At 39.3% G+C, this 57671-nt stretch carries 45 protein-coding genes and 6 pseudogenes (1 of these 51 running past the window's edge); 29 read left to right on the forward strand and 22 right to left on the reverse strand.

Going from position 1 to position 57671, the window contains the following annotated elements:
* Positions 1-269 precede the first annotated feature (269 nt).
* Genes DFO72_RS22400 through DFO72_RS22410 form a run of 3 tightly spaced genes read right to left on the reverse strand, consistent with a single transcriptional unit; the run spans position 270 to position 3011 of the window.
* A complete protein-coding gene (locus tag DFO72_RS22400; RefSeq protein ID WP_113885173.1) occupies positions 270-1094 on the reverse strand; it encodes an ABC transporter permease in 825 nt (274 codons plus the stop codon).
* A 17-nt stretch (positions 1095-1111) separates the two neighbouring features.
* A complete protein-coding gene (locus tag DFO72_RS22405; RefSeq protein WP_113885174.1) occupies positions 1112-1918 on the reverse strand; it encodes an ABC transporter ATP-binding protein in 807 nt (268 codons plus the stop codon).
* A gap of 25 nt (positions 1919-1943) precedes the next feature.
* Positions 1944-3011 (reverse strand): ABC transporter substrate-binding protein, encoded by a 1068-nt coding sequence (locus DFO72_RS22410; RefSeq protein WP_113885175.1) that lies wholly within the window; start codon positions 3009-3011, stop codon positions 1944-1946.
* 476 nt (positions 3012-3487) lie between these two features.
* On the opposite strand from DFO72_RS22410, the gene DFO72_RS22415 reads away from it, so the two are divergent.
* From DFO72_RS22415 to DFO72_RS22435, 5 genes are all read left to right on the forward strand, one after another.
* Complete coding sequence (locus DFO72_RS22415) at positions 3488-4033, forward strand: helix-turn-helix domain-containing protein (RefSeq protein ID WP_113885176.1); 546 nt, start codon at positions 3488-3490, stop codon at positions 4031-4033.
* A gap of 43 nt (positions 4034-4076) precedes the next feature.
* A complete protein-coding gene (locus DFO72_RS22420) occupies positions 4077-6122 on the forward strand; it encodes a hydantoinase/oxoprolinase family protein (RefSeq protein ID WP_113885177.1) in 2046 nt (681 codons plus the stop codon).
* Entirely contained in the window at positions 6123-7871 is a 1749-nt protein-coding gene (locus tag DFO72_RS22425) for a hydantoinase B/oxoprolinase family protein (RefSeq protein WP_113885178.1), read from the forward strand.
* 1 nt (position 7872) lies between these two features.
* Entirely contained in the window at positions 7873-8202 is a 330-nt protein-coding gene (locus DFO72_RS22430) for a cupin domain-containing protein (protein ID WP_113885179.1), read from the forward strand.
* Positions 8203-8297: 95 nt separating this feature from the next.
* On the forward strand, positions 8298-9647 hold the full coding sequence (locus DFO72_RS22435) for a purine-cytosine permease family protein (RefSeq protein ID WP_113885180.1): 1350 nt from the start codon (positions 8298-8300) through the stop codon (positions 9645-9647).
* Between the two features lie 62 nt (positions 9648-9709).
* Here the strand turns inward: DFO72_RS22435 and DFO72_RS22440 are convergent, their stop codons facing one another.
* Both DFO72_RS22440 and DFO72_RS22445 read right to left on the reverse strand, forming a co-directional pair.
* Positions 9710-10708: an HAAS signaling domain-containing protein gene (locus DFO72_RS22440; protein WP_113885181.1), complete on the reverse strand. Its 999-nt coding sequence runs from the start codon at positions 10706-10708 to the stop codon at positions 9710-9712.
* A complete protein-coding gene (locus DFO72_RS22445; RefSeq protein ID WP_113885182.1) occupies positions 10695-11042 on the reverse strand; it encodes a PadR family transcriptional regulator in 348 nt (115 codons plus the stop codon). Before DFO72_RS22445 ends, DFO72_RS22440 begins: the two co-directional genes overlap by 14 nt.
* Positions 11043-11410: 368 nt before the next feature.
* Here DFO72_RS22445 and DFO72_RS22450 point away from each other — a divergent pair, with 368 nt between their 5' ends.
* Positions 11411-11617: a hypothetical protein gene (locus DFO72_RS22450; RefSeq protein ID WP_113885184.1), complete on the forward strand. Its 207-nt coding sequence runs from the start codon at positions 11411-11413 to the stop codon at positions 11615-11617.
* Positions 11618-11681: 64 nt separating this feature from the next.
* Here the strand turns inward: DFO72_RS22450 and DFO72_RS22455 are convergent, their stop codons facing one another.
* Positions 11682-12305, reverse strand: coding sequence for a LysE family translocator (locus DFO72_RS22455; RefSeq protein ID WP_113885185.1), 624 nt, complete (start codon positions 12303-12305; stop codon positions 11682-11684).
* A gap of 112 nt (positions 12306-12417) precedes the next feature.
* Between DFO72_RS22455 and DFO72_RS22460 the strand changes: the two genes are divergently transcribed.
* On the forward strand, positions 12418-12963 hold the full coding sequence (locus tag DFO72_RS22460) for a helix-turn-helix domain-containing protein (RefSeq protein WP_113885186.1): 546 nt from the start codon (positions 12418-12420) through the stop codon (positions 12961-12963).
* A gap of 214 nt (positions 12964-13177) precedes the next feature.
* Here the strand turns inward: DFO72_RS22460 and DFO72_RS22465 are convergent, their stop codons facing one another.
* Positions 13178-14158 carry an NAD(P)-dependent alcohol dehydrogenase gene (locus tag DFO72_RS22465; protein ID WP_166672547.1) on the reverse strand — a complete coding sequence of 327 codons (981 nt, stop codon included), beginning with the start codon at positions 14156-14158 and terminating at the stop codon, positions 13178-13180.
* Between the two features lie 287 nt (positions 14159-14445).
* Between DFO72_RS22465 and DFO72_RS22470 the strand changes: the two genes are divergently transcribed.
* The gene (locus DFO72_RS22470; protein ID WP_035329701.1) at positions 14446-14772 is read left to right on the forward strand and encodes an ArsR/SmtB family transcription factor; all 327 of its coding nucleotides are present in this window, start codon (positions 14446-14448) and stop codon (positions 14770-14772) included.
* Positions 14773-14860: 88 nt separating this feature from the next.
* Positions 14861-15376, forward strand: a complete 516-nt coding sequence (locus DFO72_RS22475) for an SRPBCC domain-containing protein (RefSeq protein ID WP_113885189.1) — start codon at positions 14861-14863, stop codon at positions 15374-15376.
* A gap of 353 nt (positions 15377-15729) precedes the next feature.
* On the opposite strand, the pseudogene DFO72_RS22480 reads toward DFO72_RS22475, so the two are convergent.
* Positions 15730-15981: pseudogene (locus tag DFO72_RS22480) on the reverse strand (alpha/beta hydrolase); the annotation flags it as partial.
* Between the two features lie 534 nt (positions 15982-16515).
* Between DFO72_RS22480 and DFO72_RS22485 the strand changes: the two are divergent.
* From DFO72_RS22485 to DFO72_RS22495, 3 genes are all read left to right on the forward strand, one after another.
* Positions 16516-18375: a GAF domain-containing sensor histidine kinase gene (locus DFO72_RS22485; RefSeq protein ID WP_113885191.1), complete on the forward strand. Its 1860-nt coding sequence runs from the start codon at positions 16516-16518 to the stop codon at positions 18373-18375.
* On the forward strand, positions 18350-18997 hold the full coding sequence (locus DFO72_RS22490; protein ID WP_113885192.1) for a response regulator: 648 nt from the start codon (positions 18350-18352) through the stop codon (positions 18995-18997). Before DFO72_RS22485 ends, DFO72_RS22490 begins: the two co-directional genes overlap by 26 nt.
* Positions 18998-19361: 364 nt before the next feature.
* Positions 19362-23192 carry a S8 family serine peptidase gene (locus DFO72_RS22495; RefSeq protein ID WP_113885193.1) on the forward strand — a complete coding sequence of 1277 codons (3831 nt, stop codon included), beginning with the start codon at positions 19362-19364 and terminating at the stop codon, positions 23190-23192.
* 387 nt (positions 23193-23579) lie between these two features.
* Here DFO72_RS22495 and DFO72_RS30110 read toward each other — a convergent pair.
* A pseudogene (locus tag DFO72_RS30110) lies at positions 23580-24169 on the reverse strand (IS3 family transposase); the annotation flags it as partial.
* Between the two features lie 503 nt (positions 24170-24672).
* Between DFO72_RS30110 and DFO72_RS30455 the strand changes: the two are divergent.
* Positions 24673-28725: a S8 family serine peptidase gene (locus DFO72_RS30455; RefSeq protein WP_113885195.1), complete on the forward strand. Its 4053-nt coding sequence runs from the start codon at positions 24673-24675 to the stop codon at positions 28723-28725.
* Between the two features lie 343 nt (positions 28726-29068).
* On the opposite strand, the gene DFO72_RS22510 is transcribed toward DFO72_RS30455, so the two are convergent.
* The gene (locus DFO72_RS22510; protein ID WP_113885196.1) at positions 29069-29581 is read right to left on the reverse strand and encodes a DUF3189 family protein; all 513 of its coding nucleotides are present in this window, start codon (positions 29579-29581) and stop codon (positions 29069-29071) included.
* 288 nt (positions 29582-29869) lie between these two features.
* On the opposite strand from DFO72_RS22510, the gene DFO72_RS22515 reads away from it, so the two are divergent.
* A complete protein-coding gene (locus DFO72_RS22515) occupies positions 29870-30394 on the forward strand; it encodes a YhcN/YlaJ family sporulation lipoprotein (RefSeq protein ID WP_395858207.1) in 525 nt (174 codons plus the stop codon).
* An 87-nt stretch (positions 30395-30481) separates the two neighbouring features.
* On the opposite strand, the gene DFO72_RS22520 is transcribed toward DFO72_RS22515, so the two are convergent.
* Positions 30482-30940, reverse strand: coding sequence for a hypothetical protein (locus DFO72_RS22520; RefSeq protein ID WP_113885198.1), 459 nt, complete (start codon positions 30938-30940; stop codon positions 30482-30484).
* Between the two features lie 291 nt (positions 30941-31231).
* Here DFO72_RS22520 and DFO72_RS22525 point away from each other — a divergent pair.
* Positions 31232-31615: pseudogene (locus tag DFO72_RS22525) on the forward strand (DinB family protein); the annotation flags it as partial.
* Positions 31594-31776, forward strand: a complete 183-nt coding sequence (locus tag DFO72_RS22530) for a hypothetical protein (protein WP_243856245.1) — start codon at positions 31594-31596, stop codon at positions 31774-31776. The pseudogene DFO72_RS22525 and the gene DFO72_RS22530, both read left to right, overlap by 22 nt.
* Positions 31777-32152: 376 nt before the next feature.
* On the opposite strand, the gene DFO72_RS30460 is transcribed toward DFO72_RS22530, so the two are convergent.
* Both DFO72_RS30460 and DFO72_RS30465 read right to left on the reverse strand, forming a co-directional pair.
* Positions 32153-32284 (reverse strand): hypothetical protein, encoded by a 132-nt coding sequence (locus DFO72_RS30460; RefSeq protein ID WP_258549840.1) that lies wholly within the window; start codon positions 32282-32284, stop codon positions 32153-32155.
* Between the two features lie 530 nt (positions 32285-32814).
* Complete coding sequence (locus DFO72_RS30465) at positions 32815-32973, reverse strand: aspartyl-phosphate phosphatase Spo0E family protein (RefSeq protein ID WP_113885199.1); 159 nt, start codon at positions 32971-32973, stop codon at positions 32815-32817.
* 422 nt (positions 32974-33395) lie between these two features.
* Between DFO72_RS30465 and DFO72_RS29665 the strand changes: the two genes are divergently transcribed.
* Positions 33396-33557, forward strand: a complete 162-nt coding sequence (locus tag DFO72_RS29665; RefSeq protein WP_166672541.1) for a hypothetical protein — start codon at positions 33396-33398, stop codon at positions 33555-33557.
* A gap of 153 nt (positions 33558-33710) precedes the next feature.
* Here the strand turns inward: DFO72_RS29665 and DFO72_RS22545 are convergent, their stop codons facing one another.
* Positions 33711-34076, reverse strand: a complete 366-nt coding sequence (locus DFO72_RS22545) for a winged helix-turn-helix transcriptional regulator (protein WP_113885200.1) — start codon at positions 34074-34076, stop codon at positions 33711-33713.
* 211 nt (positions 34077-34287) lie between these two features.
* Between DFO72_RS22545 and hxlA the strand changes: the two genes are divergently transcribed.
* Positions 34288-34920: a 3-hexulose-6-phosphate synthase gene (gene hxlA, locus DFO72_RS22550; RefSeq protein ID WP_113885201.1), complete on the forward strand. Its 633-nt coding sequence runs from the start codon at positions 34288-34290 to the stop codon at positions 34918-34920.
* A gap of 5 nt (positions 34921-34925) precedes the next feature.
* The gene (gene hxlB, locus DFO72_RS22555) at positions 34926-35483 is read left to right on the forward strand and encodes a 6-phospho-3-hexuloisomerase (RefSeq protein WP_113885202.1); all 558 of its coding nucleotides are present in this window, start codon (positions 34926-34928) and stop codon (positions 35481-35483) included.
* An 808-nt stretch (positions 35484-36291) separates the two neighbouring features.
* On the opposite strand, the pseudogene DFO72_RS30130 reads toward hxlB, so the two are convergent.
* Positions 36292-36610, reverse strand: a pseudogene (locus tag DFO72_RS30130) (MerR family transcriptional regulator); the annotation flags it as partial.
* A gap of 339 nt (positions 36611-36949) precedes the next feature.
* On the opposite strand from DFO72_RS30130, the gene DFO72_RS22565 reads away from it, so the two are divergent.
* On the forward strand, positions 36950-38713 hold the full coding sequence (locus tag DFO72_RS22565; RefSeq protein WP_113885203.1) for a Rieske (2Fe-2S) protein: 1764 nt from the start codon (positions 36950-36952) through the stop codon (positions 38711-38713).
* A 449-nt stretch (positions 38714-39162) separates the two neighbouring features.
* Here DFO72_RS22565 and DFO72_RS22570 read toward each other — a convergent pair whose 3' ends face one another.
* Positions 39163-40266 carry a GerAB/ArcD/ProY family transporter gene (locus DFO72_RS22570; protein ID WP_113885223.1) on the reverse strand — a complete coding sequence of 368 codons (1104 nt, stop codon included), beginning with the start codon at positions 40264-40266 and terminating at the stop codon, positions 39163-39165.
* 870 nt (positions 40267-41136) lie between these two features.
* Here DFO72_RS22570 and DFO72_RS30135 point away from each other — a divergent pair.
* Positions 41137-41332, forward strand: a pseudogene (locus tag DFO72_RS30135) (IS6 family transposase); the annotation flags it as partial.
* A gap of 457 nt (positions 41333-41789) precedes the next feature.
* Here the strand turns inward: DFO72_RS30135 and DFO72_RS30145 are convergent.
* Positions 41790-42115, reverse strand: a pseudogene (locus DFO72_RS30145) (cytochrome c biogenesis protein CcdA).
* 229 nt (positions 42116-42344) lie between these two features.
* On the opposite strand from DFO72_RS30145, the gene DFO72_RS22580 reads away from it, so the two are divergent.
* Positions 42345-43847, forward strand: coding sequence for a multicopper oxidase family protein (locus tag DFO72_RS22580; protein ID WP_113885204.1), 1503 nt, complete (start codon positions 42345-42347; stop codon positions 43845-43847).
* Between the two features lie 120 nt (positions 43848-43967).
* Here the strand turns inward: DFO72_RS22580 and DFO72_RS22585 are convergent, their stop codons facing one another.
* From DFO72_RS22585 to DFO72_RS22595, 3 genes are all read right to left on the reverse strand, one after another.
* Complete coding sequence (locus DFO72_RS22585) at positions 43968-44876, reverse strand: EamA family transporter (protein ID WP_113885205.1); 909 nt, start codon at positions 44874-44876, stop codon at positions 43968-43970.
* A 670-nt stretch (positions 44877-45546) separates the two neighbouring features.
* The gene (locus DFO72_RS22590) at positions 45547-46545 is read right to left on the reverse strand and encodes an NADP-dependent oxidoreductase (RefSeq protein WP_113885206.1); all 999 of its coding nucleotides are present in this window, start codon (positions 46543-46545) and stop codon (positions 45547-45549) included.
* Between the two features lie 41 nt (positions 46546-46586).
* Positions 46587-46922 (reverse strand): ArsR/SmtB family transcription factor, encoded by a 336-nt coding sequence (locus DFO72_RS22595; RefSeq protein WP_113885207.1) that lies wholly within the window; start codon positions 46920-46922, stop codon positions 46587-46589.
* Between the two features lie 392 nt (positions 46923-47314).
* On the opposite strand from DFO72_RS22595, the gene DFO72_RS22600 reads away from it, so the two are divergent.
* Both DFO72_RS22600 and DFO72_RS22605 read left to right on the forward strand, forming a co-directional pair.
* The gene (locus DFO72_RS22600) at positions 47315-48085 is read left to right on the forward strand and encodes an alpha/beta hydrolase family protein (RefSeq protein WP_113885208.1); all 771 of its coding nucleotides are present in this window, start codon (positions 47315-47317) and stop codon (positions 48083-48085) included.
* A 286-nt stretch (positions 48086-48371) separates the two neighbouring features.
* Positions 48372-49121: an SAM-dependent methyltransferase gene (locus tag DFO72_RS22605; protein WP_113885209.1), complete on the forward strand. Its 750-nt coding sequence runs from the start codon at positions 48372-48374 to the stop codon at positions 49119-49121.
* Positions 49122-50389: 1268 nt separating this feature from the next.
* Here the strand turns inward: DFO72_RS22605 and DFO72_RS30150 are convergent.
* A complete protein-coding gene (locus tag DFO72_RS30150) occupies positions 50390-50650 on the reverse strand; it encodes a hypothetical protein (RefSeq protein ID WP_243856247.1) in 261 nt (86 codons plus the stop codon).
* A 221-nt stretch (positions 50651-50871) separates the two neighbouring features.
* Here DFO72_RS30150 and DFO72_RS22615 point away from each other — a divergent pair, with 221 nt between their 5' ends.
* The 3 genes from DFO72_RS22615 (at position 50872) to DFO72_RS22625 (ending at position 53932) form a co-directional block, all read left to right on the forward strand.
* Complete coding sequence (locus DFO72_RS22615) at positions 50872-51510, forward strand: CPBP family intramembrane glutamic endopeptidase (protein WP_113885211.1); 639 nt, start codon at positions 50872-50874, stop codon at positions 51508-51510.
* Positions 51511-51724: 214 nt separating this feature from the next.
* Entirely contained in the window at positions 51725-52225 is a 501-nt protein-coding gene (locus DFO72_RS22620; RefSeq protein WP_113885212.1) for a DinB family protein, read from the forward strand.
* A 612-nt stretch (positions 52226-52837) separates the two neighbouring features.
* Positions 52838-53932: an MBL fold metallo-hydrolase gene (locus DFO72_RS22625; RefSeq protein WP_113885224.1), complete on the forward strand. Its 1095-nt coding sequence runs from the start codon at positions 52838-52840 to the stop codon at positions 53930-53932.
* Positions 53933-54172: 240 nt separating this feature from the next.
* Here DFO72_RS22625 and DFO72_RS22630 read toward each other — a convergent pair whose 3' ends face one another.
* Positions 54173-55213 carry a DUF3231 family protein gene (locus DFO72_RS22630; protein WP_113885213.1) on the reverse strand — a complete coding sequence of 347 codons (1041 nt, stop codon included), beginning with the start codon at positions 55211-55213 and terminating at the stop codon, positions 54173-54175.
* A gap of 595 nt (positions 55214-55808) precedes the next feature.
* Between DFO72_RS22630 and DFO72_RS22635 the strand changes: the two genes are divergently transcribed.
* The gene (locus DFO72_RS22635; RefSeq protein WP_113885214.1) at positions 55809-56147 is read left to right on the forward strand and encodes a VOC family protein; all 339 of its coding nucleotides are present in this window, start codon (positions 55809-55811) and stop codon (positions 56145-56147) included.
* 377 nt (positions 56148-56524) lie between these two features.
* Positions 56525-57671 carry the 5' portion of a zinc ABC transporter substrate-binding protein AdcA gene (locus DFO72_RS22640; RefSeq protein WP_113885215.1) on the forward strand. The gene runs 485 nt beyond the window's last position, so only the first 1147 of its 1632 coding nucleotides appear in the window; its start codon is at positions 56525-56527; its stop codon lies beyond the right edge, outside the window.

The following is a 57671-nucleotide window of genomic DNA, read 5'->3' on the forward strand; positions in this document are numbered from 1 at the left end:
AGGGTTATTTGGCTTGCTTTCAAAAGTATAACACGGTGGATTAGATATTTTTAATAAGAAGTTCTTGACTCCTATTAGCTGGTTTAATTTAAGATGGGCCGGAATTTATAACAAAGAAAACTCGCCAAATTTTAGGGCGAGTTTTGTTTTTTTTATATTTCATTTGAAATGCCAAATGGACTGATAATTCGGTGCATTTTTTTTAGAAAAGCACCTCCTATCGGAATCCTTTACAAATTTGAGAGGGGCTTATTTTATTACTTAGAGAGTTAATCTTTTTGCGGTCGCCATGAAGAAAAATGTTTCTCTAATAATCCAACTAATCCAGAAAGGATAAGACCAGTTATCGTAATAACAAATATCCCAACGAACATTCTAGCTGTTTGCAAATTCTGGCCATCAATGGTTAATTGAAAACCAATACCTGCAGATGAAGCAAATAATTCACCGACTACTACCCCGATCAAGCCCTGTCCAATACCCAAACGGATGCCTGCTAATAAAAACGGAACAGTCGAAGGCAAGGCAATCGTTTTAAAAACTTGAAACTCGCTAGCTGTAAAGGTGCGAGCGGCTTTTATCAAGTTTTGATCTAGTGTCTGCATTGCTTTTTGTGCATTTAAAACAATTGGGAAAAATGCCATCAAAAAGACAATCAGCATTTTGGATTCAACCCCAATTCCTAATGCAATAACGATTACAGGTAATAAAGCTACTTTTGGTGTAACATATAATCCGGAAATAAAAGGGTTCACAATGGCATTAAAGATTTTATTCCAGCCCGAAAGTACACCAATAGGTATCCCGATAAGGACTGCGAAAACAAAGCCTATTGCAAACTCATACCCGCTTACGCCCATATTGCTCCAAAATGCAGGTTCCTGCACCATTACAACAGCTGCTTGAAATATCTCGGAAGGCGAACTAACAAACAGTGGGTCAATCCATTCTTTTTTAGAAACTAATTCCCACCCTAAAATAAATAAAGCAACCGAGAAGACACTTATAACGATAGTAAAGTCTTTTTGTCTTAAAACTTTTGGCTTTTCCTTTATGAGCTTCCTTGTTTCCTGAGTAATTTCAGTGTTTGCCATGGCCCGCTCCTTTCCCTTTAATGAAAACCTTGTTTAGTAGATTCTTTTTCTATCAAAGACCAAATATAATCTATCTGTTTTAAAAATTCAGGATCCCGTTTTATATTTAAATCCCGTGGTCTTGGAATTGTAACATCCACTATATCGACAACCCTGCCTGGTCTTGCTCCAAATACGAATACCCGATCAGCCAAATATACTGCTTCATCTATTTGGTGGGTAATAAATAAGCTTGTTTTCTTAGTTTCATTCCAGATTCGAAGTAACTCTTTCTGCATAAATTCCCGTGTTTGAGCATCAAGCGCGGAGAATGGTTCATCCAGTAATAAAAGAGAAGGCTCTACTGTTAATGCTCTTGCAAGATTAACACGCTGCTGCATACCTCCGGATAATTCATGAGGATAATGATTTTCGAATCCTTTCAGCCCAACCATCTCAATATACTCTTTCGCCTTTATCTTCGTTTCCCTGGACACTCGTTTTTGAATCTCAACGCCATATAGCACGTTCTGAATAACAGTACGCCAAGGAAAGAGACTTGGAGTTTGAAAGACAACAGATCGATCAATGCCAGGTCCATTTATTTTTTTTCCATCGAGTAAAATGTAACCGCTGCTTGGTTTTATTAGACCGGCAACTGTATTTAAAAAGGTTGTTTTACCACATCCACTGGGTCCAACGATACAGATAAATTCGCCTTCCTTTATATTTAAATTAATATCTTGAAGCGCAATGACTTCTGTACCCGTTTTATTGTTCACATAAGTTACGTCAAGATCATTTGATGATAGTTTATAGGTTTGTTCAATCGCTGCTCCACTCACTATATTCACCCCATTTCATTTAGAATTATTCAGGAAATGCTTCCTCTATATATTCATTTGTCCAAATACTCCCAGGTTCTGTATCCTGTTCCTTCGTAATTCCAGTTAAATCTCCAAATTCAACCAAAGGAACTTGAGCATTGTCCCATGATTCTTTAGTCATTTCTCCATATCCCTGGAACGTATCTTTTAAATCTATTAATGAATTTTCTAAAACCTTGCGGTCAGTTCCTTCGAAATAAGAAGCAATGGACTCTGCAGCTTCCTTTGGATTTTCACGAGTAAATTCGATTCCTTTTCCAATAGCCCGAACCACTTTAGCAGCTATGTCAGGGTTCTCTTTAAGATATTCCCGATCTGCAAATACAACCTCCCAAACCATGTTCGCATATGTGGGCTCTTCACTCGCTTTAATCACAAGTTCTCCTACGCCTTCATCCTTGACTTGTGCGGCAAATGGAGGTGAACTGATACCACCTGAAACCACGCCTTCCTTCATACCGCCAATTTTAGGTCCGGTGCCAGCTAATTTCACCATTTTAACTGTCGATGGATCAATGCCGTGTAATTGCATTAAATATCTTGTATAAATGTCCCCTGAATCTCCGACTACATTTGTCCCGATGCTTGCGCCTTCTAAGGCAGCAACACGGTCTTTAAGGGGATCATCTATATTGATATTCTTTTCTTCCATGTATTCATTCGATAAGGCAATCTCAAAGGTGAGCGCAGAATTTAGAGATTGAATAGCTACAAGATCTTCACCTTTTTCCAGTGGTACAAACATACTTCTGGGTCCAGAAATCGCAAACTGAGCTTGTCCTGATAATAAGGAAGCAATCACTTGTGAACCGCCGCCCCCAGAGGCAATTTCAGCTTTAATTCCTTCTTCTTCCAAGAAACCTTTTTCAACGGCTGCATAAAAAGGTGCCAAAGAGAGAATTCTAGCTGGTTCAGAAAAAGTAATCTTGGTCAATTTCTTCCCGTCTTTACCAGTTTCGTTTGTTGTTTGATTGTTTCCACCACCAGAACATCCTGCTAAAACTAAAGCTAAAACTAATAGGAGCACGGCTCCACTTTTCTTAATAAACATATAATCCCTCCTAAAAATTATTGTGTGTTTTATATTTAAAACACTGTTTTGTATACATTAGCAATTATAGCATTATTTTTTGAAAATTAAAATATTTCGGAGTTAGAAAACGCAGATTATTGATGCCTGAATTCCAGGGTGCTTTCCTTAAGAAGCAATATCCCTCTTTATATTGTCAACTCGATCGGCAACAATAAAATTTAACATTATTACAATAAACGTGTGCATATTTGCCAAAGAATGAAGGGGATAGGGAATAGTTTAAATAATGAGCTAAGAAGCAAAGTCAGGATTATAAACATCAGAGTTTATTTATGTTTTAACTTTTCCGAAAAAAAATCAGGCTCCATCATTTTATTTTAAATTTTCTTTTAATTTTAAATATTTTATGATATTATACTTTTTAATTACAGTATTACTAAAACTTAATTACACTCATACTGTATTTTTTCAGTTCTGCTTCAAAGGAGTTCATTATGGAAGAAATTTATAAGAAAATAAAAGATTTAAGACTTCAGCATGGCTATACCTTAAAAGAATTAAGTGAACGTACTGATTTGTCAATCAGCTTTCTTTCTCAAGTGGAGAGAGGGGCAACTTCATTAGCTATTACCTCTTTAAAAAAAATAGCGGATGCATTAAATGTTAAAATTTCTGAGTTTTTCGAAGATGAGAAACCAAATCAGAATTTTATGGTGAAGGCAAGTGAGCACAAGCCGTTTAATATCAAGGGATCGGAATTTACTTATGTTCGAGTAAATGGTGAATTTCCAGGCAGAAGCCTTGAACCTCTCTTGGTTACATTAGCCCCTAACCAAAAACAGATACAGCAATTTGGACATCCGGGTGAGGAATATTATTACGTATTAAAGGGATTTGTTATTTTTCATGTAGATGGGAAGGAATATGTTGTCAGGGAAGGTGATTCCATTCACTTTCCATCCGCTTACCCGCACACGATGGAAAATCCTATTAATGAAGAATCAAGATTACTCTGTGTTTTAACGCCAGTTATTTTTTAATTGGCTGATAATAAATATCTCATTTTATGAAAGGTGGAGTATCATGCGTGTAGCTACAGATATTGGCGGGACTTTCACTGACCTGGTTTATGTGAATGATGAAGGTGAAATTGGGGTTGCTAAAAGCCATACCACACCTCCCCATTTTGAAAAGGGAGTGATCGATGTTATTGAGAAAAGTGAAATCGATCAGACAGCCATCAAGACTTTTATCCATGGTACCACGGTAATTATCAATGCACTTACTGAACGTAAAGGGGTCAAGACAGGTTTAATTACAACCAAAGGTTTCCGTGATGTGCTTGAAATTGCCAGAGGAAATCGCCCGGATCTTTTTAATGTCCGATACGAAAAGCCGGTGCCTTTTGTCGAGCGCTATTTACGCCAGGAAGTAGAGGAGCGCTTGAATTATAAAGGTGAGGTGCTTGCTCCGTTAAACAAGGAACAGTTAACGTCTGTTATTAACTATTTCAAGGAACAAAAAGTAGAAGCTATTGCTGTCGCTTATTTACACTCTTATGTTAATCCAGTACATGAAATTGAGACTGTGGAATTAATAAAAAAGCTATGGCCTGAAGCAGCCGTTACAGCATCATATGAAGTGACAAAGGAATGGCGGGAATATGAGCGGACAAGTACCACGGTTCTTAATTCATATGTTAAGCCGATTGCTGCTACCTATGTAAACCGTCTGCATAATAAATTAGTAGAAAACAAGACTGAAAGCCAGAATTACATAATGCAGTCAAACGGCGGAACAACAACCTTTAATAGTGCAAAACAAACCCCTATTAATATGGTAGAGTCCGGACCTGTTGCGGGGATATATGGTGCGGCAGTACTTGGTGAGATCTTGAATGAAAAAAATATTATTGCTTTTGATATTGGCGGAACTACTGCAAAATGTTCATTGATTAATCAGGGAGAAGTAAAGGTTTCAACTGATTATTTTATCGAAAAAAATGAACGAAGTGCTGGTTATCCAATAAAAGTGCCAGTTGTTGATATTGTTGAAATTGGCAATGGAGGAGGTTCAATCGCATGGATAGATGGTGCGGGTTCTTTAAAGGTTGGTCCTCAATCTGCAGGCGCATTACCTGGTCCAGTGGCATATGGACAAGGAGGTACAGAACCAACAACTACTGATGCGAACCTTGTAACGGGAAGGCTTTCTCCGAAAAACTTCGATTATGAAGTAGATTTAGATAAAGTAAAGTCTGCCATTAAAGAGAAAGTTGCCGATCATTTTGAAATGACGGTTGAAGAAGCTGCATTAGGGATTATTCGAATTGCAAACTCCAATATGCTGAATGCGTTAAAGCTTATATCAGTAAGAAAAGGACATAATCCCCGTGAATTTTCATTGGTCGCTTTTGGCGGCGGAGGATCTATGCATGCACCTGCATTGGCTAAAGAGCTGGGTGTGAAAAAAGTGATTGTTCCAGTAGCCTCTTCCGTGTTTTCTGCATGGGGAATGCTCATGACTGACTTAAGGCATGACTACATCCAGACATATATCAGAAGAATAAATGAACTCGATCCTGCTGAGCTGAATAAAGAATGGAATTCAATTGAAACACAAGCACTTAAACAATATCAGGAAGAGGGCGTTTCGGAGGAAAAGGTCTTATTTGCGAGATTTGCAGATATTCGATATCTTGGGCAGGAGCATACTGTAAAGGTTCCTGTTCCGAACGGGGAATGGTCTGATGAAACCCTTAAAGAAGTGGTAAAGCGCTTTGGCGATCTTCATGAACAGCACTATACTTTTAAGCTTGAAGGTACACCAGCAGAAATTGTTAATCTGCATTTAACAGCTTTTGGGAAGGTACTAAAACCTCAGTTGAAAAAAATTAGTTCTAGAAGCAGCAATATACAAGAAGCATACAAAGAAACACGGCCGGTCTATTTTGAAGAGGAGGGCTGGGTTGAAACAAAGGTATATCACCGCAGTTTATTTGGTGAGGGCATGGAAATTTCCGGGCCAGCCATTGTAGAGGAACAGTCTGCTTCTACGGTTATTTATCCAGGTCAGTCCTTGACTGTAGATGAATACGGAAATCTAATCATTGAAACAGGGGTGGAATAAATGACGCAAATTGTTCGCAGTAAAGTAGATCCATTTACACTTGAGATTGTGAAAGATTCACTAGTTGCCATCGGAGATGAGATGTTTATTGCCCTTGCCAAAACATCAATGAGCCCCATTATTTATGAAGTCCTGGATTATGCGAGCGGTCTTACGGATGCGAAAGGGCAGCTTTTGACTCAAGGGAATGGTGTTACAGGATTTATTGGGATGCTTTCAGATATGGTAAAGCAAACCCTCAAGAAATTTGGGGAAGGAAAGCTAAAAGAGGGCGATATCATCATCATTAATGATTCTTATGGCGGCGGCGGTTCCCATCTTTCCGATGTGGGACTGGTGATGCCTATATTTTATAAAGGAGAAATTGTTGCTTTCTCTGCCAATAAGGCCCATTGGACTGAGGTGGGAGGAAAAGATCCAGGTTCCTTCAGCAACGATGCTACAGATATATTTCAGGAAGGCTTGCAGTTTCCAAGTGTAAAGCTCTTCAATGAAGGCGAAATCAATCAGGCTATTGTCGATATCATCGAAGCGAATGTCCGATTCCCAGAATTGTCGCTGGGAGATATGTGGGCTCAGGTTGCAGCCCTTAAAACAGGTGAAAAACGGGTTAAGGAATTATGCGAAAAGCACGGGAAGCAATTATTTTTATCATCAGTTGATTATCTGCTTGACCACGGAGAACAGCTTGCGCGTCAGGAATTAACCAAGCTTCCAAAGGGTACTTTTCATGCAGAAGGATTTATTGATGATGATGGCTTTGGAAATGGCCCTTTTCAAATCAAAGTCAAAGTAACCATCTCCGATGAAAAATTCGTTGCTGATTTCAGGGGCAGCCATCCTCAGGTTCCGGGACCTGTTAACTGTTCTTATACTGCACTTGTCTCGGCAGTTAGAACGATTTTCCTTGCCATTACGAACCCATCGCAAGATGCGAACGATGGAGTGTTTCGCCCATTGGAGGTTATTACGGATAAAGGTTCAGTTCTTTCAGCAGAAAGGCCAGCTCCTGTTTCAATCTATTGGGAGAGCATGCTTGCAGGAGCTGATTTGATCTGGAAGGCTCTTGCTCCTGTAATTCCACATAGGCTTAATGCCGGTCACCTTTTATCTGTTTGTTCGGTCGTCTTATCAGGATTGCATCAGGATACAGATGAACCATTTTTAATTGTTGAACCTTCAGTTGGCGGCTGGGGTGCATCTGAAGGCCAGGATGGTGCGAGAGGGCAATTCTGCATTGGTGATGGGGAAACATATAATGTCCCAGTTGAAGTGGCTGAAACAAGGTATGGAATTATGGTTGATGAGTACAGCTTGCATACGGATGGAGCCGGAGCAGGAGAGTTTATTGGCGGTTCAGGTGTTATTCGCTCTTATAAAGCCCTGACTGACAACCAAATGGTTTCCGTAACTTTTGGACGGAATAAGTTTGTTCCATGGGGAATGAATGAGGGCAAGGAAGGTTCAGCTAACCAAGTTTATATTGAAAAAGCAAATGGTGAAGTCGATGGTCCATTTGGGATCTATCCTAGGTACCCGCTGAATAAAGGTGATGTCGTAAAATTAGTCACTGCCACAGGCGGCGGATACGGAGAGTCTTACAAGCGTCCTGCAGAAATGGTAGCCAAAGATGTGAAAAATGGCTATATCACTGTGGCGCAGGCAGAAGCTGACTTTGGGGTAAAAGTAAATGAGAAAACATATGCTGTCGAAGGTTTAACAGAAGAACGTCAGAGGAGAGGTGAATAAAGTGGATGTATTAAATATAGAAGATATCCAGATTGATTCGAATGCCGCAGTTCCTCTTAAAACTGTATTCTCACAAAAAGCATTAGCTGGAGATTTGAAAGTTGGAACGGTTGTCATTCCTCCAGGAAAGAGAGTCCCTTTAACAGGAGTTTCGAATCATAAAGAAAATGAATATTCGATTATAGTAAAAGGTTCAATTGTCACCGAAACGAAGGGAAGTACCTATCGGGTTTCAAGCGGAGATGCAACCTTTATCCCTGCAGGGCAAGAACATATTGCCTACAATGACAGTGATGAGGATTGTGAAATTGTGTGGGTTTTGGTTGGTTAACATTTTCATAATAAAGGCCTTGCATGGGCAAGGTCTTTATTATAAGGAAATTTTACAGAATATTCCGATATAAAATAAAAAGGAGCTGGACAGGGATGGAGGATGTGTCTTTAAGGAAAACCGGAGGAAAAGATGAAGCTCTTGCTTCTGTGCCAATAAATGAAAGGCAGCACTGGATATCACCTGCCATCATTTTTGGGGGACTTGAATTTACAATTCCAGTTTTAATGGTAGGTGCAACATTGACAGCAAGCTTTGGTCTCGGGAAGTTGTTCTGGATCTTGGCAGCAGCTTTGTTTATTTTCCAATGGATTGGTAATGCCCTTGCAGGATACATCGGTGCAAAAACTGGCCGCTCATCGTCAGTGATTGCCAGAACAAGCTTTGGGTCCAATCAGGCACGATTTATTGTAGGATTGACTATATTTATCGTTTCAATGGGGTGGTGGGCACTCCAGACAGCTGTGGCAGGAAATGCCATAGCAGCGATGTTTGGAATAGATTATCAGACTGAGTGGTTCCTTTGGGCTATTGTAACTATCATTGCCGGCCTTCTATTTGCCCTTCCATCCATTATTGGATACTCATCCATGAAGTGGACAGATTATTTAGCTGTCCCAGCTGGATTATTATTAATTGCAGGCGGTATTTTCTATGCTTTAAAAAATATTGGCTGGGAAAAGATAGCATCCTGGAACCCTGAACCACAAATGACTTTTCTTGCTGCCGTCAGTTTAGTTATTGGCATAAACGTTTCACAATGGGTTATTGCTTCAGATTATACACGCTATGCAAAGCCATCTGTAAAAGACAATGTACTAATACCCTTGGGTATAATCGCTGTTGGTTTCCCGCTATTCTATGTAGGCGCCATCATGTCCATAGGGGTTGGCGATGCGGATATTGTAAATGTCATGATGAACTTAGGATTTCCGGTATGGGGATTCCTCATCTTATGGTTAGCCACTTGGACCAGTCAATTAGTAAATAACTATAGTATGGGCCTGGCATTGGCTAATATGCTGAATGTTAACTCTAATAAAGGGAGAGCCTTGCTGACTTTGGCTGGTACGATCATTTCCATTGTCGTTGCTTTAGCAGGTATACTGGATTATTTTATGGATTTTCTTTATATGACTGCTTTAATTTATCCAGCCATTGGCGGTGTTATGATGGCAGATTTCTTTTTTATCAGAAAACAGCAATGGACCGATAATAAAGGATGGAATTGGATGGCGACCATTGCATTAGCAGCAGGAACTTTTGTTGGCTATTATACTCAATATGTACATTCTTTTGGCCTCCCAGCTGTCCAGTCCATAATTGCTTCAGCAGTTGTTTATATCATTGCCATGAAAATCAAAGCAAGAGTGGCACCTGATCACTTTACCGAGATTAGCAGCCAGCCAGACTTATATTCTTCTGATAATGTTAAAATTCTATAATCTATTCAATAAAGCCTGTTCTCTATTTTTTGAGAACAGGCTTTATGATTTTGGACTTCACATTATTGAATTCTTGATTTGCGTATCCCATCAAAGATACTCATTCCAGCATAAAAGATAAATACAATCATAATGCCGCCAAGCAGCCAGTTTTTAAATTGAGCGGCTGAAATCGAGAATAACTCGCTCATGTAGGCTGTGAATTCAGGCTGGAGCAAATTCGGATTCAGCAGGATGAAGATGAACACGATGGTGGCGAACAGTTCAAGGATGGTGTTGAAGATCGCCATTCTTTTGGTCCATTGGCCAATGATTAATTTGTAGAGTGCCAACCCCACTTCGAGCGCAATGATGACCACAACAATTGGCCAGTACCCGAGCAGAACCTCCTGGTTAACTGCGGCAATCTGGAACTCCAGTCCTTCACCGCCGCCTCTATAGATTCCCATTAGCCGGTCTGCATAAAAGTAAAGGGTTGCCCAAATGGCAGTCCACATCAAGCTTCCGAAAACCTCGAACTTGGAAATGGCTTTCTTCTTCGGAATATAGGTGATGCTTTTCAAGTCTTCCGGAGTCCACGGTTTTAAGCTTGGAGACAACGGGTGCTGCTCTTTTCCTTTATCCATCCGCTCAATAACGGCGAACACAATCGTCAGCCAGAAGAATACCTGGACCGCCACTTCAATCAGTCTCCAAATCCCATATCCCATGGTAGCCAGCACCGCATTGATGATCGTATCTTCGCGGTTAAAGTCTAAAATAAACTCGGCAGCAACGGAAATCAACGAAATCGCTGCTGCAATCGGCAGGATCATTTTTAATAATGACACATAAACATCAAAATAGCGCGGCCCGATGAGATGCATCGGCTGATCCCGGTATCCGGCGGCTAAAGCTGCGGGGCTTCCCAATTTACCGAGGACATCCTTAACATCCTCCTCAGTGTAATCATCCGGAAGCATATCCCCAATCGTTGACTGCAGCTCAAGTGCGATGTCCGCACGGCTCTTTTCAGGCAGCCTCCGGGTCACTTCCTGTATATATACCTCAATTAAATTCATCTTCCTCATCCCCTTTCAACAGCCCGAACAGCTGTTTTGAATTCTTGATCCATTCCTCTTTTAACTGCAGAAAGGTCTCCAGCCCCAGTTCGCTCAAAACATAATACTTGCGCGGCCGGCTTTCGGTATGATCCCAGCTGCTTGTCACTAGCTCCTGTTTTTCCAGACGCCGCAGCAATGGATATAACGTGCTCTGATCAATATTTATGCCGGAGTCCTCCAATAATTGAACTAGCGAATACCCATATTGCGGTGTCCGCAGCTGGCTTAGAACAGCCAGCGTCAGTGTTCCTCTCCGAAGTTCTGTTGTTAACGAATTCAGCAGCGTACTCATTTACTCACCTCGCTTGATATACTATATGTCATACACTATATGGTTTATACTATGTATCATACAGTATGGACGTGACAATAATCAACTGCTTCTTTTCAGTTTTTTATCTGGCACTGCTAGGATAAGCCGTTAGTTGTGCAGGGAAAAGCTCCTTTTGTAATACAGTTTCAGGTGGGCAATGTATTCATTTTTATAACATCGGGAGAATGGTCTGTCCAAATGAATTTTCAGAAATATGATGGTTCTAAAGGAGGTGATAGTATGCTTGGTTTAGGAAAATGCTGTTGGTGTGAACTGCTGCCATCAGCTTGTGAGGGTGTGCCTGCAGCATTCTCAGGAATGCGCGGAAGGGTCAGGAGTTTTTGCTTATGCTGAAAGGAACTGCGGAATTTTTAGCTTTAGGTCCTGGTCAAAACCCTCAGCCTACAGAGTTTTCTTTTGTCCGATTTAAAGAAGAGACGTGCTGCGCAATTTTTACTTTCTCCCAGCAGCCAGGAGCAGTTCCGGCAGAAAGGGAATTTATCATTGATTGCCGAAGCATTGCTGCTCTTTCACCATTACCTTTTCCTCTCTAAATTGAATACTGGCTTAACGTGGGAGTAAAAAAAACATTGGGGTTATCCAATGTTTTTTTACAATCTAATGCTGTTTATCCAAGGCGAGCTTTAATCCAAATCCAATTAGCACAAGGCCTGTTGCTTTATCCATAACCCTTTGAACTTTCGGGGACATTAGCCATTCCCGCATATAATTAATGAAAAAGACATAGATGAAAAACCAAGAGATGCTCAGCAGTGTGTATATAATTCCCATGATGATCAGCTGATGTGTTGCGTTTTCGCCTGTCTTCACAAATTGCGGCAGAAAGGTTAAGAAGAACATCGCAACCTTTGGATTCAGCACGTTCGAAAGCAGTCCTTGTTTAAAAGCAGACTTTTTCATATTGGATTTAACCTCAGGTTCTATACCAATATCTTTCTTCTTTTTCATCGAGATGAACGAAGATAACCCGAGATATATCAAATAGACAGCCCCGGCATATTTTATGATTTCGAATGCAGCAGCAGACTGCATTAAGATGGCTGATAGACCGAAAGCAGCCGCAAGGGTATGCACTAAAGAACCGGCTGTAATCCCAAGTCCCATTTTATAGCCATCTGCTCTTCCGTCTGCAATCGTCCTTTTTGTAATAAGGGCAGTATCGATTCCTGGACTCATGACCACAAACAAAGAAAGAACCAAAAACGTAAAGAAATCATTCATTTTCTTCACTCCTTGCTGATGTGTTAAAATACAATTTAACAAACGTTAAATATAATTTAACACATGATGATCATATTTTGTTAAATATTAAAAAAAATTAAGGGGCGGGGTTATGGAAAATATAGATATAGGCAAAAAAGTGGAGAAATTCAGGAAGGAGAAGGGCTATAGCAGCAGAGAATTAGCCAGAATAGCTGACATTACTCCTTCCATGTTAAGCCAGATTGAACGGGGGATCGCGAATCCTTCGATTCAGACCTTGAAGGTTTTAGCAAAGGCCCTTGATGTTCCTACCTTTAGCTTTTTACTCGAAGAGACGAATACAGAAGATTTAGTTGTACGATTCAATGAACGTAAAAATATGGTTGTTGAAAATATATCCTATGAATTATTATCGCCTGATTTTACAGGGACACTGTCAACTGCAATCATGAATATCCCTCCGGCGACCTCCTCATCGGAGAAGCTTTTGGAGCATAAAGGGGAAGAGGTTGCTTATGTATTGGAAGGAAAAATCAAGGTGTACCTGGATGAAGCTGAATACATATTAGAAGCTGGTGACAGTCTCAAAATACCAGCTTATATGAAGCATAAGTGGGAAAATAATTTTGATGGAAAAGCTGCTATCCTTTTCTCTGTGACTCCGCCATCCTTTTAATCTGGGACCCGCTTCCAATGGGTGTGGGCATTGAACCGGAGTCAGTTACTGGGGAAGGGGCGGATCTAAGAAGATCCATAAATAAAAGAAGAATGCTGATAAAAGCTAAAACCCATGCAGCCCATGTCTTTCATTTTGGGGGAGATGACTGCCTATTTCGGTTTAATCTTCTCCTTCTCCTCCCCCACACTGAACACACAATGAATCTTAACCTCTAAGAAGCTTCTGCAATTGTAATGATTACTTTTCCTTGAGCGTGCCCTTCTTCAAAGTATCTGAAAGCTTTGTCTACTTCACTAAATTTAAACAATCGATCAATGACCGGCTTTACTTTGCCGGTTTCAAGAAGTTCGCTCATAAAAAACAAGTCTTTCTGATTTTGCCTCTGCAGCATGCTGCTCATTTTTTTGTTTCCGGTTAAAGAAATCCACGGGCCCATGACCATTGCCTGTGTAAATTGTGCTCCTGAACCACCGGCAAGCACATAAGTTCCATCAGGCCTTAAAGCCCGCTTATAAACTGAAATCGGCTGATACCCGTTAACAGCCAGAATCAGGTCATACTTCTCTGTCCTTTTGGTGAAATCCTCCTTTTGATAATCGATGGCATGGTCCGCTCCGAGAGTACGCAAAATGTCTAAATTTCTTGTACTGCATACGCCGGTAACCTCAGCACCAAATGATTTGGCAATTTGTACGGCGAAAGTTCCTACACCGCCTGAGGCCCCATAAATCAAGACCTTCTGGCCTGCCTGAATATTTCCTTTATCTCTTAAGGCCTGGAGTGCCGTGACTCCCGCCATAGGTACTGCGGCCGCCTCCCCGAAGGAAATATTGGCTGGTTTTAATGCCAGGGCCTTTTCAGGGACAGATACAAATTCAGCATAACCGCCCCACCCGCAGCCTGAGAGATCTCCGAACACACTATCGCCTGGCTGAAACTGTGTAACTTTTTTGCCGACTGCTTCCACCTGGCCGGCTATGTCACCTCCTGGGATCGTGTGTTTTGGTTTTAGAAGACCGTAAACAAAGCGTGCCAGGTATGGTTTTCCTCTTAAAAGGACAAGATTCCCATAATTCACAGCTGCTGCGTGAACCTTTACAAGTACCTCATGATCCTTTGGAACTGGTTTATCTAGATATGTCAATTTAAGATTATCTGGCGAACCGTATTTTCGATACACGATTGCTTTCAGAAAAAATCCCTCCTAATTTTCCAGGTAATACATGAATTCGTTTAAAATGACATCTATTAATACTATTCGAGGAAGAAATATTCAAGACTATATTCCTTCTTTGACTGATGAAGAGGGCCTTAAAGGGTCAATGTAGCCTATTTTTCAAATTATTTATAATATTCCTTTACAGGAATATTCCTTATGATGTATATTGTTATTAAGGAAAGTTAAACTAAGGAAGCGGGGGTGGGATCGACAATAGAAATAGAAAAAGAGAACACAATTACACTGGGAGATGATTCAACATGAACGGGCAAATTTTCAGTGCCCTGGCTGAGCCCAACCGCCTGGATATCATTGACCTGCTGCTGGAAGGAGCACTTCCGGTGGGGGATATTGCAAAAAAGCTTGATTTAAACCAGCCTCAAACCTCCAAGCATCTTCGCGTTCTTTGTGACGCTGGCCTCGTGGAGGTTCAGCCGATCGCCAACCGCCGGATTTATAAAATCAGGCCTGAACCGTTTCAAGAACTGGATAGGTGGCTTGATTCCTATCGTCGATTATGGGAAGGCAGGATGGATAGACTGGATGATTACCTTAATGTATTGCAGGGCAAAAAACCTTTGAATTGATGGAAGAAAAATAGACGAAGGCTAAACAAGATCTGTCCCTTGAGCTACAGACGGCTTTACAAATACAGCTTCTAATGGAGGAGTAACAATGTCAAATAATGCAATGCTTTCAAGAGTTGAAGATGAACGAGTGCTTGTATTGGAGCGCGTATTCGATGCACCGCGCGAGCTTGTCTTTAAAATGTTTAAAGAGCCGGAACACCTGAAACATTGGTGGGGCCCGAGAGGCTGGGAGCTCCCAGTTTGCAGTGTTGACTTCAGACCTGGCGGAGTATGGCATTATTGCATGAAGTGTGTTGATCGGAATCAGGGCCAATTCTATGGCATGGAATCTTGGGGCAAGGGGATATACAAGGAAATTAGCGAACCGGAGAGCATCAGCTATACGGACTATTTTTCCGATGCTGAAGGGACTATTAACGAGGAAATGCCTTCTACTGAAGTGACTTTGGAATTTGTGGATGTGGACGGCAAAACAAAATTAATTAACCGTGGAGAATATGTATCCGCAGAGGCGCTTCAGTCCGTAATGGAAATGGGTATGCTGCAAGGTATTACAGATACTTGGAATCGTCTGGAAGAGCATTTGAACGAGGTCAAATAACGAAATTTAACATAAGGCAAGAATTGCTGCAAATATATTATTTAACATGGCGTTGATCCAAGAGGGGATTAACGCTTATTTTATGAAATAACTTTTATTTGCGAAACTTTAATTTCTAAAAAAGCTAAATTTACAGGAAATCTCAGTTTTACTCTATAGTACATAGAAATCTATTTTAAGTAACAATTTGTAATTTGGGCCAGGTGTCATAATGGATTTATAAAACTAAGGCAGTTTCAAGCCAATTAAAAAACCGTTTTCCTAACTTACTAGGAAAACGGCTGAATAATTAATGATAACAATCTTCTGTTTTAATTTATACCACACATCTAAATTTTAAAATGATCTTATATTTAAAGGTTTTCTTTATAGAAAGCTTCTAGTTTTTTAACAGCCTGACTAACTGGTTCTGGTTGGTGGTATAAATCATAGTGAGATGCACCTTCAACAATAAACAAATCCTTTTTATCGGAAGCTGCTCTATTATAAAGTTCATGACCATCTTTATAGGAACCGAATGCACCTTGTACGTTACCAACAATAATCTGTAACGGTTGCGTTAGTAGCTCTTCGACTAAATGGAAAGCATCAAAACCTATCAACGAAGCCTGCTTGCGTGTCTATAAAAATAAAGGTGCAAATCAAATGGTTAGATGGGAGCTTATTAGATCTCTCGCTTAAAATTAAACAATCGGACTAATTTAGGAATTCTGATAGATAATCAAACTGATATTTTTAATTGGATATAGATAAAGACACTACGGTAATACTTCTGCACTATAAAAATACCCCTTAAGATGAATAGCTTTAGGCAACTTAATTTGAAATAATAAATTCAACAAAACCTTGAATAGGTTTTGCCCAGCATTGGTTAGTGGTTTCGCCATTAGACTAGTGTCTGGGTTTTTTATATTTTTTGAGGTCTCATAATTCTAAACTCATGGGGAGTTTAAGTATCTACTTCCCTCTAATCTGAGTGTATTGACTGCAAAGGTTCTTAACCCATTCTTTACGAAAGAAAAGTTTATACTTCTCCTCGCTTATTATCAGATCTACACTATTTCTTTTTGTTGTATTTTAATAGTTATAAAGATAAAATCAAATAACAGAATATTCTTAATCAAAGGAGGTGGAAGAGGTTGGAAAAATACCTTTTTAAAAAAAGAGAAGAGTATTCCAAATATTTTCTTTGGATTATTTCCATGATAGGATGGACAGTTATTTTACTTTCAGGTTTCCATATTGAAAAAGTAGATGATTTTTTGATTTTCATACTTTTAGTTGTATTTTTATTTATTAGTGAGTATTATCCAATGCCAATATGGAAAGGTTTTACATCCGTATCCTTTCCCCTTGTATATATACTCTATCTTGCCTACGGTTTTCCCGCTATGTCTATTACATATGCATTTGTTATCCTTTTAGTCTACATATTAAGACGCCGTCCTTTGCGAATAATTCTTTTCAACCCCGCCCAATTGGTCTTGAGTTTTTTTGCCAGCTTATACATGCTGCAGCTCTTTCATCCGATGATAGAGAGATTAATCGAAATCTCGACTGTAAGAGGAATCACAGAGTACCTCTTTCTACTCTGCTTCTTTAGTATTTTTAATAATGCAATCGTGGATATTTTGCACCTCATACGACCGCAATTATACTCGGTTAAGATGTGGAAGCAAAAAACACTTACGGAATTAAGCAGTGCAGCTGTATCGCTTGTATATGGAATTCTCCTTTACCTTCTAGGAGGTCTAGACCGAGGCGAAGTCGATATTTTTTCATATTTTTCCTTTTTTTCACCGTTAGTGGGATTCTCCCTTATAAGCTCAACCATTACGAGACTTAAAAGGGAGAAAAAAAGAATGAAAGCACTTTTTTCAATGACGACAGAATTAAATCAAATGCTTCCAACAAAAGAATGGCTGTCTACTCTTAAGAAAAGCTTTAATGAGTTAATTAAAGTAGAGGCAAGCATCTTATGGATTAAGGAAGAGGGAGAGTGGAGGCTGCGTTTTCAAGATGGGAGGACAGTTCCAGGATTCAGTGTAAGAACGGTAACATTAGAGGGCTTTGAAGAAATAAGAAAGCCAACTTTATACACTTATGGAAAAAAAGAAGATGGAATTGCTACAGAATGTTTTGAAAAGGATTTAAAAACATTCGTTTACTCGCCTCTTGTTGTTGAAAATGAAGCAGTAGGAATGTTCATTGTGGCAAGAAGCCTGACCAAAAGCTTTGAAGATCATGAGGTACAATCCATTGCTACACTTGCCAATCAGCTTGCTGTAAACATTAAAACGAGAATGCTAATTACGGAAAAGGAAAAGCGTATTATTTTAGAAGAAAGAAATCGGATTGCTAGGGACATTCATGACGGAATCGCTCAAACTTTAGCAGGTGCAGTTATGAAGCTTGAAACGGCAGAGAAAAAATTCAGTAAACATCCTATTGAAACGAAAAAATTAATAGAGGAAAGTATTAAAGGACTACGGGAAAGCTTGAAGGAAGTTCGTGAATCTATTTATGCATTACGCCCGTACCCAACGGAAAGAGTAGGTTTAACAACTGCTATTTCTAACAAAATTGAAGATTTACGCCAGGAATATAATCAAGCTATTTATTTTGTAATTAGAGGAAACGAGATTCAGCTTAGTCCTATGGCAGAAAAAGTATTATTTGACACTTTTCAAGAAAGCATTCATAACAGCATAAAACATTCAATGGCATCAAAAATAGATATCTTATTATGCTATCAAACCGAAAATATTTTATTGAAAATCAAAGATAACGGAAAAGGTTTTTCACTTTTTCAGGCCATGCTTAAAGCTCGTAATCAGCCACACTTTGGCATACTGCAAATGAATGATGCTGCTGATAAGATCAATGCTTCGTTGCAAATAGACAGTAAGGAAGGAGCTGGAACAATAGTGACGATGAATATACCGAAAATGGGATTAGAAGGGGGAGACATAGTTGATCAAGCTTATGCTAGTAGATGACCATGCAGTTCTTAGAGATGGATTAAGGAATATTTTAGAGATGGAAGAAGATGTTCAAGTAGTTGGGGAAGCGGTATCAGGGGAAGATGCTCTTATAAAAGTAAACGAATGCAAACCAGATATCATATTAATGGATATCAATATGCCTGCTAGAAGCGGTGTAGAAGTTACGGGTATTTTAAAAAAACAGTTCCCTGGCATAAAAATACTTGTGCTCACCATGCATAGCCATGAAGAGTTTTTTATGTCAGCGATTCGCGAAGGAGCAGATGGTTATCTATTAAAGGACGCCCCTTCCTATCAGGTAGTAGAGGCTATTCGAACAGTTGCACGTGGCGAGTCCGTGATACACCCTTCGATGACCAAAAAGCTGCTTTCATTCCATCAACAAAAGAATATTGAAAATGAAGACACTGCATTAACCGATCGAGAAAAGGAAGTTCTCTTTTGCCTAGTTGAAGGTTTAAGCAATAAGGAAATAGCAGGCCGCCTATTTATAAGTGATAAAACCGTAAAGATACATGTTAGCAAAATCTTTAAGAAATTAAATGTAAAAAGCAGATCGCAAGTTGTGATTTTTGCGGTGCAAAATAAGCTAGTACCGATTCACATAGGTTCCTGAAATAGGAACTTTTTTTATGCATTTATGAAAAGATCTTCTCATTCCCTCTGAAGTTATTCCCGGCGTCTACTAATACTTAAGTAGTAGAGAAGATAGTACGCTAGCAAGAGCATTTTACCCCTTATGCATAATTCTTGTTTTGATCAAATCATGAGAGAATACCAAAAAAGGCAAGGAGATGAAAATGGATGAAGTTTAAAGTGTTGTTATAAGTTTAGGAAAATTTGAAATGACCATCCAACGGTTATTAAGCCAACAAAGGAGGTCATTGAGAAACGGGGAAATTGTTTTTCAGTATCGATAGACTTTTTATTTAGTAGATAAAAAGTTTTTCGAGGTTAACATTTTGAGGGGAGGAAGATTGTTGAATAGAAAACAAAAACAGGTTAGAGCATTCAGTATGATAGCAACTTTCCTAATGATCTTTTCACTTATTGCACCTGGACTTGCAGGGGCAGAAACAAGTGGTAATAACTCGGCGAGCGCCGAGCGTGGTGCCGTCGAAGTGACAACAGCGGCTAGCGGCTCGACGGACCAAGCCCGCACCAAAGCCCGTAAGAAGGGGACATATCTCATCCAGATGGCTCTGGACCCGGTCGTTACCTATGACGGTGGCGTGAAGGGCTTGAAACCGACGCGCCCCCACAAAGGCAGCAAGATGAACCCTGCTGCGCAAGAGGTGGAGGACTATGCCGAACATCTGAGAGGTCGCCAACGAGCAGCGCTGACGAAGGTAAACGGAGGCAGCCCAATCTATAACTATGTCTATACGTACAACGGCTTCACAGCGCAGCTAACTGGCGACCAGGCCACCAAGCTGGCCGAGCAGCCTGAGGTCTTAGCAGTGCACGAGGATGTGCTGCACGAGATCAACACCGCCTCGACGCCAAGCTTCCTCGGATTGGATGACGAAGACGGCCTCTGGGAACATCTCGGCGGGCCGAACGGAGGCAGGAAAGTTCCAGGAGCCGGTGAGGACATCGTGATCGGCGTAATCGACAGCGGGATCTGGCCGGAAGCAAGCAGCTTCTCCGATCGCGATGAAAACGGCAAGCGCACCTATTTGGGCAGGCCGAAGGACTCCCGAGGCACCTGTGCCTCGGCCGAGACGGTCGGGGACGACTCTTGGGACGCGAACCTGTGCAATAGCAAGCTAGTGACTGCCCAGTACTTCAACGCCGGGTGGGGCGGAAACGACGTGTTGAAGGAGACACGTCCGTGGGAGTTCCTCTCACCGCGTGACTACAACGGACACGGCACCCACACTGCCTCAACGGCAGCAGGTAACCACGGAGTTGACGTAACCGGGCCGGCGGAGGTATTCGGTGAAATCAGCGGCATCGCTCCACGCGCGCGGATCGCTGCGTATAAGGCGCTCTGGTCCACTGAGGACGGATCGACTGCCAACGGCTACACCTCTGACCTGTTAGCCGCGATTGAAAGTGCGGTTGCTGACGGTGTCGACGTTATCAACTACTCTGTCTCCGGCACCAGCACGGACTTCCTCGATCCCGTCGAGGTCGCCTTCCTTAACGCCGCGAACGTCGGCGTGTTCGTCTCAGCCTCCGCGGGGAACTCTGGACCGTCCACTTCGACGGTGGCCCACCCGAGTCCCTGGGTGACGACAGTCGCAGCTGGAACCCACAACCGGGTTACCACAGGCACAGTCACACTGGGCAACGGCAAGAGCTACACGGGCGCCTCGGCAGCTGCTTCAGCCGTCGGCCCTGTGCCGCTCATCTCAGGCAGAGACGCAGCGTTGGACGGAGCCAACAAGAATTTGGCGGCACGTTGCTACGCCGACATCGACAATGGTGGAAAACCGGTGCTTGACCCAGCTAAGGTCGAGGGTAACATCGTCCTGTGTGAACGTGGCGGATCGACGGCCCGGATCAACAAGAGCCTCGCAGTCGCAGACGCTGGGGGTGTCGGCATGATCCTTGTCAACGCGTACGAGAACACTCTGAACTCTGACTTCCATGCAGTTCCTACGTTGCATTTGGCCGACTCGGCCCTTGCCGAATTGAAGGCATACGCTGCCACGAACGGTGCGACCGCCACCATCTCCGCGGCGCGTATTGAAGACGGAGCCGAGGCTCCTTACATCGCTGAGTTCTCCTCCCGAGGCCCACTCGTGGCTGGTGGCGGAGATGTACTGAAGCCGGACCTCATCGCTCCGGGTCAGGACATCCTAGCCGCGGTTGCGCCCCCGGGTCAGGGTGGCATGGAGTATAACCTGATGAGCGGTACCTCTATGTCGGCGCCGCACGTGGCCGGTCTCGCAGCCCTGCTGCGCGACCTTCACCCGGACTGGTCGCCTATGATGATCAAGTCCGCGCTGATGACTACCGGGTCTAACGTCCTCGACGGCGATGCCAACGATCCATCGGTGACCTTCGGTCAGGGCGCCGGGCATGTGCAGCCTAACGACGCTACCGACCCCGGCCTGGTCTACGAGAGCAACGCCGAGGACTGGCTTGCCTTCCTATGCGGGTCCACACAGGGTGTCGATGAGGCGGTGTGCGATAATCTAAAACAATCGGGCCACTCCTTAGACCCGAGCGACATGAACACGCCATCGATAGCGATCGGGCTGCTTGACGGCACCCAGACGGTCACCCGCACGGTCACCAACGTCGGGGAAACGAAGGCCACTTACACTGCGTCCGTCACTGGCCTCAAGGGTGTCGACGTCAAAGTTGAGCCGAGTACTCTCACCATTGAACCGGGGAAGAGCGCATCGTTCTCTGTCACCTTCACGCTGACCGACGCCGAGGAGTTCACCTATAACGGTGGGCAGCTGAGCTGGGCAGATGGCACGCATACTGTACGCTCGCCTATCGTACTTCGGGCACGTCAGGCCGGTGACGAGGAATGGGCCGCACGCTACGACGGCGAGCGGGGCCAATTCGGCACCTCAAAAGACTCTGGAGAAGAGCTCCTGTTGCACCCGGAGGGAAAGAGGGTGTACATGAATGGGACGAGCGCACCGCCAGTGGCGGGTGGATTAGTCACAGACATCCTCACTGCCGCCTACGACCCTGACTCCGGTGAGGAGCTGTGGTCAGTTCAGTGGGACGGCTCAGAGGGCGGATCTGACGAACCGGGCGGCTTCGGGATGAGCCCGGACGGAGATACATTGTACATTGCAGGCACTAGCGGTGGGGACGCCGTCTTAATGGCCCTCAACGGTGCGACCGGCGAAGAGCTGTGGCAGGTGAGGCAGGATGGTCCCGGCGCCGCATCGGACGTGCTGAAGGACATAGTGGTTAGCCCGGACGGGTCGACATTGTATGTGACCGGGTACTCCAACATGGGAGGGACCCAGTTGGACTACGCCACAGCCGCCTATGACGCTGCGACCGGCGCTCAACGCTGGTTGTCCTACTACGATGACGAGGTGGAAGGCACCGACGACGCCCGTGCCATTGCGGTGAGCGCGGACGGCGGGACGGTCGTCATTACTGGGCAAAGTGCCGGCGAGGGCACTGGCCTTACCGACTGGGGCACCGTGGCCTATGACGCTGCCACGGGCAAGCAAATCTGGGATGTCCTGCACAATGGCTCCCAGGGCAGAATCGATGTTGCCGACTCGGTCGCGATCGTCGGTGACACCGTGATCGTCGCGGGTGCTGTCAGCAACCTCAACGCACAAACCGACTGGCATACTGTCGGATACGACCTCGCCACGGGCGAACAACGTTGGGTCTCAGAGTATGGAGGCTCGGGGACCGACGTTCCGCGCGCTGTGGCTCCGACGCCTGACGCCAGCACGGTCGTCGTGACCGGAAACGTCGACGGTACCAACATGGACTACGCCACGATAGCCTATGACGTCGCAACCGGTGAGGAGTTGTGGGTCTCGGTACACAACGGTACGGCTAACGGCTTGGACATTGCTTGGGACGTTACCGTCACCGAGGACGGCACTAGGGCAGTCGTGACAGGAGAATCCACTGATACGGCGACACGGAGCGACTACTTCACCATCGCTTACGACCTAGAGAACGGTGAGAAGGTGTGGTCGGCCGCCTATGATGCAACAGCCGCGCCGGATGGTGCAAGTGCAGTCGCAGTCGACGCCAGAAAACGAGTATTCGTCACCGGCTCGAGCAACAGCTCTTTAGATAAGGAGTTCGGACTGGACTCTAACTTCGACGCTGCGACCGTGGCCTACCTCGAACCGCTTGAGTAGATCACCAAGGTCTGTAACCATATCAGCCTCCCTTTTGTAAAATTTGAGTATTAATAGAATAGAAAAGACGAGTCTGCGATAAGTGAAGAGACCCAGTTAAATGAGACATGGAAAAAACACCCCCTGAGTCGTATAAATAAATACGATATTAAGAGGGTGTTTTTCTTATGGGAAGAAAGAAGAACTTTTATTCAGAAGAAACAAAAATGAAAGCCATTGAAATGAAATTGTCAGGACAATATCCGAAATCATGAAATTATGGAGGAGTTAGGGATCATTAATCATTCACAGATTAATTAGGATGATGCTTTAACATCGGCTTTTGCCGCCTGAGGCTATCATGCCCGCCACTCCATATAAAGGATGCGGACAATTAGAGTTTAGTGACTAAGCTACACCTCTAATATAGATTTCTAACTCTTGAGGGGTTTTGTAGCCTATACTTCCGTGAATTCTCTTAGTACCAGCCTTCAAATAAAGCTATTTTCGCCGATTGATAATCGATATATGTGACATGATGGATCTCTTCTTTTGTCAAAATGGCTTGAATGACACCATGCAAGCATTATCGTATGGCATCCTTTATTACTGAATGATTGTCTGATTCCTTTTGATTGACACCTTTTCAAACTCGTCACTGGTATATTGAGATCCTAGATCCGTATGAAGAATCTGCCCTATATCGGGTTTTTGCGTTTCATACGCATTATTGTACGCTTTAATGACTAGATCCGTAGTCATTGTTCGTGAAAATGAATAACCAATAATTTTTTTGAATGTAAATCCATGACAGAAGCCAAGTAGCACCAACCATCCCTAAGTGTCTTGATATAGGTGATGTCTCCAGCCCATTTTTCATTAATGGTTTCGGTGGTGAAATCCTGTTCAAGCAGATTTTCACGTTTTTCCACTGTGTGTTTACTGGAAGAAGTGCGATATTTTTTCTGTGTGATCGAACGAATCCCGGCCTTTTTCATTTCCCCTCTGAAGTTATTCCCGACGTCTTACTAAAACTTAAGTAGTAGAGAAGATAGTACGCTAGCAAGAGCATTTTACCCCTTATGCATAATTCTTGTTGTGATCAAATCATGAGAGAATACCAAAAAAGGCAAGGTGATGAAAATGGATGAAGTTTAAAGTATTGTTATAAGTTTAGGAAAATTTGATATGACCATCCAACAACCGTTTACGACATTTGCGAATGAAACATTCAAAGATGATAAAGAAGGTATGAAGATAGCAAAACCTCCTACTCTTGTACATTCACTAAAGCTAAGGAATCTACTTCTTTTATTTTAGTCAGTGATCTTAGTGTTATCTTACCCACTAAGATGGTAGATTTAAACGGTTATTAAGCCAACAAAGGAGGTCATTGAGAAACGGGGAAATTGTTTTTCAGTATCGATAGACTTTTTGATTAAGAGTTTTTCATGGTTTAAATTATTAAAGTTCTATTTTAATTGAGAATGGAGGAATAATTTTGGGAAAGGAAGTATCATCGAAGCTTTCAAAGGGGCTGTCGACTTTTGCGTTAGCAGGTGCTTTGGTCATGAGTTGGTTGCCTTTGGCACAGCCACATTCTGTCGTAGCAAAGACGGAGTCTGTTGTGACATATAAAGAAGTATTGAACAATATAACTCCAGAACAAAGACGGGTCATAAAAGTGATTACGAGCGCGTCTGCAGATGTAGGTATCCAGCTTCCTTCTACGATTGATCTATCAAGTGATAAAGAAATTTCAGTCATCGTAGAGTTTAAAGGAAATGCACCTATGACAAATGTATTGCTTGAAGAGTTGAAAGGTAATAAGCTTTCGATTAACGATGCGAAAGCTCAGGTAGAGAAAGAACATAAGAATTTTAAAGAAGATCTTAAGAAGTTAAAGGTAAAAGGAAAGATTACAAGTTCTTTCCAGGAATCCTATAATGGGGTATCAATGTCACTGCCTGCATCTCAAGTTAGCAAACTAGCAGAATCCAAACATGTAAAGAACATTTGGGAAAATCAAAAGGTAGAGCTAATACAACCGGTTAGTAATGAAGCTGAGCAAAGCAGTATATATATAGGGAAGCATCCGCATGAAATGTCACAGGTGGATAAGCTTTATGAGAAGGGTTTGACGGGGAAAGGAGTCAAAGTAGCTGTTCTTGATTCGGGAATTGATTATAATCATCCGGATCTGATGGATGCCTATAAAGGCGGATATGATTTCGTAGATGAGGATAACGATCCGATGGAAGCGACCTACGAAGAGTGGAAGGAATCAGGACAACCGTTATACAATCCAACGCTGTATTACACGTCTCATGGCACTCATGTGTCCGGGATCCTTGCAGGTCAAGGGGATGGCAAATCGCCATTATCGGTAAAAGGAGTGGCACCTGACGCAGATTTATATGTTTATCGCGTCTTAGGGCCTTATGGATCAGGGACAATCGAAGATGTTCTTCAGGGAATTGAACAATCCTTAAAAGACAAGATGGATGTGATTAACCTTTCGCTTGGAGATGTTCTGAATGATCCGCTCTCGCCATTATCGGCTTCCATTAACAATGCCGCTCTTGCTGGTGTCACGCCTGTTCTGGCCGCAGGAAATGAAGGCCCGGGACTTTATTCCGTTGGATCACCGGCCACATCTGCGCTTGGCATTACAGTTGGATCAACGGATACAAAGGTAAGCTATCCCAATTTCACGGGAACACTTCAATCTAGCCAGTTGCAAGGAAATATTGAACTTCGTTATTCAACGTCTGAATTAGGAGTCAATCCTCGTGATTTAAAAGGAAAAACACTTCCAATAGTAGATGTTGGTCAAGGGACTGAGACAGAGTATGAAGGAAAAGATGTAAGGGGCAAAATTGTATTAATTCAAACGGGGGGCACCGAACGACTAAATGTCGCATTTTCCATTGCAAAAGAAAAAGGCGCGGCTGTAGCCATTGGCTATTCCAAATACGGAGGATTTATTTCCGATTCGTTCCCAGAAGACCCACATTTGCTTCCGGCTTTCACGATGGAAGGCAGTTTAGCAAAGGAATTATCGAATGCACTGAAAACAGAAGAAGTGACGGTAACATTTGATGAAATTAAAGAAAGAGAAATAGAAAGGGATGATTATATTTCTTTCTTTAGTTCAAGTGGTCCTGCAAGACTTACGTATGATATAAAACCGGAAGTGGTCGCACCGGGCGGGAATATTTTATCTACAGTGCCAAAGTACTACTATCAAGTGGATGATTACAAACAATCCTATGCAAAGTTCTCTGGCACATCTATGGCAGCACCTCATGTGGCTGGAATCGCAGCCCTGCTTCTTCAAGCAAATCCAAAGAGCGCCCCCGATGACATTAAGGGTATGCTCATGAATACAGCAGATGATTTAGAGCCGAACTACAGTGTTTTTGACTTGGGTGCTGGGAAAGTGGATGCGCTTGAAGCAGCTGAAGCATCGCTCCTTATTCAAGTAAAGGATACGGCTCCTCATATGAAAAATGGTAAAGTTAAGACCGTAAAAGACTTAACAGGTGCTTTAAGCTTTGGCACCAAGTTTGTAACGGGTTCTGATATTGTAGACTCCCGAGAGATTTCTCTGCAAAATCGTTCGGATCAAGATCAAGAATACTCAGTTGATATAAGCTTTAATGTGAATGCGAGAGGCTCTTTAGACGGACAGAAGCAAGGGGTAGAGCTGAAGACTGCTGAAACCGTTGCCTTGAAAGCAAACGGGAAAAAAGAGATATCAGTTAACCTGCTCATACCAGAAGCAGCAGAAATAGGGATTTACGAAGGGTATGTGACGTTTACCAATGTAAATCAGGAAGGTGAGGTCTATCAGCTTCCATTTGCAGTACGAAAAGTGAAAGAGGGTGTAGATTATGTTGAATCTTCTAACTTTTTATCTACAGTACGAGAAAATGGCTATTCAAGTTCTCCAAGCTTAAATGGAAGTTTTTCACTGAACTCTCACATGAAGAACATAGACATTTTCCTTGTGGATACAGAAACTAATAAGGAAATTGGCTTCCTTGGAAGCATGGATGGAAGGTTTATTCAAGAGAATACACATGTTAACCTTTATGGTTATTTTAACGGCAGTTATTACCCATTAACGAATGATCCCCGTCAGCCGATTGCTTATGAAACCAAAGAAGCTATTCAAGGGACTTTTAAAACAAAATTTGTATTTACAGCTGATGATGGAAAACAAACGATTATCGAAAAGCCGTTCGTCCTGGATAATGAGATGCCAACCCTTCACACAGAACTCAAAGAGAGAATCATTGAAGTGGATTCAGATGCTTCCTTCAGCATACCAGGGGCGATTCAAGATCCGCAAATCGACCTTGCTAAGGGAGCGGGAATAGAAGTGAATCAAGGGAATAATCGTGTGACATACCTAGCCAGCGACAGGGGGTATGATCAGTATGCTACTGTTAATGAAGCAGGAAACTTCCAAATTAACGGTTATTTGCCTAGTTACAGAAAGGTAGTTTCCTATACGGTAAAAGGAATGGACAGGGCGGGAGTTAATTCCCTTCAAAAAGAATATTTCTACGTAAGAAAGGGAACTCCTTATCTCGCTACTGTACCTGACAAGGAAGAAGTGAAGACAGGAGAAAACATTCACTATTCTGTTTCAGCTCATAACCACGTGGCATGGAAACAATTAACTAATACTTATACATTTAATAAAACGAATTTAAGTATAGATACTGTTGAAGTGGTAGATGAATTGAAAGACAAGGTGATATTGGAAACAGCGGAAACGCCTCAAGGAATGTCCGTTACATTAACATCAAAAACAGGCGAAGCCATCGATGCTTCTGAAAGCGGGATATTATTGAACATTGAAGTAAACTTGAAGAATAATACATTTTACAGCAGCTATCTTCCATTAACATCAAGCGGAATTAAACTGACGAAAACAGATAATACCACTATTGCTTTAGAAGGAATTTCTCCTTCTGTCAAAGTATGGTCCAGCCTTTCTGAACTAACAAGCGAGATGAATGGTGAAGCAGTATTCCTTCGTGATAAGTATGGAAAACTTTTAACCACAGATATTGACTATAAGCAACTTGGCGCAGTCATTAAAGCTGTAGATCAGGCAGGCAATGAATATCAAGGTGAAGTGATTAATGATGGCAAATTCAAGATACTGCTGCCGTCCACACAAGAAAACATGACACTTATATTTGAAGCACCAGGCCATTTTAAAGTAGTAAAAGAATTCCAGATCGGCCGTGAAGCAGGATATGGGGAGCAACAATTTATCCAATTCTTCCCGGCAGTTGCAGGAGATGCCAATAATGACCAAATCGTGGATATCAAAGATGCTGTCTATCTAGAAGAACATTGGAGAACAGCTGATCGCCAGGCAGACTTCAATTTTGACGGCAAGGTTGATATGGAAGATATGAAATATATCCAGAACAATTTCTTAAAGGTGAATCCGATGGTGAAAGTGAAGGATAAACCTAAAGAAAAGTTAGCCGGAAGAAACCTTGAGGATATTGTGAATGGGTTGAAGTGATGAATATGAAAGCTATATAGAGATTGAGATATTTGTTTAATCAAGTTGGTGCCTGTCCGTAAAAGGCTAATGTGGGAACAGGCACTTTTTTACCCTTTGCTTAATCAGTTCACCCGTCAGCACGGTGGAAGGGATCGTTTCCCTAATTTTGGTGCCTGCCCCCCAATGTGCTAAAGCTTTAGCGTAGCGTGTTCCTAAAGGTTTAAGTGAGAAATATATTAATAAATAACATTGTTGGATTATAGACAAATTTCAAACAACAAGACCACAGAATACAATAAAATGAAGTAAAATAAACGTCCAATTTAAGCCCACCCGTTCCCCAGGGTGGGTTTAACATTTTTTATGCTTGGTATTCCTTATTCTCAATATTTACAATCGATTTGTTTGATTCCTTCGCAATCCTCTTTGTCTCATTCACTAATTGAGTGATATTCCCACAACACTTTTGTGCACCATTTACAAGAAGAGGGACTCCAATAACATCAACTCCTAATCCTCGGGAGAAGAAGCCTCCTAAAGTCATTGCAAAAGGTACAACAGGAGAGGTATTTGAGAGGACAACTTTCTCTTCCATCAGTTTATTGCTGTTTAACATTTCACAAAAGTTATGTAGAGATTTAACAGCAATTTTTGAAGATCGCCTGCCAAGTGTGTAAACCTGATTTCCTTCGTCATCTTCCCCATGAAAAATAAACTTTCCGGCGTCTTTCTTTTTTAACTTGTTAAAGTAAGGAACATCAAGTATTTCATCTTTGCTAGGTACAGTATTTGATTCACTTAAAATGTTAAGGTGATAGGCGGCAGCTAAAGAAGTAGTATGTGTGCCGCCAAAATCATGATAAATGTAAATCAAAATTTTCACTCCCAATGACTTTATGTACTTGTATAAGAAAGGAATATCTATTCGAAAGAAAGTTTAGGCAAGATACCTTCAAATAATTATTTGAAGGTACCAGACACTAAGAAAGGAACTTGAATAAATCGCTTCTTTTAGTATTTTGTTCTTTGGATACCTTTAAAATTCATTTTTGAAGATTTAATATTACATGTTTGTGTAAAGTGTATTCATTATTAAATTTAATTACCATACATACTTGTAATAAATTTGTCCAACATATACTTGAAAATAATTTTAGGAGTGATAATTGTGAAAAAGGTTACATATTTGGCATTAGCTTTTTTACCAATACCTTTATTATTTGGTTGTGCAGCCAACCAAAACAACGAAGCGGTGGATAATGGTGATAACAATGGAGTTAGAAACGTTCAATACAGACAGAATGATATGAACATTTTAGATACTCGAAACGGTGATGACCGTAATAATGATAACAAAATGAAGGTGGCAGATGAGTCGGCTGATAGAATTTCAGAACTCAAAGAAGTAGAAACAGCAAATGTTATTGTTACCAATAGAAATGCCTATGTTGCAGTTGTTTTGCGTGATGGGGCAAAAGGAGACGTAACAGATCGTTTAGAAAATAAGATAGCAGACAAAGTAAGGGGCACAGATAAAGATATTCAAAATGTATTTGTATCATCAAATCCAGACTTTGTAGAGCGAATGAAGGATTATGGAAACCGAATTAATGAAGGTGATCCGATAGAAGGTTTATTCGATGAATTTACTGAAACAGTTCGAAGAGTATTTCCAAATGCTCGTTAATTAAGAATAATAAAAAGCTCTTCTCTTCTCAATCGAGAGGAGCTTTTTATTATTCGAGGAAAAATTTTTTACTAAATAAGAGAAGGATTATTCCTTTTTTTCAAAAAGGTATTGAAATCCATATAATATGGGTGCTTTATAAAAAATATAAAGGAAAAATTGCCAATTATTTAATCGATCTAATGTAGCAACTTTTAATTTTTTCATTAAACTTAAATGTGGAAATGCAAAGAAAAAATCTATAATAGCATTAAGCAATATAAAACGTTTAAAATTTCCATAAGTCAATTTTAATATCCACATGGAACCAACTAAATGCGGCCCGATGTTGAAAGGGAGTTCTCCTGAAACGTATGATTTTGGGTTGTTATAAAAAAACCACCACTTATACTTTTTACCAAATTGAACATTTATTCCCTCTAAAATCACTATAAGGATTGAAGCAGGTAAAAACCTTTTAACATTCCTAATCCCTAGAAAAGGTATTGTCGACCATGCAAGTAAGATCATTATTATATTAATGGTCCATTGCTTCTTTAAGGACATAGTATTTTGTCCCCCCTTATCCTTCTTAGAATGCTCCCGACTATTTTAAAGTATCCAAGCTTATGACAGGAAAAAATCATAAAAGATCTAGAGAAGCATCTTTATTTTCGATAAAACAGCCGGTACCTATTTATAAAGTAAAAATGCTTATGATATTTTGCACAATGAGAGCTGCTAAACGAGCAGCTTTTTTCTTCTTAAAAAACGAGGCAGGTTTGTTTAAGAAGGAGTTGCTTTCTTTTTGGTGAAATACTCCTTATTTGATACCTAATTTTAAAGGAGAAGATGTTAATGAAACGAACTGACCTGCTATTAAGAATGCTCGATACTATGTACGATAATGAGAGTGGGTATGCGCCTATCAAACCTGCAATAGAAGGGCTCACCGCAGAACAAGCTAGGTGGAGACCAACAGGAGACACAACAAAATCAATTTGGGAAAATGTTAATCATTTTATTTACTATAAAGAAAGACTTGCAGCAAATTTAGAAGGCCGTGAATTGCCACTAAATCTCGATGGTGATGAAACTTTCTAGCTAACGATACAATCAAATAATGACAAAGAATGGATTGGAGTCGTTGAACGCGCGGAAATGGTTCAACGCAACCTTCGCCCAAAGGTCAAATCATTGCTCTATAACAGGGCGAGGAGATGGAGTTTTTTAGAGAAAAAGAACGGCTGCTGATTCAGAAGAATAACAAGCTCAAAGGCGTTTGTAATTATCAGGGATCAGGCTATTCTGGCGTTGCCTTTCATCTGAATGAAAAAGGTCGATTTGGCGGATTAGATTTCTTTGTAGCAAGTAAAGACCGGTGGCAGGATGGTGGGGCTTGAATGAAAGAAAAGAGAAACAAAAAGGCCATTAATGGGCCGAAGAGTGTGCTGAAGAAGAAACATTCTTTTAATAAGGAGTTAATACATCTATATGCTTGACCTAATTAATAGGTGAATGTTTATGAGCCTACTTATAAATAATCAAAAGTCCCCAGAAAGGGGACTAGTTGGAGTGAAACCTACAAGAAGAGCCTTATACACTATATGTATATATCTAAGAATAAGGTTTAAATTTTTAAGTTAACAAAAGAGCAAAGGAGTGAAATAGATAGTATTCATTGATGCGAGAAATGCTAAAAATATCCAAATTTTGTCTTAAAAGGAGAAATAAGTGTTTGCGATAAATGATGCAAAGAAACTAAATAATCAGCCAGTTTCATTTTCCTTTTTTCTCGGCTCTAAAAGTCCAAGCAACTACTAAGAGCCAAAAAGCTGTTAATATACTTGGAACACCAAGTGTTGCGAAAAATACATTTTTTAAAGTGTATTGATCAATCCAATTGAGCATGGTATCACCTCTTCAGCAAGTGAGCAAGGGCCAAATCGAGGTGATGGAAAATTAGTGGATTGACCTTGCTCGTGCAGATAGTATGTCCAGGTAAAATTGCTTTATACATTCCTGACACGAAATACGAATTAGAGGGTGGGGAAATGTAACATCAATTATCTTATTTCCATACCGTATAAGAGTGGAATATGAGAAAGAAATATTCAAAAGGCATCAAAGTGGAGGAATACTAACAAAGGAAAACTTTAAATATGTATTACGGACCATCGAATGATGATGGAGCTTGAAATGCACTTAAATACTGAAACTGAATTCTTCTATACATGATTTCATTGAGAATGAATGGGGAATTGACAAAAAATTCATTGACTACGTAATTAAAGACAATCTCGCATCTGCAACTGGATTTTTATTAAATCCAAGTTTTTTAATGTATAGTTGGATAATTAGCACGAAACAAAATGATAGAGGAGTTAAGAAATAAAAAAATCCCCTAATCGGGGTCAAAAATATGAGTTCTTTAAATGTTATTACTTACATTTGGATTGGAACCTAAAAATTAGTTCGTCCAACATCTGACTATTTTTTATAGTCTCAGGATGTTTCAATCCTTTTTTGATACCAGTTTCAATGAGTACTTTTCTTAAAAATTGAATCTTTTTGTTAAGCTCTCGGCAGAAATTACACATTAATTCGCTCCTTTAATTGATAAAAGTCCAGGAACAATTATTACAGATGAATGGGAAATTATGAATCTTTTCGACAAAACTTGTCTCAAACCGACAAGAAATTAATAATAAAAGTGGAATCAGTAAATTAAAAAAGAGCAACAACCGTTACTCCTAAATGAAGAATTCAAAAAATAATTCAAATAAAAAATAAATCAAAATAGCAAGACCGATAAGACAAAAGAATCCGATTAATTTATTGGTAAAATTCTTAGATATACCGATTCGATTTAAGAGTGTGGAACTAGGCAAAAAACTAACATTGTTACAAACAATGAGGCAATCGCAAGTGCTAAGCCATTTATTATGCTGTTGTTCGCTTTATACATTAGAAAACCCATTTTTATAAAAGGTTTAAAATCTTCCACGAGGATGCATAAAATATGAGTGAAACGATTGAAATTTCGGACATTACCGTTGAACTTGATGAAAGCGGAGACAGAAGAGCTTTTATTGGTGATTTTAAAGAGCCAGTATATTACGGTATGCGGCCGGAGCATGACATTCAGCAGCCGCAATTCCTCCATTATCGTAAACAGAATTGATTATGCGATGTAAATCTTCATCTCTTTGGCAAGGTCATACTTTCCCCCATGACCTCCAACAATTAATACAACATCATACATAGCATTCGACTGGTCACTTTAGGCACGCTCAAAGCTAATAACTTAAAGCTCACCATTTTGGCGAGCTTTAAGTTATTTCGCTGAATTGATTTTTACTGTATCTTTTTCAAAAGTTGTTTTCATGTAATCTTTGCCCCATTCGTACATAGCGTCAAGGATTGGCATTAAGCTTAATCCCTGCTCTGTCAGGGAATATTCCACTTTTGGAGGAACAACAGGATATACTTTACGGGAAATAATTTTGTCTTCTTCCAGTTCACGTAATTGGTTCACTAACATTCTCTGCGTAATCCCTGGAATGAGCGCCTTTAATTCACCGAAGCGCTTTGTTCCTTCTTTACCTAAATGCCATAAGATAATCATTTTCCACTTTCCGCCGATTACAGATAGGGTCAATTCCTTTTCACAATTAAACATTTTACCATCCAAACGGGACAATCTAATCACCTCATCCCCAATTATACCTCATGGTATACTTTTTGGCACTATGTAAATAAATTGTGCGTACTTACATAAATTTGTTATAACTACTATAATATTTTCTACACAGTGACCTTTATTCTATTTGCCTAACATTAACATGCAAAAAATCAAATGAAATAGAGATTTTTAAACTGTGCATCAATTTTTATTATAGAGGAGTGGCATAATGGAATTACAACTAGCATTAGACCTAGTTAACATCCCGGAAGCAATAGAACTAATCACAGAGGTTGAAGAACACATCGATGTTGTAGAAATCGGCACACCCGTTGTGATCAATGAAGGACTTCGCGCTGTAAAAGAAATCAAAGAAGCCTTCCCTAATTTAAAGGTACTTGCAGATCTTAAAATTATGGATGCTGCTGGATATGAAGTTATGAAAGCATCAGAAGCTGGTGCAGATATTATAACGATTTTAGGCGCTGCTGAAGACGAGTCCATTAAGGGTGCTGTAAAAGAGGCGAAAAAGCAAGGAAAAAAAATCCTGGTAGATATGATTGCAGTAAAAGACATTGAAGGAAGAGCTAAAGAATTGGATGCCCTTGGTGTTGACTTTATATGCGTTCATACAGGCTACGATTTACAGGCTGTCGGCCAGAACTCTTTTGAAGATCTAAGAGCCATTAAAAGCGTAGTAAGAAATGCAAAAACAGCTATTGCTGGCGGCATTAAGCTAGAAACACTTCCAGAAGTGGTAAAAGCAGCCCCTGACCTTATTATTGTTGGTGGGGGCATTACAGGACAAGCTGATAAAAAAACTACTACTGCAAAAATGCAGGAAATGATACATCAAGGATAAAGACAATGCAAACAACGAATTTTATGGAAACAATCCTTGACGAGCTCCAAATGGCAGCTGGTTATATATCAAATCAAGAGGCGGAAGAGCTAGTCAATAAGATTCTTGAATCTAAAAAAATATTTGTGGCAGGTGCTGGCAGATCAGGGCTTATGGCAAGATCTTTTGTGATGCGACTGATGCATGTGGGTCTTGAAGCTTATGTTGTCGGCGAAACGGTAACACCCAATTTTGAAAACAAAGACACCCTGATTATCTGTTCTGGATCAGGGGAAACAAAAAGCCTTGTTTCCATTGCTGAAAAAGCAAAGAATATTGGTGGAACAATCGTAGTTATTACAACGTCTCCTGAATCAAGGATTGGACAGTTGGCAGATCGGACCATCAAAATGCCTGGATCTCCAAAGGACCAAGCAAAGGGTGACTACAGGACGATTCAACCGATGGGTTCATTGTTTGAACAAACACTGCTATTGTTCTACGATGCAACGATTTTACGAATCATGGATAAAAAAGAACTGGATACAACTAAAATGTATGGCAAACATGCCAATCTTGAATAAAAGTTACTTTATCTGAGATGGGAAGACTAAAGAAGGCTGAGAGGTGACGAGTAAAAGCTCTTTTCAGTCTTCTTTTTCTTTATGGTTAAGCCAAATATATACTTTATGAAGGGCAGGGAGAATGCAATCTGTTAGTCTGGAAAATAGGGTTGGTCAACCAGAAATATTTTCGGTTCTAGTTGAATACGGTATTTGTGGTCAGCGTTTACGTTAGTATAAATAACCCTTCTCGAGAGAAGGGCACTTATTTTTTAATTTTCTACAGAAAGAATGATGACCAGGAAACGTATAAAAGAGTGGATTGTGCTTTTTACATGAGAGTGTGTGTAGCAACTGAATGTTTATCACTAGAGGAGAAAATCCCGTTTGCTTTTGTGAATTCTAAAATGGCATTATGGTGTTAGCCGTACACTGTTTATATAATAAAACAATTTAAAGATCAAATGACTAACCGCTGTAAAAAAACGGTATAAATATTCGTATAATACAAATTAACACTTCCACAAAATTGGTTGAAAAATTGCTCAAATCCTTGGTATACATGTGATTGGGCATTTTTTTGATTATCTCATATTTAACTATAAGAAGGATTAATGCATTTTTGTGTCTACAACTATCAAGGCGGCTATATGGGTGGGAATGAGTAAATTTCTTTTTTACTCACCTATTTTTGTTAAATTAATATGCGATGGTTTTGGATTATATTTGAAAACTAGGATTGTTATTTGAGTGAGTGATAGAAAATGATCCACACAAATAGTGCCATCCGTCTTTCAAAGCAACAGAAATGAAGGAAGTCGGCTCTCTGTTAATTAAACTCTTCTATTTTATCGTTATTATGAAATGCTTCCGTTCCAGCATCCAATACAGTCATATAATACCAGCATTTAAGCTCGATGACTTCCATTGTTTTTAGTTCTTCAATCTGGGCTTATACATTAGCTTTTCTTTCCTTAAACATTTCATATCTTTGTTGTAACGTGGAACACCATCCGAAGAAAATTTTAATTTCCTTAATTGGCACCCCAGTGGCTTTTAGGCTATTCAATAACCTTTAAAGCGTAGAGATTGGATTATTTTACCAGGTGAATACGATCTTTATTAGTCCCGTTTTTGTCGTAGTAACGAAAGGCATTGGGGTAGGATTAGGTGGGACAGTGAATCCCAGGCAGTAAAGCTAATCCTAATATAATCTGACTGACGGAACGCTATATACATAAGGGAATATTAAATTCTGGGGAGTTTGAAAGTTTTGCAGTTATAACAATAATTAAAACAGTTTGTTGAATTTAAGTTAATCCATCTCTTTTAGGGTTTATCTATCAGCCTTTTGGATGAGAAAAGTCCACACTAATGAAGGATTACTGTATTCCATCAATAATATAAAGTAATAGATAACAATTTTTGTACGCCCTCTATCCTTATTTAGAGGGTCCATTGAAATTTCATTTTTGGGAGTGATATCATTGTCAGAATTGATTTATGCGGGTTCATTAAAGACGCTTGAAGATGAAGGTGCAAAGGTAATTAAAGGTGGAAGTCATGCAATTGCAGTATTTGTTTACGAAAAACAAGTCTATGCGGTGGATAACCGTTGTCCGCATATGGGCTTTCCCCTAAATACAGGAAGCCTATGTGATGGGATTTTGACGTGTCACTGGCATCATGCTCGCTTTGATATAAAAAGCGGTGGAACCTTGGATCCATGGGCAGATGATGTCCCTACTTATCCTGTCGAGATTAAGGAAAAAGAGGTTTGGGTTTACCCGGTTCCTTTTAATAAGGTGACAATCGAAAAATTGAGGCAGCGATTACGTGACGGCCTAGAGCAAAATATTAGTCTTGTCATAGCAAAATCGGTTGTCGGATTGATGGAAGCTGGTTTTCCAGCGACTGAGATTGCAAAGATCGGCGTCGACTTCGGAACTGCACATCGGAGGCTCGGATGGGGATCGGGATTAACGATTTTAACAGCCATGACAAATGTATTGCCTAAATTGGATAAAACCGGACAGGTTTTAGCGCTGTTCCAAGGCCTGGTTCATGTTGCACGGGAAAGTTCTGGAATGGGAACACGCTTTTTACTTGGATCTCTTCCTGTATCAAATGAAAAGAATACCCAATCATTCGAACAATTATCAGAATGGTATCGTCATTGTGTGGAGGTGCGTGATTCACAGGGAGCTGAGCGGGTGCTATTGACAGGGATAGAATTGGGATTCTCGAACGAGCAGCTTGCTGACATGATGATGACAGCGGTCACGGATCATTTTTATGTAAATACAGGTCATACTCTTGATTTTCATAATAAAGCATTCGAGATTTTAAATCAGATTGGTTTTAAGCATCGGCCCTATGTATTGTCATCATTGTTACCTGGTATCGGTGATGTATCCCGCAGTGAGGAATCCCATAGCTGGCAATCACCTGTGAACTTGGTCAAACCATTAATGGAGGCGTTCCCGAAATTACCTGATATCCTTGCTAATGTTTCATCACGAGGCGACGCTGATATAGATGAAGCAGTATTGGTTGAACAAATTTTAGCAGATGACCCTATAAAAACGGTAAATATGATGGTGGATGCACTAAAAAACGGCGTCACTCCTTCCCGTTTGGCCCAGATCGTAACTTTAGCGGCTACTGACCGGATTTCCCGTTTCCATGTACAAAATGATTTCAGGGATTGGATTACTGTACTTCATACTTTTACTCACGCACATGCAGTACATGAATCGTTACGCCGCTCTACTACACCAGAATTGACCCGGGCTGTTTTCCATGGAGCAATGAGTGTGTATCTTGATCGTTTTCTCAATACACCATCTGCAAGAAGGCCAGAACCAAAGGACGTGGAAACTGAACCGCAGAATCCTTCAGAATTATTGGAGATGATGAATCAACAACAACAGGTTGCAGAATCAGCAAGATGGGTAGTGAATTACCTGGCACGCGGCGGCGACAAAAGTGAACTCTTCAATACGCTCGGGCACGCTTTATTAAGAGAGGATGCAGAGTTTCATTCATTTCAAATGTATGAAGCAGCAATGATCGAACATGATCATTGGGAAAAAGAGGATTCCGAGCTTGCCAGATATGCACAGGAAACTTTGATCCTCGCAGTAACACGTTATCTAGCAGGCCATGCCCCAACTGCTAGAGAAATGCCACATACAGCACAAATTGCAATGCGCCTCCACCGGGGAGAAAAATTATTTGAAGATGATTGATCGATCGAGGACTATTCCTGATTTACAGCAAAAAATAAGCTGCGGACAAGGCACAGAATTGCAAGCAGGCAATAAGCCGGCAAGCCCGCCCAGGCGATGATCAAGATTTTAAACAGACTATAATTGTTATTTTATATAATAAAGAAAAAAGCCGATTTTCCTTTTTCTAAATAAGATAATCGGCTTTTTTTATGAAGGAATTTACTTACAGTTAGCATTAATATATTGCAGCTCGAAGGATTGGATGCAAAAATAGATGGACTGCTTGATGAAATACCCGTGTACCACAAATGTTTGCGATAAAAGGTGTGGGCAGGGATACTATTGCAGGCTTCTTTGCGAAAGTAGGGATTTAAGCGATTACACCATCTCCGGGAAATTATTTGCCGGTTTAAGCTTAATAGAAAATACATCCGGCAAGCAGCAGAACCACATTAAGATTAACCTTTTCATTTCTTTATCACCTTCTTTTTTACCCTCTTGGCAATCATGACGGCGGTAAAGAGCAAGGGAATATAAATGAATGTAAAGCCAAATCCTACTTTCCCAAAAAAGTCATTAACCATACTAATCCTTTCGCGCGTATTAATAAAGTTAATTACTATTAATAAAGCACTGACAACAAAAAACACTCCGATCTTTTGTCTAATATTAAAGATCCTCTTGATAAGTCTAGAAGAAATCCAAATGGCAATACACACATTTGGAAGCATAATCAAGTTCCAGTTTGCAATTCCAATATATTCGAAACGTTCCACAAAAGGCATTTCAACAATTTTCCACATAGTCAAAGTGGGCCAGACCTGTTTAGCAAGCAGATCTTCCGAATAATAGGCAAACGTAATGACTGCTAAAATTGTATATATCAAGGTAGTGGTAAAAACAGCAAGGTGGGCCCACTTTTTGGATTTCTTTGGTTCTTTTATAAAAGGATAAATGAACGGAATAATCTCAAAACCGATGAAGGTAAGCGACATATTGTAGGAACCGATGAGAAGTTCCTTTACTGAATGATCCCAAATAGGGAGGAGATTATAGAAATTTGAGAATTTAATGGCCCAGCCAAATGTCAAAAGGAGATAAGCCGGCAATACCAGGCCGAAAAAGGCTAGACCGACTACCGTTCTGAATCCTCCAAAAATGATATAAGTACAGAGCATCATGAATCCAAAGGAGAACCAGAAAGTGCTAAGCTCCGGAAACATCCACACTTGAATGACCTCGATAAATGTTCGTACTATAGCTAAGACGTACAAAAAAAAGTAGCCTGTGAAAATGGAGCTGATTGCTTTGCCGATCAAATTGCCTGTAAGGTACTTATGGGCTGTCACAAAATCTCCATCAACCGTTTCAGCAATTTTATAAATCATCCAAATGATGATATGTATGCATCCCCCGGCAAATAAGATGGAAATCCATGCATCATAGCCTGCAGCCTTTGCGATGACTCTCTGATAGCCAAGAACCCCAATGCCAATTTGCATGGACATTATTAAATAAAACACTAGAAATGGAGATATCTTCAATCTGTCTGGTATTGGCTGCTCCTGTATCTGGTTCACCTCCGTTTCATGATTGGTAAATTGACTGCTGTAAAACCGGGTTCCCGTTCCCGCGTTATTCATTTCCTTTTTCTCTTGTGCTTTTTCTTGCTAAAGGGGATAGGAATTTTAGTTCGCAAAAGAGTGGCCTCTTGGATTACATTTGAAACGGAAGCCAGATAATTGCATCTTTCCTATCTGTAGCCTTTGGCGGATATAGATGCTTAAGTTCTGGTTCAATCGTCGACATGACGTAGCCAATTAAAATTTTTTGTTCGATTAATGAAGGGTCATCACATGCACATCTGTAACAGGTACAGCTGTTTAATGTTCGCGATTTCCCGGAATTCCTCTTCCAGAAGATATACCACACTGGATCATATTTTCAACAATTAAAGTGGTTAAGAAAGTGAGTCCAACGCACATTTGTTTATTTGTTGCAGTAAAAAATTTTTGGGATTAAAATAGGATTTTTCCCATACCTCATGCTGGACATCCTCTTTAACCTTTTATTAACCAATTCCTCATAAGTAAACCACCATTATTTTCTGCATTACTCTTAATGTTGCCGGTTTTGGAAAACTTATGAATGGAAGGCAATAAAAAAAGGAATGTGTGGCGGTAAGGCAGTTCTATAGGAGAAATATAATCTGGGCAAATAAAAAAGGAAGCTGGTATAGTTTCCTTTAGCATGTTAACTCAACTGGAGATTCAGTATCTTTGTGGGTGGAACCAGATTCTAATTCTTCAGCTTCTTATGAAATTATTAATTCCATAAAAAAATAAGCAATAAAGACACTTGTTGGAAAATTGGCATACAAGAAAACGAAGCTTGGTACTTTAAATCAACAAATCAGATTATAAACCAACAGAGACCTTTAGGCTGCAAAGCACTTCTTCAAGTAAGCTTTGCGGCCTTTTTATGTTTCAAAGTACCATGTTAACATAGTAGCCAAGAACCCAGTCTATCCTATGGCGATTGAAGCGTTGAAGAAAGAAAAAGGTGCCCGCAGGCATCCAAATTACAGGTAAAATATCTCAATAACATTGTCAACAAGATCATCGTTTTATTAAAAAATGAGCGAGTTCGATGTTAGGATTGAAAACTCTATACCTCTTTCAAATTATGCAAACATTTCACCAGAACCAAGTTCTTCAGTTAGAAAGCATCCCCCAGTATAGACAATAATTCCCAAATCGTAAATTAGGGGAATAGTATAGGTTCTGTTTTGGATCAAGTTGACGTCCATTTGCTCCATATAATTCTAATTTTTTTAATGCTTCGAGCTGAGCAGGCGTTAAATCTTTTAAAATTTGTTCTCCACTTAGTCATCTGACGGAGAAAACCTTGGAAGAAGTATACACCCCAACAAGGAATGAAATCGAAAGGGCAGAGGGTAATTTTAAAGTCACCTTACACCAATTAGCATTATGTTGCCTCCTAGTCTCCAAAAAACCAAATTACTGACCAGAAGGCCATTCCCAGCACAACAGAGCCAAACACGCCTTTTGATTTATTTCTCTGAATGAAATCGCTATTCTTTCATTAAAAATTTGTATATGAGCAAGCCGGCCAACTGTAATCCGAAAATAATAATTAACAGTCCAGCAGCCTGCATTATGATCATGTGATAATTCATTTGGATTTTTCCAATAAAACTGGCGGATGCCCCAGAGCAATAAAAATAATGCTAAAACCAATGATAAATCCAACTGCACGCAAATAAAGTTTCTTCAGATCCACTTGCATTAAAGTCTTATCGATTCTTCCTCCAGTCAGGTGGGTATCATAAGCGGGCAGCAGCGGTAACAAGCAAGGGGAGAAAAAAGACAGCACTCTGGCTGCAAATGCAAAAAACATTCCAATACCATTGATAATGATTCACTCCTTCCTTTACCTCCATAGTGATCGGTTATTGTTGAGATTTTATCAAGAAATAGATTTTTTAAGTCAGGGGTTCCTGCTTTTATAATGAAAAAGCTATCGTGTAATACTCATAAAAACAATTTTTTTCAATAAACCTCCACAAATTCTCGATATCTAATTGCTATTGTTGCCTTTAGTGATAGAAATAGAGGGAGGAAACAAAATGAAATCTAAATTTTGGATTTTTTCATTATTAATAAGCACGGTTATGATTGGTGGATGCAGTGCGGGGGATGCACAGCCGGAAAATGAATCTGAAAAAAATCAAGCCATGGACCATACAAAAATGAAACCTGAACAGAAAATGGGGGATATGGAGGAAATGGAAGGGCACATGAACCATGTAAATCCTCCAGCACTTAATGATTCGACAGAGGAAAATGAGCTGGCGGTACCTCCTTTGCTTGAACCCAAGGATGGAAGTTATCCTATTACTGCACAACAGGGAACAACGGAATTATTCGAAGGCATTCAAACAGAAACGTATGGATATAATGGTTCATTCCTGGGTCCAGTGATTCGAATAAAAAGAGGGGATGCCGTCACATTTAAAACAAGGAATGGGTTAACTGAGCCAACAACCTTTCATTGGCATGGATTGGATATTCCGGGTAAAGGAGATGGAGGACCACATCAAATAATCGAACCTGGTGAAACAAAATATGTAAAATTCACTGTCAATCAGGAGGCATCTACCTTATGGTTTCATCCCCATCAAAAAGGCATTACAGCTGAACAAGTGTATAAAGGTTTGGCAGGCCTCATTTATGTGGAAGATGAAAATTCTCAAAAACTTGGTTTGCCAGATCATTATGGAGTAAATGACTTTCCATTAGTTTTTCAGGATCGTCAATTTGATGATAAAAACCAATTAAATTTCAAAGCAGTGCATAATGATGATGGAACAATTGGCAATACATTATTGGTTAATGGCACACTGAATCCTAAATTAACAGTAGGAGCGGAAAAAGTCCGGTTGCGTTTATTAAATGGATCGAACGCCCGTAATTATACGTTTAAATTAAATACTGGTGACTCATTTCAGCAGATTGCAACGGATGGCGGATTCTTAAATGAACCGTTAGAAATGAGTGAAATTACTCTGACACCTGGCGAAAGGGCCGAAATAATCGTTGATTTTTCAAGGCAAAAATCAGACAGCGATATTGCACTACTAAATGAAGAAGACACCATTTTGTTACCGTTTAAAGTCAAAAAAGAACAAACAAACTCGGCTGAACTTCCAGAGAGTCTGAATGACTATAAAGTAACAGATGAAGAAAGGAGCTTGTCGGTATCTAAAAGACTAGAACTGTTTGGAATGGGGAAGCATGTAACCATTAATAAAAAACAATTTGATATGAATCGAATTGATTTTACCCAAAAACAAGGGGAAACTGAGATTTGGGAAGTGTATAATAAGCCAGATCCGATGGGTGGAATGATTCATCCATTCCATATTCATGGAACACAATTTAAAATTGTTTCAATTGACGGAGAAGATCCTCCTGAAATCCTCCAGGGATGGAAGGATACTGTCGCAATTGAACCCGGTCAAACAGTAAAGCTGGCAGTAAAGTTTAAAAATAAAGGAATTTATATGTACCACTGTCATTTACTGGAGCATGAAGATAATGGAATGATGGGGCAAGTAGAAGTAAACTAAATTAGGAAATAATAGGAATGAAATCTTTCTTATTTACTTAGAACCCTAGGCCTAGCCCAGGGTTTTCTTATAGATGAAACAAAGGGCAGTACCAACAAGACTTCTTGCTGGTACTGCCTATCACGAAGCAGCTTTGGTTTGTATAGACACGGATTCTTTTTTATCTTTTGGTTTTAAATTGCCGGCCACAATACCAATTAATATGATGATAACTCCTAGCCATTGTGAAAAACTTACAAATTCACCTAAGATAAGGGCAGATAATGTTACAGCTACTGGAAGCTCCGAAGCAGTTAAGATCGTGCCAAGCCCTGGTCCGACATGGGGCATTCCAATTGAAAATAAAAGAGGAGGTAAAGCAACACCAAACAAGCCGAGTAATAAACCATAAGGCGCCACCCCCATTAAGACAGGTAAATCAAATAGAAACGTTGGTGGATATACTAAAAGTACGACAATTAATCCACCGGTAGATAAGAAAGCACTTTTCAGGACAGGTGGAGTATCTTTTCCGACAGAACTGCTGAGAAATATAAAAGTTGTAAACGTCAAAGCCGAAAGCAGACCCCATGCAGACCCATGAAAGGATAGAGCAGCTTCACTTTTAGCAAGTAAGCCGGCAGCTAGTATTGAGCCGATAATAAGAATACCAATTGAGGTGATTTTCCCTTTCGATGGTTTTTTCTTATTAAAGACCCACTCAAAAAGCGTACCAATCCATACAAATTGAAATAAAAAAATGATTGCTAGGGAAGCATTTAGCGTCTGTAGCGCTTGATAATAAAACACTCCTGTCAAACCAAACGGAATTCCGGATAATAGTAGTTTGAGAGTTTGATTTACAGTTGTTTTTGGCTTTTTTGTAAACAAAACCAGCATCCAGGTAAGTAATGCCCCAAATAAATATTGGCCACCAGTTACCTCTGTTACCGAATAACCTGCTGAATAAGCAAGCTTTACAAATGTAGACAACACCCCATAGCAGCACCCGCCTAAAAAAACAATTAGTGCATATTGCCAAGTTTTCATTCATTCTACCCCTTTCTTCACATAAAAAAGCCACACAATTGTCAGTTGACAGTTGTGTGGCGAAAATAGAGCTGGCTCTAGAAAAATCCACGTCCTTAATAGGTTTTATTATTCAAGTCATTTAGAAGTATAAGATTAACAATGCCAATTGTCAACGAACTATTCTTGTATTCTACTAACGAGCGCCTTCTTAAAGATCCGGCGGCCAATCCAGGCTGCATAAGAGAATAAGCAGTATTGCTTTTGTTTCCTTAGTATTTCATAGTTATTTACCTTAGGTAAAAATTCTTATTATAAAGGATATATTTGGATAGAGCGAGGGGTTTTTATTGAGGGAGATTTATAAGCTAGGATGAATCCAATATTGAATTCATGCTCTTGTTAATAACTAATTGATAAGGATTCTATTAGTTACCTGTGTAGTCTTATAAGTCAGAGTGACTTCCGAAAGATTATTTTAAACATACCGTAAAGAACTCCCAATGCCAGTGGTAACGGTAAACAAGGGGAGTTCATATGTTTTGGGAGTTTAGAAATAGCCCATATATTTATCATCAAAACAAAAGACTCCCTTTTGAAAAGAAAATTGACTAAAAGGGAGTGCCTTCTATAAAATCATTAAAAAGAAAAAATGGAAAGTAAGGACATATTATTTGCTGAGTTTGACAACTTATCTGATTTTTAATATTATTTTTCCTTTCGCCCTTCCTGACTCCGCATATTCCATCGCTTTTTGAGCATCTTCAAAAGGAAAAACTCTATCAATTATAGGTTTAATTTTACCAGTCTCAATAAAGTTTGCAATTATACGTAATTGCTCTCCACTTGGCTTCATAAACAAAAACGTATATTGAACATTATGCTTTTTTTCAAGCGCAGTAAGTTTATGGCTTGCTGCTGAAAACAACAACGTTTTAAAAAATCCGGAACCATATTCTTTACCAAAACGAGCATTCGGTAATCCCGAAACGGAAACAATTTTCCCTCCTCTTTTTATCACTTCGAATGATTTTTCGAGTATCTCGCCTCCAATAGTATCAAATACGGCATCATAGTTTTTCAGTATCTCTTCAAATTTTTCTGTCTTGTAGTTTATAATTTCATCTGCACCAAGAGATTTCACTAAATTCACACCAGCAACACTTGCAGTCGTTGCAACAGTGGCGCCCATTAATTTGGCCAGTTGAATAGCAAAGGTACCGACACCACCAGCCCCAGCTTGAATCAAAATCTTTTGCCCCTTTTGTAATTGCAAAATGTCAGTTAGGGCTTGATAGGAGGTTAACCCAACAAGCGGGATCGCTGCTGCTTCTTCAAAGCTCAAATTTTTAGGTTTTAAGGCGATGTCATCTTCATGAATAGCGATATATTCAGCAAAAGTACCGATTTTACTCTTTCGTGGACGTGCATATATTTCGTCACCAACTTTAAACCGAGTCACTTTTGCGCCAACCTTTGCAACGACACCAGAAAAGTCATTCCCTAAGATAAGAGGCATTTTATAGTTAACTAACAATTTCACTTTCCCATCGCGTATCTTAAAATCAACAGGATTAATACTAGCCGCATGAATTTCTGCGAGGACCTCATAATCACCAATTTCAGGTGTGGGCATTTCTGCCAAGCGCATTGGAACCTTCCCATACCTATCAACAACCATTGCTCTCATAGCCTATACCTCCAAATCCTGTGTGTTTAAATTCCATCATTTCAATAAAAGTTCTTCATGAACTTATCAATATCCAACACAAGTGTTCTTAATAAACCTAATTCTGTACGTAAATTAATATAATAAAAATTCTTTGTCCCTTCTTTACGCATTAAAATAACACCGGCGTCTCGTAAAACCTTAAGATGATGGGACACAGCGGGTCGAGAAAGATGTGTTTGTTCTGTGATTTCACCCACTCGTAATCCTGTTTGACAATCCGTCCCCATTAGAACTAACAAGATCGATTGACGTGTTTCATCACCAATTGCCAATAGTACTTTTTGACAATTAATAAAATCCTCTTTGATTATATCTAGTTGGTCCTGTTTATTCATTAGAGTAAAATACCTCCATTAATCGGTTTAATGGTTTAAGTTGATAAACCATACATACAACAATATCCTATTGTTATGTTAGGGGCAATATTGAGAAAGCAAATCGAGACGAATACATCTTAGAGAGGAAGCATCATAAACTTTTAATGTTCAGCAACTTATAAAGGGGACTAAGAAATAAAGCAGCTTTAGTATTCCACTTGATCGGTTATTTAAAATAAACACTAAATAAGTAATCTTGAATTTTAGAGCAATAGTAAAATTGTGATTAGTTTATTGAGGGAGTTAATTTAAATTAGCGATACCCTAATAGCTGCTCTTCTATAAAGGAAGTGTGGCTTTTTTTATCGAAGTAAATAGTTATTAAAAATACGCTGCAAGGGGAGTAATAAATGGTGAATAAAAGTAAGTTCTATTATGGAGAACATGAATCTCAATTTGGTGTATTACGAATGCCTGGAAATTCAAAATCATGTCCAGTAATAGTATTAATTCACGGAGGCTTTTGGCAAGCAAGATATAACTTAGAGGAGAATAACCCAATTGCTGATGATTTAACCCATAAAGGTTATGCAACGTGGAATATCGAATATCGACGAGTGGGGGAAGAAGGGGGAGGATGGACTGGAACGTTTAATGATGTTATTAATGCTGTAAATCATCTATTAAAGCTAAATGAGTCATATCCTATAGATCTTTCAAGAGTTGTTGTTATTGGTCATTCTGCTGGTGGACATTTAGCACTTTGGTTAGCTTCAAGAATAAAATCAATTACAAATGATAGTCCCTTTAATCAACTTAGTGTTTCTATTCAAAAGGTGATTAGCTTAGCAGGAGTTACAGACTTAGTAAAGATGTGGAATATACATGAACATAAGAAAATAAAGAGTCACACAGCTGCACTATTAGAGGGTTCCCCTGAAGAAGTTCCTGAGCGTTATAAATTATCTTCTCCAGCTGAATTATTGCCAATGAATGTTGAACAAGTATTAATACATGGTGAATTGGATCATCATGTTCCTGTAAATTTAAGCAAGGAGTATTACAAATGTGCTGTAGAAAAGGGGGGAAATATAAAGATAGTTATTCTCCCAGATATAGACCACTTTAAAATTATTGAACCGGCTTCTTCTGCATGGAACTCGGTTATTAACTCAATTTAGTTGCTTTATTGAACTGTAGGGACAGCAATCCTGTAATAAATGAAGTACGAAAAAATCTTTGTGAAGAAATACTTTAACTAAAGGGGCGGGTTAGTGGGACAAGACTTTGCAGGAGAATAAGGGATTTTAATTGAATAAGTATTAAAACCTGGAGGTGCTGCCGTGCACAGTTTTGTATATCACATGGTTCAAATAGAGATAAGGGGATACAAGCTATTTCCTCTGTGACAGCTGCCCATTGCTTAAAATATGATTGAGAGTAATAAAATAAGTTTCTGGAGGTCTTATGGATAGAAACAGATATTCAGCAATAGCCCATCAAAGTCACACTTTTTATAATCCAATGAATCCATCAAAGATAGAAAAAGTTATTGAAATACTTGATTTAAAAGATAATGACAAAGTAATTGATATCGGTGCTGGGAAAGGTGAGATTCTTTTTCGGATCATTGAAAGATACAGTGCTAAATGTATTGCTATCGAAAAATATGTTGGTTTCACAGAACAACTTCAAGTAAATGCTGAAAATAGAGGGGTTTTAAATAATATTGAAATCATTACAAAAGATGCTAAAGTAGCAATGAAGACAATGAATGAACTGTTTGAGGTAGCGATTTGTATTGGTTCAACTCACGCATTAGGTGGATTACATGAAACTTTGGATACGCTGAGGAAGTGTGTAAAAAAGGGTGGATATGTGCTCATCGGTGAAGGCTACTGGAAGCAGCAGCCAAGTAAAGAATATTTAGAGGCGCTGGGGGGAGCTGAAGAATCCGAATTACTAAGCCACTTCGAGAATGTGAGGGCTGGCGAAAAACTTGGCCTAATTCCACTATGGTCATACACTGTTAACGAAGATGAATGGGATGAATATGAGTGGCTTTATGCTATGTCCATTGAGAATTATTGCTGCGAACATCCTGATGATCCAGATCGAGATGCGATGTTACAAAAGATCCGGACTTGGAGAAGTACATATCTGAAATGGGGCAGAGATACCCTTGGATTTGGGATATATCTTTTTAGGAATATGTAAAATTCAATTTAAGGGCGATTGTTGATAATCATAGGTAGAAAATGATCAAACTTTGTTATAAAAACCACTATAACTGCTGAAAAGGAATCCATTTTGATTAATTTTTTTCAAATGGACTCTTCCTATTACTCGTAAAAAATGGTTGAGATTGTTGAAATGGAATTGATTCAAAGCATTCCAAACATTGACGTAAACTCCTATCCTGTTCCTCACTTTGAATTTTGTAATCCTGAGGTAAGAGAATGAGTTATTGCAGACCAATTAGCATTTCATAAAAAAGTGCTTCCCTGCTTGATGAGAATGTATGGAAACCATTCAGAGGAATCTATAGAAAGAATTATTAACGAATTTTACAATTAGTTTAAGTTTGTCTAGGAAAAAACAGGTTTCGCAAATATAGATTGTGTAAAGTTTTCATACTCATTTATGTATATGGCATATTCCTTGATGGGGGAGTGTTATTTTTGTTTTGTTTGTCATGGGGAAAATAAATAACACCCTCCACCTGAATAACCCACCAGGTAAAAATTAAGCAATTCTTAAAACAGAGCTTTTCCTCGATTCGCTTTGCTTCAGTATTAAGCCCTGTTCCTAGTCCTGCAAAATGCGCACCTGTTTGAAGACCTTTTGTCATAGTGACTTTCGAAAGATTAATTTTGCCATACCGTAAAGAACTCCCAATGCCAGTGGGAGCGGTAAAAACCATACTAGAAATTTATCTATAAAAGGACTCACTGCCACCAAAGGATTCACCATTATCACTCCTAAAGTAATATTGGTTACAGTTTTCCCCTATAGTTAATTCTAATTCAAATAGTCTGTGTTGCTGAGGGCAAATCTAATCAAATTACCTTTAGTTATTGAATACTTAACTATCTTATATGTCTTTAGGGTTTTGGGAATTAAGAAATAGCAAATCAGGGAGGTTTAAGATCAGCTGCCTTATTTAATGAAACAAACATTGTGTGCGACAAATGGAATTGTCCTTTGATTTGGTAAACTCCCCAAATTATTAAGGACAATTAATTTTATAGAAGCTTTGAAGCTTAAAGGTTCTTTATACTTAAACCTTCTGATTCCTTCTTAAAGGTTCAATAAATAATGATTGATACAAGTAGTTAAGTACTGCTACTGCAATGCTTAAAAGAAAAAGCTGCTTTCGGTTCATTCTTATCATTTTATATATGCGTAATTTCTCTGCTAATGTTGTTAATGGAAAGGCAAATAAGTAGTCAGCAAAAATATTGGTCAATATATATAACCAAATTTTAAAATGTCAGTTTAAAAATCCAAAAATTAATGATGGTAAAAGGCCAAAAAACAAAAGAGACATCTGTCGCTAAATTAGGGAATAACGGATTTCTTACTTTCCACCATTTTAACTTTTGAGATAGCTCACTTATTAATGCAATAACTAAGTCACTAAAAATAATAGTTGGTAGAAAGCGGAGTAAGGTGTTTTTTCCAAGTTTTTCTACAGTTAACCAAGGCAGAACTAGTAACAAATCCATTTTCCAATTCCCTCTCATATACAGCCTCCCTTAGTATGGAAATATATTATATTGAATTATAAATCATTGGTATTCTTACCTAATAAATTTTTATTATTCCATTTGTTAATACTTGGGAAATGTGCTGTATAAGGCAGATTTTTTTATTATGCTAAAGGGACAGGTTAGCTGAGTAATGGTAAAAAGTTTACACTTAGCGAATATATATTTTATATAATTTGAGGAAAGGATTTATTCCCATGAAGCCAGAATTAAATAAACCTTCTTCGAGTAGCTCCTTTCTTAACATTGCAGGAAAAACTACACTTTTTATATTAATTGTCATAATCGGATATTTTCTTCGTGGCATTAAAATATCAGAGCAATTTATATTCATTACCGATACGTTGCCAGAGGGTTCATTTAGTTTTCAGCTGCAAAATAGAGTTTTATTAATGCTATTTTTGATTATAGTATTTTTTATATTGGGCAAAAAATACAACTATCTATTTAGCGTATCGCCTCTTAAAAAGAAAGTTACCTACTTTTGGATATTTGGGGTAATGGCATTGGTTATTTTACTGATGCACCAGCCATTATCTTTTCATTTGCTGCCTTTACAATTCGACGAATATATCCAGTTTCTTATAATTGTCTGCATTATTGTCCCTTTTGAAGAAGAATTCTTTTACAGGGGTATGCTCCTTTTAATCCCATACAGAAAATTGCAATATGTAATGTTAATCATTTCCTCTCTTATGTTTGCTTTGATCCATTCTGCTGTTTTTAGTACGCTACTGTTAGGTCTTGCTCTTGGGACTCTTGCTATTCGGTTTAGAAATTTATGGGTTCCAATCCTGGCACACTCTCTTTGGAATGCGTTCTCGATGTTTTTCTAATTTATTTCTAAAAAAAACTAAGTTTGTGAAAAATGCAATTAAACTAACGTGTACAAGAGTTGAAGCTCCCGTGTGGATCGGCAACTCTTTTTTATTCGTCTAACGGGGCAGGTTTGTAGAAGGTATTTGTAATCGAAAATTGAATAATTAGTTACATATATATAAAATGTAAAAGTTTTAGACTTATGTTAATCATTATAAAGGAGGAATTAATTTGGGCGAACTTAAACTAATTAAGACTTACAAAAACGAGCTTCAAAAATACTCTTTGGAACAGCTGAGATATAAATCTGAAGAAACGGTTTGGTCTATTGGGCAAATGTATGACCATTTAATCCTTGTTGCCCATGAGTATCTAGATAATATGGATAGATGTTCCACCTTAAATGATGAACAGCCCCTTGGTAAAACGGAGTTTGGTGAGCATCTATATAAGATTGGAGGGTTTCCGCCAATTAAAATTAAATTACCGGATGAACTAAATACTCCACCTAATAATTCAGATAGCAAGGAACATCTTATCAGCAGAATGGATCAAGTAATTCTAAGGTTAAGCCAATGGGAATCAAAAGTGGATAATATAAATTCAAATTATAAAGTCGAGCATGGAGGTTTGGGATGGCTGAATGCAAGGGAATGGTATGATTTGGTTGGTATGCATTTCCGTCATCACTTGCGCCAAAAAGAGGAGTTAGAACAAAGGCTTGTTAAGTGACGGATGTGTAAGTTTGGGATAGGATTGTTTTGGCGAGCCTGTTATCTAGTAACGAGTAGCAGCAACCCGTACTGGTAAATTGTTAAACACTCACCGATAGTAAAACATGCAGTGGATTATGATATATATCTGATATAGAACTGGCCTTAGCAAATAGTGATGCAGTCATTATTGAGTTTGCAGGTTCAGGCGGGGTTGCAAAGTCTACTGCAAATATTATTCAGGCTAAGAAAAAACAAAATATAAAACGTCTTGAGCTTTTAATAGCATTTTAACAAGTCCTGTAGCACGTAAACAATCAGGTGTTCTTATAAGTTTAGCACTTATACCTTTTAATCCCTGGTTTGGCCATATGCCATAACAAATTTCGACCAGGTGGCATCATTCCCATTCACGGTGTAAAATCAAAAGCAAAGCGGTACCAAATTTTTATGGTGAATTGAGACCATTTAATCGGTTAGTCATTATGTCCAGCTATGTCATTTCTTCAGAGGAACTGGGGAAAGCGATGATAAAAGCTGCAAGAGACGGTTATTCAAAATCGATTATTGAGAGTAGCGAACTTAAAAAGGTTTAGTGTCAGCATATAAAGGAAGGAATCATGAAAAAATAATGAGCTATTTATTCATCTTTTTACTTGCTATTTGTGTTGTCGTGACATTGTTTATAAACTTGCATCCTGTATTTGGCAGGAATCCAAATAGCGGGCAGAAAGAACGATACAGTAAGTTTGGTAATTACGATAATGGGAAGTTTGTCAACCAGGTGCCGACCAAAATGGACATGAATGCATTTGATTACTTCTCTATGATTAAGGATTCTATTTCAGGCGCCAAAGACCGTAATCCTGCCGGTCAATTGCCTGTTTCCAAAATTGATTGGAACAAAATCAAAAGTGAGGAAGATAGTTTAACTTGGTTTGGTCATTCTGCATTTTTACTAAGTATCAATAATAAAAAGATACTTGTAGACCCCATGCTAGGTCCAACTGCTTCACCTGTTTCTTTCGTGGGAAGCAAACGTTACAGTGAAGATATGCTGCATCTTATTGATGAAATGCCGCCAATTGATGCTGTTTTTATTACTCATGATCATTACGACCACTTAGATTATCCATCGATTAAAAAATTAAAGAACAAGGTCAATCACTTCTTCGTTCCTCTTGGTGTAAGTGCGCACTTGATTGATTGGGGAGTTAAAAAAGAAAAAATAACAGAACTAAATTGGTGGGATGAAACAGAGTTCCAAGGCTTAACTGTAGCATTCACTCCTTCAAAACACTTTTCTGGCAGAGGACCATTAAATAGAAATTCCACTCTTTGGGGCGGTTGGGTCATTCTTGGAGACAAGACACGTTTCTATACAAGCGGAGATGGTGGTTATGACACACATTTTAAGGAAATTGGGAAGAAATACGGACCTTTTGACCTTACTTTAATGGAAGGCGGACAATATGACCGACGTTGGTCTTGGGTCCATATGACACCTGAAGAATCTGTTCAGGCTCATTTAGATTTAAATGGTAAGAATATGATGTTAATTCACTGGGGAGCCTTTACCCTTGCTTATCATGGTTGGACAGAACCTATAGAAAGAGCATTTAATGCGTCTGAAAAATTTGGAGTATCTATGATAGCTCCTGCAATTGGCGAAACAGTTCCATTAGATGGGGAGTTTTCCATTCCTGCTTCATTTTGGTGGAAATAATTGGTCTGAATTAGATTTTTTAATTCGAGACTCAATAAGCACTCTTTCAACGAGTGCTATTTTTTTTCAAGAAGGTTGATAACATTTGGCTTTACCAATTTCTTATTGAACTAATCTGTTCCTTTAGCTTAATAATAAAGGTTTTTTATCAACTTTTAAGAAGCTAGAGCTGGAAATTCTGAATTATGTAATTAAGTTTCTGCGTTTATGCTCCTTTTTTATACCCGTTGGTACAGGACGCTACTTCTTTTTTTTGAAAAGTGCTTTATGGTCGGTCGCCTTTGGTGGTTCTTCTAAATATGCATGTTTAATCATTATGTTCGCTCCATCTTCCGCATACAAAGCAATTTCTGCAGAAAGTCTTGTATAAGTGGCACTTAAGTCCATTCGTTGGCAAGTTCCTGCGGCCGTACCGTAATTTCCTATTCCTACAGCAATTAATGTAGTAGTATGAAACATCATTAGCTTATCGGAAAATGGAGAAACCGTACTATCCGTTACGTGAGAATCCCAGCTTATTGGTGCGGGAATATCTTCATTAGTTAAGATTGAACCAAACTTCTTAATATGCTTATTTGAAATCCCCTTACCTTCTACAAAGAAATGCCTGATATCTTCATTCTTACAAACTTGTGCAAATGCCATCATCATTGCTTTACCCATTGCATTTGTTTGAATATTAATAAAAAGATGTGTGATTTCAATAGCTGTTAAGGGGCGTTTATGAGAACCTAAAAAATCAAAAAGAAAACTTTGTTTGTCTATAAAATCAACCTTATCAGGACTAGGTATTTGCGCTGATCGGACATATACACCTTTCGATAACATGACTTTTCTTGACTTATCGTGTAATTCAGAAACGGAAGTAAGTAAATTTCTAAAAAAGTTACTTACATCAGAACGTGCTGAAACACCAATGGCTACTCCAATACTCGCCATTGCAATGATCTCCAATTTTTGTATATACATAAGGATAAATATGTCGGAAAATAACCTTGGTGCATTCACATTCACATCTTCATCCGTAAAGCCGATTGGTATCGGATGGTTTTCTTTTGTAAAAATCTCTGTAATAATTTTGATGTCATTTTCTGCTATACTTAATGAATTTTCTATTAAGGGAAGGATTTCTTTATCTTCACATATGCTTTTAAAATACTTCATTACACAAACAGCTAAGCTATCGTTTATATATTGCGACCAAAGAGTGCCCATTTCTGAAGCAGAAAGCGGAATGTTATGTTCTGTCAATACTTTTTCATCTTTATTGGTATTTGTCATTCTATCCCTGTCCTCCTTAATATTGCCTTAACCCTTTCCATCTTTTTATGATGTTATTTAAACCCAAACATTATTCATTTTTACACTAATTCCTCAATGCTTTTTTAACAGTCTATTTCCGCCATTATCGACTTAACTCTTTTCCCAATATAATAACCAAAAGAACGTTACCCTTTGTAAAACTAAAAAATATCTATCATTTGATAGGCAAACCAATTATTATTGGACTTTAGGTTACTTATTGCACTAATGGGGGCTTTCCTTGGATAAAGGGAAGCCTTTTTGTTATGTTGCTAAAGGGGCAGCATTCCTATAATAACTGAAAATCTTCTAGAGTTTGTGAAATATAGTACTTAAACCAATCCTTGTGCTTGTCACGCATATAAGGGCGCCCTTTACAGTAAATTACGTTATTTTTGTATTCGTTCAATAAACCTTAGGCTTAATTTCAATCTAAAGTTGCAGGGTACTTCATTCCATTTGTCGATTCCTGAATCTTTTTTAATCACTACAATAGAGTGGAAGAAGCAAGAAGTCTAAATCAAGCTTGTAAAACAGTTTAGAAAAGTTATGCTAAGAAAAGGAAGTGTACCCTATGAAACTAAACCATATCAATCTTACGGTCACTGACGTTAAAGCTGCTCGAGAGTTCTTGGAGAAATATTTCTACTTGAAAACCAAGAGTATAAATAGCGATTCATTTGCTGTAATGACTGACGATGACGGATTGTTACTAGCTTTGATGAAAGATACTCGGACCAACTACCCTAAGTCCTTTCATATTGGCTTCTCTCAAGAGAGTGATGAACGAGTAAACGAGATCAATCAACGATTGAAGGATGATGGATTTGATGTGAAACCGCCTAAAATGGCTCATCGATGGACATTCTATGTTAAAGCCCCAGGAGGTTTTACAGTGGAGGTACTTAGTTGAGCAAGATATATTCGATACATGGGTTACCTAATGTTCCAAAGAACCAGAAATACTTCAGCTGCTAATCCGGCAGCTTTTTTTTCTTGTTAAACTACCATGAATATAAATTTCCTCAAGATTAGATAAATGACAATACTATGAAGACACTGCTCAATCGTTTTAAAAAAGGAGGAGTGCGTTGATACGGTTGACTGAATTATGGTCAGTATTGGCATTTCCTATCCATTCTCATTCTCTGGTGAAGTGCTGATTTTTGCGCTTCATGGATCGCTAAAGGGCAGGTAGTTGAATGGCTGCAAAACAAAAATCGTAATGATTACTATTTACAAATCGTAATCATTACGATAAAATATTCCCTAAGTAAAGGGGGAGTAAAAATGTTAAAAAAATTTGTAGGCTTTCTTAGTTTATGTATTGTCATCTTCACGCTAGCTGCGTGTGGAGGAAAAGCTACAAACAGCAGTGAAAGTGAAAAGGAACCAAAAGGAGCCAGCAAAGAGTTGAAGATTTATACAACTGTATATCCTCTTCAGTTTTTTGCTGAACAAATTGCAGGGGATCAAGCATCTGTGGAGTCTATTTTGCCACCGGGATCAGACTCGCATACATATGAACCAACCACCAGCGATATGATAAAAATATCTGAATCCGATGCTTTTATTTATAATGGGGCAGGTTTAGAATCATATGCAAATAAAATCTCGAAAACTATTCAATCTGATGACGTTAAGATACTTGAAGCATCAAAAGGAATTGACTTGGAAAATCATGTACATAACCATGAAGAAGGGGATGGCGGCCATGAGAGTGACCACACTCATGAAGAAGAAGGCAGTCATGAGGACGAACATGCTGGACATAATCATGGGGATCAGGATCCTCACGTTTGGCTGGATCCTATTCGTTCAATTCAGCTGGCAGAGCATATAAAAGATGTATTAGTTGAATTAAAACCTGGGCAAGAAGAGATTTTTAACCAAAACTTTGAGGAGTTGAAAGGAAAGCTCGAAAACTTAGATCAAGACTTCCGTGCACACCTTGAAAATTTACCTGAAAATAAAATTATTGTATCTCATGCAGCTTATGGCTATTGGGAGAAAACCTATGGGATAGAGCAAATTGCAGTTTCTGGCTTGAGCCCTACTAACGAGCCCTCACATAAAGAGGTGCAAAACATCATTAGGACTGCCGAAAAGCATGGTTTGAAGCATGTATTTTTTGAACAGAATATAACTCCTAAAGTAGCAGACATAGTAAGGAAGGAAATTGATGCAGAGGCTTTACGTATACACAATTTATCGGTTTTAACAGAAGAAGATATAAAGAATAATGAGGACTACTTCACTCTCATGCAGCACAATTTAGAGGAACTGACAAAAGCTTTATCTGAACCTTCATCGGTGGGAGCTTCAGGGACAAATGAGCAGGGTGAACACGACCACGGCCATACTCATCAACATAATGAAGAAACAGCAAAAATATACGAAGGATATTTTGAAAACAGCCAAGTGAAGGATCGATCCT

Source organism: Cytobacillus oceanisediminis, assembly GCF_004366035.1.
GTDB lineage: Bacteria > Bacillota > Bacilli > Bacillales > Cytobacillaceae > Cytobacillus > Cytobacillus oceanisediminis_C.

What these genes read in the sequence shown, in the direction of transcription:
- DFO72_RS22440 (WP_113885181.1), bottom strand. Translation starts at nt 10,708, where the DNA reads ATGAATTTAATTGAGGTATATATACAGGAAGTGACCCGGAGGCTGCCT.
- DFO72_RS22590 (WP_113885206.1), bottom strand. Translation starts at nt 46,545, where the DNA reads ATGAGAGCAATGGTTGTTGATAGGTATGGGAAGGTTCCAATGCGCTTG.
- DFO72_RS22400 (WP_113885173.1), bottom strand. Translation starts at nt 1,094, where the DNA reads ATGGCAAACACTGAAATTACTCAGGAAACAAGGAAGCTCATAAAGGAA.
- DFO72_RS29665 (WP_166672541.1), top strand. Translation starts at nt 33,396, where the DNA reads ATGAGTGAAACGATTGAAATTTCGGACATTACCGTTGAACTTGATGAA.
- DFO72_RS22600 (WP_113885208.1), top strand. Translation starts at nt 47,315, where the DNA reads ATGGTGAATAAAAGTAAGTTCTATTATGGAGAACATGAATCTCAATTT.
- DFO72_RS22415 (WP_113885176.1), top strand. Translation starts at nt 3,488, where the DNA reads ATGGAAGAAATTTATAAGAAAATAAAAGATTTAAGACTTCAGCATGGC.
- DFO72_RS22615 (WP_113885211.1), top strand. Translation starts at nt 50,872, where the DNA reads ATGAAGCCAGAATTAAATAAACCTTCTTCGAGTAGCTCCTTTCTTAAC.
- DFO72_RS22625 (WP_113885224.1), top strand. Translation starts at nt 52,838, where the DNA reads ATGAGCTATTTATTCATCTTTTTACTTGCTATTTGTGTTGTCGTGACA.
- DFO72_RS30150 (WP_243856247.1), bottom strand. Translation starts at nt 50,650, where the DNA reads ATGAGAGGGAATTGGAAAATGGATTTGTTACTAGTTCTGCCTTGGTTA.
- DFO72_RS22595 (WP_113885207.1), bottom strand. Translation starts at nt 46,922, where the DNA reads ATGAATAAACAGGACCAACTAGATATAATCAAAGAGGATTTTATTAAT.
- DFO72_RS22475 (WP_113885189.1), top strand. Translation starts at nt 14,861, where the DNA reads ATGTCAAATAATGCAATGCTTTCAAGAGTTGAAGATGAACGAGTGCTT.
- DFO72_RS22630 (WP_113885213.1), bottom strand. Translation starts at nt 55,213, where the DNA reads ATGACAAATACCAATAAAGATGAAAAAGTATTGACAGAACATAACATT.
- DFO72_RS22450 (WP_113885184.1), top strand. Translation starts at nt 11,411, where the DNA reads ATGCTGAAAGGAACTGCGGAATTTTTAGCTTTAGGTCCTGGTCAAAAC.
- DFO72_RS22455 (WP_113885185.1), bottom strand. Translation starts at nt 12,305, where the DNA reads ATGAATGATTTCTTTACGTTTTTGGTTCTTTCTTTGTTTGTGGTCATG.
- DFO72_RS22580 (WP_113885204.1), top strand. Translation starts at nt 42,345, where the DNA reads ATGAAATCTAAATTTTGGATTTTTTCATTATTAATAAGCACGGTTATG.
- DFO72_RS22460 (WP_113885186.1), top strand. Translation starts at nt 12,418, where the DNA reads ATGGAAAATATAGATATAGGCAAAAAAGTGGAGAAATTCAGGAAGGAG.
- hxlB (WP_113885202.1), top strand. Translation starts at nt 34,926, where the DNA reads ATGCAAACAACGAATTTTATGGAAACAATCCTTGACGAGCTCCAAATG.
- DFO72_RS22530 (WP_243856245.1), top strand. Translation starts at nt 31,594, where the DNA reads ATGGAGTTTTTTAGAGAAAAAGAACGGCTGCTGATTCAGAAGAATAAC.
- DFO72_RS22520 (WP_113885198.1), bottom strand. Translation starts at nt 30,940, where the DNA reads ATGTCCTTAAAGAAGCAATGGACCATTAATATAATAATGATCTTACTT.
- DFO72_RS22425 (WP_113885178.1), top strand. Translation starts at nt 6,123, where the DNA reads ATGACGCAAATTGTTCGCAGTAAAGTAGATCCATTTACACTTGAGATT.
- DFO72_RS22605 (WP_113885209.1), top strand. Translation starts at nt 48,372, where the DNA reads ATGGATAGAAACAGATATTCAGCAATAGCCCATCAAAGTCACACTTTT.
- DFO72_RS22445 (WP_113885182.1), bottom strand. Translation starts at nt 11,042, where the DNA reads ATGAGTACGCTGCTGAATTCGTTAACAACAGAACTTCGGAGAGGAACA.
- hxlA (WP_113885201.1), top strand. Translation starts at nt 34,288, where the DNA reads ATGGAATTACAACTAGCATTAGACCTAGTTAACATCCCGGAAGCAATA.
- DFO72_RS22470 (WP_035329701.1), top strand. Translation starts at nt 14,446, where the DNA reads ATGAACGGGCAAATTTTCAGTGCCCTGGCTGAGCCCAACCGCCTGGAT.
- DFO72_RS30460 (WP_258549840.1), bottom strand. Translation starts at nt 32,284, where the DNA reads ATGCTCAATTGGATTGATCAATACACTTTAAAAAATGTATTTTTCGCA.
- DFO72_RS22410 (WP_113885175.1), bottom strand. Translation starts at nt 3,011, where the DNA reads ATGTTTATTAAGAAAAGTGGAGCCGTGCTCCTATTAGTTTTAGCTTTA.
- DFO72_RS22435 (WP_113885180.1), top strand. Translation starts at nt 8,298, where the DNA reads ATGGAGGATGTGTCTTTAAGGAAAACCGGAGGAAAAGATGAAGCTCTT.
- DFO72_RS22585 (WP_113885205.1), bottom strand. Translation starts at nt 44,876, where the DNA reads ATGAAAACTTGGCAATATGCACTAATTGTTTTTTTAGGCGGGTGCTGC.
- DFO72_RS22420 (WP_113885177.1), top strand. Translation starts at nt 4,077, where the DNA reads ATGCGTGTAGCTACAGATATTGGCGGGACTTTCACTGACCTGGTTTAT.
- DFO72_RS22635 (WP_113885214.1), top strand. Translation starts at nt 55,809, where the DNA reads ATGAAACTAAACCATATCAATCTTACGGTCACTGACGTTAAAGCTGCT.
- DFO72_RS30465 (WP_113885199.1), bottom strand. Translation starts at nt 32,973, where the DNA reads ATGTGTAATTTCTGCCGAGAGCTTAACAAAAAGATTCAATTTTTAAGA.